General features: G+C 39.7%; 54 protein-coding genes and 1 tRNA gene (1 of these 55 only partly in view). 13 read left to right on the top strand and 42 right to left on the bottom strand.

What is annotated here, in order from left to right:
- Positions 1–62: 62 nt before the first annotated feature.
- From RV13_RS09600 to RV13_RS09590, 3 genes are read right to left on the bottom strand one after another with little or no spacing between them, the layout of a single operon-like run.
- Positions 63–359 (bottom strand): DUF1292 domain-containing protein, encoded by a 297-nt coding sequence (locus RV13_RS09600; protein ID WP_010744480.1) that lies wholly within the window; start codon positions 357–359, stop codon positions 63–65.
- Positions 360–374: 15 nt separating this feature from the next.
- On the bottom strand, positions 375–803 hold the full coding sequence (gene ruvX, locus RV13_RS09595; RefSeq protein ID WP_010744479.1) for a Holliday junction resolvase RuvX: 429 nt from the start codon (positions 801–803) through the stop codon (positions 375–377).
- Positions 800–1,069 (bottom strand): IreB family regulatory phosphoprotein, encoded by a 270-nt coding sequence (locus tag RV13_RS09590; protein WP_010739601.1) that lies wholly within the window; start codon positions 1,067–1,069, stop codon positions 800–802. Before RV13_RS09590 ends, ruvX begins: the two co-directional genes overlap by 4 nt.
- 250 nt (positions 1,070–1,319) lie before the next feature.
- Between RV13_RS09590 and RV13_RS09585 the strand changes: the two genes are divergently transcribed.
- The 3 genes from RV13_RS09585 (at position 1,320) to RV13_RS09575 (ending at position 2,803) form a co-directional block, all read left to right on the top strand.
- Entirely contained in the window at positions 1,320–1,787 is a 468-nt protein-coding gene (locus tag RV13_RS09585; protein WP_010744478.1) for a TspO/MBR family protein, read from the top strand.
- A gap of 156 nt (positions 1,788–1,943) precedes the next feature.
- Positions 1,944–2,393: a LytTR family DNA-binding domain-containing protein gene (locus RV13_RS09580; protein WP_010744477.1), complete on the top strand. Its 450-nt coding sequence runs from the start codon at positions 1,944–1,946 to the stop codon at positions 2,391–2,393.
- Positions 2,390–2,803 (top strand): DUF3021 family protein, encoded by a 414-nt coding sequence (locus RV13_RS09575; protein WP_010744476.1) that lies wholly within the window; start codon positions 2,390–2,392, stop codon positions 2,801–2,803. Before RV13_RS09580 ends, RV13_RS09575 begins: the two co-directional genes overlap by 4 nt.
- Positions 2,804–2,855: 52 nt before the next feature.
- Here RV13_RS09575 and RV13_RS09570 read toward each other — a convergent pair whose 3' ends face one another.
- Positions 2,856–3,596: a class I SAM-dependent methyltransferase gene (locus tag RV13_RS09570; RefSeq protein WP_010744475.1), complete on the bottom strand. Its 741-nt coding sequence runs from the start codon at positions 3,594–3,596 to the stop codon at positions 2,856–2,858.
- A 215-nt stretch (positions 3,597–3,811) separates the two neighbouring features.
- Between RV13_RS09570 and RV13_RS09565 the strand changes: the two genes are divergently transcribed.
- Complete coding sequence (locus RV13_RS09565; RefSeq protein ID WP_010744474.1) at positions 3,812–4,567, top strand: ABC transporter ATP-binding protein; 756 nt, start codon at positions 3,812–3,814, stop codon at positions 4,565–4,567.
- A complete protein-coding gene (locus RV13_RS09560) occupies positions 4,548–5,390 on the top strand; it encodes an ABC transporter permease (protein ID WP_010744473.1) in 843 nt (280 codons plus the stop codon). The genes RV13_RS09565 and RV13_RS09560 overlap by 20 nt, the downstream gene beginning before the upstream one ends.
- Before the next feature lie 55 nt (positions 5,391–5,445).
- On the opposite strand, the gene glnA is transcribed toward RV13_RS09560, so the two are convergent.
- Positions 5,446–6,786 (bottom strand): type I glutamate--ammonia ligase, encoded by a 1,341-nt coding sequence (glnA, locus tag RV13_RS09555; RefSeq protein WP_010744472.1) that lies wholly within the window; start codon positions 6,784–6,786, stop codon positions 5,446–5,448.
- Between the two features lie 48 nt (positions 6,787–6,834).
- A complete protein-coding gene (locus RV13_RS09550) occupies positions 6,835–7,215 on the bottom strand; it encodes a MerR family transcriptional regulator (protein ID WP_010744471.1) in 381 nt (126 codons plus the stop codon).
- Positions 7,216–7,407: 192 nt separating this feature from the next.
- Between RV13_RS09550 and RV13_RS20785 the strand changes: the two genes are divergently transcribed.
- Positions 7,408–7,581 carry a DUF951 domain-containing protein gene (locus RV13_RS20785; RefSeq protein WP_010744470.1) on the top strand — a complete coding sequence of 58 codons (174 nt, stop codon included), beginning with the start codon at positions 7,408–7,410 and terminating at the stop codon, positions 7,579–7,581.
- A 37-nt stretch (positions 7,582–7,618) separates the two neighbouring features.
- Here the strand turns inward: RV13_RS20785 and RV13_RS09545 are convergent, their stop codons facing one another.
- The 5 genes from RV13_RS09545 to RV13_RS09525 form a co-directional block, all read right to left on the bottom strand.
- Positions 7,619–8,872: a methionine gamma-lyase family protein gene (locus RV13_RS09545; protein ID WP_010744469.1), complete on the bottom strand. Its 1,254-nt coding sequence runs from the start codon at positions 8,870–8,872 to the stop codon at positions 7,619–7,621.
- Positions 8,856–10,100, bottom strand: a complete 1,245-nt coding sequence (gene hflX, locus RV13_RS09540; protein ID WP_010744468.1) for a GTPase HflX — start codon at positions 10,098–10,100, stop codon at positions 8,856–8,858. The genes RV13_RS09545 and hflX overlap by 17 nt, the downstream gene beginning before the upstream one ends.
- 90 nt (positions 10,101–10,190) lie before the next feature.
- The gene (gene miaA / locus RV13_RS09535) at positions 10,191–11,120 is read right to left on the bottom strand and encodes a tRNA (adenosine(37)-N6)-dimethylallyltransferase MiaA (RefSeq protein WP_010744467.1); all 930 of its coding nucleotides are present in this window, start codon (positions 11,118–11,120) and stop codon (positions 10,191–10,193) included.
- A complete protein-coding gene (locus RV13_RS09530; protein WP_010744466.1) occupies positions 11,117–11,851 on the bottom strand; it encodes a glycerophosphodiester phosphodiesterase in 735 nt (244 codons plus the stop codon). The genes miaA and RV13_RS09530 overlap by 4 nt, the downstream gene beginning before the upstream one ends.
- Before the next feature lie 61 nt (positions 11,852–11,912).
- Positions 11,913–12,428 carry a hypothetical protein gene (locus tag RV13_RS09525; protein ID WP_010744465.1) on the bottom strand — a complete coding sequence of 172 codons (516 nt, stop codon included), beginning with the start codon at positions 12,426–12,428 and terminating at the stop codon, positions 11,913–11,915.
- A 287-nt stretch (positions 12,429–12,715) separates the two neighbouring features.
- Between RV13_RS09525 and clpP the strand changes: the two genes are divergently transcribed.
- Positions 12,716–13,309, top strand: coding sequence for an ATP-dependent Clp endopeptidase proteolytic subunit ClpP (clpP, locus tag RV13_RS09520; protein WP_010744464.1), 594 nt, complete (start codon positions 12,716–12,718; stop codon positions 13,307–13,309).
- 178 nt (positions 13,310–13,487) lie between these two features.
- Positions 13,488–13,970, top strand: a complete 483-nt coding sequence (tnpA, locus tag RV13_RS09515) for an IS200/IS605 family transposase (protein ID WP_174520530.1) — start codon at positions 13,488–13,490, stop codon at positions 13,968–13,970.
- Between the two features lie 174 nt (positions 13,971–14,144).
- Here tnpA and RV13_RS09510 read toward each other — a convergent pair whose 3' ends face one another.
- From RV13_RS09510 to RV13_RS09495, 4 genes are all read right to left on the bottom strand, one after another.
- Positions 14,145–14,786, bottom strand: coding sequence for a lactate utilization protein (locus tag RV13_RS09510; protein ID WP_010744462.1), 642 nt, complete (start codon positions 14,784–14,786; stop codon positions 14,145–14,147).
- A 429-nt stretch (positions 14,787–15,215) separates the two neighbouring features.
- The gene (locus RV13_RS09505) at positions 15,216–15,923 is read right to left on the bottom strand and encodes a DNA/RNA non-specific endonuclease (protein ID WP_035016478.1); all 708 of its coding nucleotides are present in this window, start codon (positions 15,921–15,923) and stop codon (positions 15,216–15,218) included.
- Positions 15,924–16,066: 143 nt separating this feature from the next.
- Positions 16,067–17,011: an SPFH domain-containing protein gene (locus RV13_RS09500; protein ID WP_010744460.1), complete on the bottom strand. Its 945-nt coding sequence runs from the start codon at positions 17,009–17,011 to the stop codon at positions 16,067–16,069.
- On the bottom strand, positions 16,998–17,213 hold the full coding sequence (locus RV13_RS09495; RefSeq protein WP_028021263.1) for a hypothetical protein: 216 nt from the start codon (positions 17,211–17,213) through the stop codon (positions 16,998–17,000). The genes RV13_RS09500 and RV13_RS09495 overlap by 14 nt, the downstream gene beginning before the upstream one ends.
- A 136-nt stretch (positions 17,214–17,349) precedes the next feature.
- Between RV13_RS09495 and RV13_RS09490 the strand changes: the two genes are divergently transcribed.
- Positions 17,350–18,039 (top strand): CPBP family intramembrane glutamic endopeptidase, encoded by a 690-nt coding sequence (locus tag RV13_RS09490; protein WP_010744458.1) that lies wholly within the window; start codon positions 17,350–17,352, stop codon positions 18,037–18,039.
- A gap of 19 nt (positions 18,040–18,058) precedes the next feature.
- On the opposite strand, the gene RV13_RS09485 is transcribed toward RV13_RS09490, so the two are convergent.
- Both RV13_RS09485 and RV13_RS09480 read right to left on the bottom strand, forming a co-directional pair.
- Positions 18,059–18,406: a DUF1648 domain-containing protein gene (locus RV13_RS09485; protein ID WP_028021264.1), complete on the bottom strand. Its 348-nt coding sequence runs from the start codon at positions 18,404–18,406 to the stop codon at positions 18,059–18,061.
- 378 nt (positions 18,407–18,784) lie between these two features.
- A tRNA-Gly gene (locus tag RV13_RS09480) sits at positions 18,785–18,855 on the bottom strand.
- Between the two features lie 133 nt (positions 18,856–18,988).
- On the opposite strand from RV13_RS09480, the gene RV13_RS09475 reads away from it, so the two are divergent.
- Positions 18,989–19,327, top strand: coding sequence for a thioredoxin family protein (locus tag RV13_RS09475; RefSeq protein ID WP_010744456.1), 339 nt, complete (start codon positions 18,989–18,991; stop codon positions 19,325–19,327).
- Positions 19,328–19,401: 74 nt separating this feature from the next.
- On the opposite strand, the gene RV13_RS09470 is transcribed toward RV13_RS09475, so the two are convergent.
- Positions 19,402–20,046, bottom strand: coding sequence for a redox-sensing transcriptional repressor Rex (locus RV13_RS09470; RefSeq protein ID WP_010744455.1), 645 nt, complete (start codon positions 20,044–20,046; stop codon positions 19,402–19,404).
- Positions 20,047–20,248: 202 nt separating this feature from the next.
- On the opposite strand from RV13_RS09470, the gene RV13_RS09465 reads away from it, so the two are divergent.
- Together RV13_RS09465 and RV13_RS09460 are read left to right on the top strand one after the other, a co-directional pair.
- A complete protein-coding gene (locus RV13_RS09465) occupies positions 20,249–22,168 on the top strand; it encodes an ABC-F family ATP-binding cassette domain-containing protein (protein ID WP_010744454.1) in 1,920 nt (639 codons plus the stop codon).
- A gap of 67 nt (positions 22,169–22,235) precedes the next feature.
- Entirely contained in the window at positions 22,236–22,895 is a 660-nt protein-coding gene (locus RV13_RS09460) for a C39 family peptidase (protein WP_028021265.1), read from the top strand.
- A gap of 282 nt (positions 22,896–23,177) precedes the next feature.
- Here the strand turns inward: RV13_RS09460 and RV13_RS09455 are convergent, their stop codons facing one another.
- The 10 genes from RV13_RS09455 to RV13_RS09415 form a co-directional block, all read right to left on the bottom strand.
- On the bottom strand, positions 23,178–23,816 hold the full coding sequence (locus RV13_RS09455; RefSeq protein ID WP_010744452.1) for a bifunctional 4-hydroxy-2-oxoglutarate aldolase/2-dehydro-3-deoxy-phosphogluconate aldolase: 639 nt from the start codon (positions 23,814–23,816) through the stop codon (positions 23,178–23,180).
- 26 nt (positions 23,817–23,842) lie between these two features.
- Positions 23,843–24,910, bottom strand: coding sequence for a mannonate dehydratase (gene uxuA, locus RV13_RS09450; protein WP_010744451.1), 1,068 nt, complete (start codon positions 24,908–24,910; stop codon positions 23,843–23,845).
- A 21-nt stretch (positions 24,911–24,931) separates the two neighbouring features.
- The gene (locus RV13_RS09445; protein ID WP_010744450.1) at positions 24,932–25,375 is read right to left on the bottom strand and encodes a PTS sugar transporter subunit IIA; all 444 of its coding nucleotides are present in this window, start codon (positions 25,373–25,375) and stop codon (positions 24,932–24,934) included.
- Positions 25,376–25,391: 16 nt separating this feature from the next.
- Positions 25,392–26,129 carry a hypothetical protein gene (locus tag RV13_RS09440; RefSeq protein WP_249024468.1) on the bottom strand — a complete coding sequence of 246 codons (738 nt, stop codon included), beginning with the start codon at positions 26,127–26,129 and terminating at the stop codon, positions 25,392–25,394.
- Positions 26,071–26,265 carry a hypothetical protein gene (locus RV13_RS21330; RefSeq protein ID WP_249024467.1) on the bottom strand — a complete coding sequence of 65 codons (195 nt, stop codon included), beginning with the start codon at positions 26,263–26,265 and terminating at the stop codon, positions 26,071–26,073. Before RV13_RS21330 ends, RV13_RS09440 begins: the two co-directional genes overlap by 59 nt.
- Before the next feature lie 34 nt (positions 26,266–26,299).
- On the bottom strand, positions 26,300–26,806 hold the full coding sequence (locus RV13_RS09435; RefSeq protein WP_010744448.1) for a PTS sugar transporter subunit IIB: 507 nt from the start codon (positions 26,804–26,806) through the stop codon (positions 26,300–26,302).
- 21 nt (positions 26,807–26,827) lie between these two features.
- A complete protein-coding gene (locus tag RV13_RS09430; RefSeq protein WP_010744447.1) occupies positions 26,828–27,697 on the bottom strand; it encodes a PTS system mannose/fructose/sorbose family transporter subunit IID in 870 nt (289 codons plus the stop codon).
- 23 nt (positions 27,698–27,720) lie between these two features.
- Positions 27,721–28,563 (bottom strand): PTS mannose/fructose/sorbose/N-acetylgalactosamine transporter subunit IIC, encoded by an 843-nt coding sequence (locus RV13_RS09425; RefSeq protein ID WP_010744446.1) that lies wholly within the window; start codon positions 28,561–28,563, stop codon positions 27,721–27,723.
- A 74-nt stretch (positions 28,564–28,637) separates the two neighbouring features.
- A complete protein-coding gene (locus tag RV13_RS09420; RefSeq protein ID WP_010744445.1) occupies positions 28,638–29,741 on the bottom strand; it encodes an iron-containing alcohol dehydrogenase family protein in 1,104 nt (367 codons plus the stop codon).
- Between the two features lie 14 nt (positions 29,742–29,755).
- A complete protein-coding gene (locus tag RV13_RS09415; protein WP_028021267.1) occupies positions 29,756–30,754 on the bottom strand; it encodes a D-isomer specific 2-hydroxyacid dehydrogenase family protein in 999 nt (332 codons plus the stop codon).
- Positions 30,755–31,027: 273 nt separating this feature from the next.
- On the opposite strand from RV13_RS09415, the gene RV13_RS09410 reads away from it, so the two are divergent.
- Positions 31,028–31,888 (top strand): MurR/RpiR family transcriptional regulator, encoded by an 861-nt coding sequence (locus tag RV13_RS09410; protein WP_010744442.1) that lies wholly within the window; start codon positions 31,028–31,030, stop codon positions 31,886–31,888.
- 161 nt (positions 31,889–32,049) lie between these two features.
- On the opposite strand, the gene RV13_RS09405 is transcribed toward RV13_RS09410, so the two are convergent.
- The 14 genes from RV13_RS09405 to RV13_RS09340 form a co-directional block, all read right to left on the bottom strand.
- Positions 32,050–32,670: a YczE/YyaS/YitT family protein gene (locus tag RV13_RS09405; RefSeq protein WP_010744441.1), complete on the bottom strand. Its 621-nt coding sequence runs from the start codon at positions 32,668–32,670 to the stop codon at positions 32,050–32,052.
- Positions 32,663–34,558 carry a BglG family transcription antiterminator gene (locus RV13_RS09400; protein WP_010744440.1) on the bottom strand — a complete coding sequence of 632 codons (1,896 nt, stop codon included), beginning with the start codon at positions 34,556–34,558 and terminating at the stop codon, positions 32,663–32,665. The genes RV13_RS09405 and RV13_RS09400 overlap by 8 nt, the downstream gene beginning before the upstream one ends.
- Positions 34,559–34,612: 54 nt before the next feature.
- Positions 34,613–36,040 (bottom strand): glycoside hydrolase family 1 protein, encoded by a 1,428-nt coding sequence (locus RV13_RS09395; RefSeq protein WP_141741224.1) that lies wholly within the window; start codon positions 36,038–36,040, stop codon positions 34,613–34,615.
- 83 nt (positions 36,041–36,123) lie between these two features.
- Entirely contained in the window at positions 36,124–36,465 is a 342-nt protein-coding gene (locus tag RV13_RS09390) for a PTS lactose/cellobiose transporter subunit IIA (protein ID WP_010744438.1), read from the bottom strand.
- 38 nt (positions 36,466–36,503) lie between these two features.
- Complete coding sequence (locus RV13_RS09385) at positions 36,504–37,769, bottom strand: PTS sugar transporter subunit IIC (protein WP_010744437.1); 1,266 nt, start codon at positions 37,767–37,769, stop codon at positions 36,504–36,506.
- 3 nt (positions 37,770–37,772) lie between these two features.
- Complete coding sequence (locus RV13_RS09380) at positions 37,773–38,078, bottom strand: PTS sugar transporter subunit IIB (RefSeq protein WP_028021270.1); 306 nt, start codon at positions 38,076–38,078, stop codon at positions 37,773–37,775.
- A gap of 152 nt (positions 38,079–38,230) precedes the next feature.
- Positions 38,231–40,891, bottom strand: a complete 2,661-nt coding sequence (locus RV13_RS09375; protein ID WP_010744435.1) for an HAD-IC family P-type ATPase — start codon at positions 40,889–40,891, stop codon at positions 38,231–38,233.
- A gap of 575 nt (positions 40,892–41,466) precedes the next feature.
- Positions 41,467–42,588 carry an aminotransferase gene (locus RV13_RS09370; protein WP_010744434.1) on the bottom strand — a complete coding sequence of 374 codons (1,122 nt, stop codon included), beginning with the start codon at positions 42,586–42,588 and terminating at the stop codon, positions 41,467–41,469.
- 131 nt (positions 42,589–42,719) lie between these two features.
- Positions 42,720–43,373: an HAD family hydrolase gene (locus RV13_RS09365; protein ID WP_010744433.1), complete on the bottom strand. Its 654-nt coding sequence runs from the start codon at positions 43,371–43,373 to the stop codon at positions 42,720–42,722.
- A gap of 49 nt (positions 43,374–43,422) precedes the next feature.
- Entirely contained in the window at positions 43,423–43,983 is a 561-nt protein-coding gene (gene hxlB / locus RV13_RS09360) for a 6-phospho-3-hexuloisomerase (RefSeq protein ID WP_010744432.1), read from the bottom strand.
- Between the two features lie 14 nt (positions 43,984–43,997).
- Positions 43,998–44,633, bottom strand: a complete 636-nt coding sequence (gene hxlA, locus RV13_RS09355) for a 3-hexulose-6-phosphate synthase (RefSeq protein ID WP_010744431.1) — start codon at positions 44,631–44,633, stop codon at positions 43,998–44,000.
- 17 nt (positions 44,634–44,650) lie between these two features.
- Positions 44,651–45,643 carry a dihydroxyacetone kinase subunit DhaK gene (locus tag RV13_RS09350; RefSeq protein WP_010744430.1) on the bottom strand — a complete coding sequence of 331 codons (993 nt, stop codon included), beginning with the start codon at positions 45,641–45,643 and terminating at the stop codon, positions 44,651–44,653.
- Between the two features lie 5 nt (positions 45,644–45,648).
- Positions 45,649–46,299, bottom strand: coding sequence for a dihydroxyacetone kinase subunit DhaL (gene dhaL, locus RV13_RS09345; RefSeq protein WP_010744429.1), 651 nt, complete (start codon positions 46,297–46,299; stop codon positions 45,649–45,651).
- Positions 46,296–46,868: the final stretch of a mannitol dehydrogenase family protein gene (locus tag RV13_RS09340; protein WP_010744428.1), read on the bottom strand. 594 nt of this gene lie beyond the right edge of the window; only the last 573 of its 1,167 coding nucleotides appear in the window; the start codon falls outside the window, past its right edge — the gene reads right to left on this strand; the stop codon is at positions 46,296–46,298. The genes dhaL and RV13_RS09340 overlap by 4 nt, the downstream gene beginning before the upstream one ends.

The raw sequence follows: 46,868 nt of genomic DNA, 5'->3' as shown, positions 1-46,868 counted from the left end.
GTTTGAGACGTCTTTTGTCTACAGTCTGAAAGAACCCTAAAAAGGATTCTTCTTAATTCATTTTATTCTTCTTCGGTCATGAAGGTATTGAAAACTTCTTCAATCATATCCCATTCAGCATCTGTTTCGATTTGCTGCAATTCGCCTTCACTACCGTCTTCATTTTCAACATAAGCGTAAGCTTGCAATTCAACATCTTCGTCTTCAGGTGCTCCTGCGGGATAAAGTAATACATAATTGCGATTAAATTCTTCTTGTCCATCAATTGTCAAAAGAATTTCGTATAACGTTTCATTTCCTTCATCGTCAACTAAAGTAATTACTTCGTGATCGTGGTCATGTGTATGTTCGTGTGCCATGTCTATTCCTCTTTTCTAAAGTTTATTGCCCGTACGGTCAAGATAATTTTGTAAGATCATCACCGCTGCAAGTTTATCGATAACTTTTTTTCTTTTCGAACGCGACACGTCCGCTTGTTCGACTAACATCCGTTCAGCTTGCACTGTCGTCAGTCGTTCATCTTGAAACTCAACTGGTAAATCAAAAAGTTCTTTGATTTTTTCAGCATAGGCCATAGAAGCTTCTGCACGTGGACCAATTGAATTGTTCATATTTTTAGGGAGTCCTACTACAAATTTAGTAACCTGATATTCCTTGGCAAGCTCGCGTAAACGATCAAAGCCAAACTCCCCTTGCTCCTCATCAATACGGATGATTTCGACTCCTTGAGCCGTCCAGCCAAATGGATCGCTTACCGCAATTCCAACAGTTTTAGAGCCGACATCTAGTCCCATTATTCTCATCGAATATCAATACCGTGATCTTTTAGATAGTATTTTACCAAAACTTCCATGACTTCATCGCGCTCATGACGACGAATCAAGTTTCGTGCATCTTGATAACGAGGAATATACGCAGGATCTCCTGATAATAAATAGCCGACGATTTGGTTAATCGGGTTGTAGCCTTTTTCAGCTAAAGCATTGTAGACAATCGTTAACGTTTCACTAATTTCTTTCTTACGATTATCATCAAAATCAAAACGGACTGTTTCATCTGTGTATCCCATTTTCTCACACCTCTCCTTGGAATTATCAACAATTATATTCTACTAAAAGAAGACAAAACTTACAAACTTTGCAAGTTGCCAATCTATTGGCTTTAGAAAATCTTCCAAATTATTATAACATGCTTTCCTCCAGTGTATGTCTTTTTTTATAAGCATCTTTTTTTCTTTTAAGGATAATGCTCGTTATACTGAAATTATAACTTGTTTTACTAAATACATTTCTTGCTTAAAAAACAAAGGAGGCTCTACTATGCCCAATAGATTTTTTAAATTACTTGCCTGTATCATTGGTGTAGAATTAATTGGATCAATCTCTGGTTTCTTTGCTGGCGATATCCCTGCAATCTACGCTCAGCTAAATAAACCATTTTTAGCACCCCCAGGAAGCATCGTAGGAACGATTTGGATTATCCTTTATGCTCTAATTGGTTTGGCATTATTCTTGGTGATCGATAGTAAGGAAGCAAAAAGCAAAACTCTTTCTTATATTCTCTTTGGCATCCAATTAGTACTTAACTTTATTTGGAGTATCATTTTCTTTGGAGGTTCACATTTCTGGATCGCCTCCTTCATCAGTTTGTTTCTATTAATTAGTATCATTTTTAGCATTCGTGAATTTCGAGGAATTTCTACAGGAGCGGCGATTTGTTTTGTTCCTTACCTTATTTGGATTATTTATGCTACCTACCTTTCATTTGGATTAGCGTTTTTAAACTAGTCAAAAGACATCAGCTCTCTGATGTCTTTTTATTAGCTTTGATTATTTCATTTTCTTTCCGTCAGTCAATAGGACACTTCTTTTCTCTCCGATTTGACCTTTCCATAAAGCGCTTGCTATACTTTTAGACAGGAATCTATTGGAAAGGAGCCGCTTTTGAAGACAATTGTTGAGATTATTGAAAAATCAAAAGAAGAAATAGCCAATTTTAAAGTTCATGAAGTAACAAAATCCCTTCAAAATGTGCTTTCTATTCTCAAGAACGAAAAACTTTTTTTAGTTGGTGAGGAAAATGGTGCTCACTACAAAGTGCCATACTCAAATGTTTTTTATATAGAAGTTGTCGATAAGAAAAGCTTTATTTATACGCAAGACAAGGTCTACCAAAGTGCTGAAAAGCTTTATCAGCTGGAAGAAAAGCTTTTGCCCCACAAATTTATCCGAATCGGAAAATCAATGTTACTAAATATCGAAGTCATTCAATCTGTATCACCTACTTTGAGTGGCCGCTTTGAAGCAACTCTTGTTAACGATGAACGCGTTGCTGTATCGAGAAAATATGTTCCTGAACTAAAAAAAGCCTTAGGAATGAGGAAACGGATATGAGAGTAATCGACTATTTCAAAAGTGTTTTTCGATTGTCTTCTATGATTTTTACGTTACTAGTCCTTGTAAACTTGGCAATCAATAAGCAAACGCTCTTTGAGATCATAGAATACATGCTGATCGTCTCATTAATATCTGGATTACTGCGTTTCATTATTGAAGACAAGGAAACCTACTCTAATCGTCGTATTATTTTAAATCAACTGCTCTATATCGGATTGATTTTCCTACAAATTATCATTGGCGATATTTGGTATGGTTGGAATTTAGGAATGATTGGACTAATGCAAAATTTTGGGATCACTCTATTAATTTACGCTTTCATTAAATTTTTCATCTACAGTAATGACAAGAAGGAAGCAGCCGAGATCAATCAGCTAATTCAGCGAAAAAGGAAGCAAAATAGCTAAGTGAATGCTAAAATACAATTCTCTGCCGATTGGAATAGCCAATCGGCATTTTTCATGCACACCTCGCAACGACAATCAATCGCTTGCTCTCTAAATTATAAGGGGCTTGATCATAATCTCCAAATATTCGTACATCTTTATATCCAGCTAAACTAAGCAGTCGACGGTACTCATCATCAAGAATTATCTTGTATACAATGTCATATTGGTTGCTTTCCAGACGCTCTGTCGAATGATACAGATCTAAAACATGGATGGTTTGGAATGCTCCATCCTGTTCCTTAACAAATACACGAGAGAAATTTGGCTTATTCACTACTACTTCAATTGCTGGCAAACTTAAATTATGATGTGTCGTCCCTTGTGTCAAAATAAGTATCCCATCGTCTTTCATCCTTGCTTTCATTGATTTTAGAGCAGTAACTAGATCTTTTTCCGTGTGCAAGTGAGGCAAAGAGGTCGTTAAGCAGACGATTGCATCAAATTTCTTTTGATACTCTTTCTCTAAATACCTAAAATCACATTGTTTAAGTGGTACCTCTATCCCTTTTTCACTTAAATTTTTAGCAGCAACTTCTAACATAGATGCTGAGTAATCCGATCCAGCGACATCTAAGCCCATCTCTGAAAACATATAAAGATGCTGTCCTGTTCCACAAGCGCAATCCAACACACTTTCCACCTTCCCTTTCGAAAAGACGGATTGAAAAAACTCCTTCTCTGTGCCAAGATATTCCTCAATACTGCCAAACTCATCATAATCATAAGCGAATTGTTGATATCTATCTTTCATCTTTCACACCTCACAAGTTTTTGCTTCCATTATATCAAAATGATTTTACTAGGCATTTTTTATTGAAGATCGGTAAAAAAATAAGGGAATTGTCACCTTAGTTCGAGTTAACGACCACTTAGAGAAATTCCATTGTTTCAGCTAGAAAAGTTGCTTATAGTGGGTTTATCAAGAAGAACAACGAGAGAAATATTAACTAGAAAGAGGGAACTAAAATGAATGAACTCGTAACAATATCAAACCTAGCTAAATCTTATAATCATCAAGAAGTTTTAAATAATATTTCATTTTCAATCAATGAAGGAGAGTTATTTTCTATCTTAGGTCCGAATGGGGCAGGAAAATCTACTTTGATTTCTTTGATTCTAGGATTAGCCAAGGCAGATGCTGGTGAAATTCTATTTGAAGGAAAAGCTTTAGAAACACAATCCACTGAGCATAAATCAATGATCTCCGTTGTTTTTCAAAACAGTATCTTAGATCCAGATTTATCAGTGAAAGAAAACTTATTTATTCGGGCATACTTTTACACTAATAATTGGAAAGAAGCCAAGCAATTAGCCAAAGAAAAACTAGCGGATGTCCAAGGCGCACATCTCTTAAATAAACGATATGGTGTTCTATCAGGCGGAGAAAAGAGAAAGGTTGATATCGCAAGAGCTTTGCTTAACACACCGAAATTATTGTTCTTAGATGAACCAACTACCGGACTAGACATTGGTTCACGAGCAGACATGTGGCGATTGATTCATCAATTAAAATCAAAATATCACATGACCGTTGTATTAACTACTCACTACATGGAAGAGGCTCGAGATTCAGATAATATTTTGATGCTAGATAATGGGAAAATTATGGCGTATGACGCCCCAGAGAATTTGAAGAAAAACTATCAGTGCTTGACACTGGAGGATGTCTTTTTGACGATTATGGAAAAAGGGAGAGAGAATTATGAATGCATTAGTATATAGAGGATTGTTGCTATTTTTCAAAAACAAACAGGCGGTGATTGGTTCGTTTATCGGAGCATTGATTATGATTATCCTTTACGTTTTCTTGCTAGGCGACAGTTTAGTTGATTCCTTATCTGCTCTTTCGCATCCGAAACTTGTAATTGACACTTGGATGCTTGCTGGTGTGATCGGTATTGCATCAGCAAGTTCTACTCTTGGTTCAGTCAGCCTAATGATTAGAGACAAGGAGCGAAATGTTTATACTGACTTTATGATCTCTCCGATTTCTAAAAGTAAAATTATGTTGGGTTATTTTTTTAGTACCTTCTTGATTTCACTGTTGATTACTTTTATCGTGATTCTTGTTGCAGAAATCTACATTGTGGTTCTTTCGAATGGTGACTTTCTCACTTTGCCACAGTTGGGCCTATTATTCATTGTTAGTTTGTTGACAGTTTTTTGTTCTTCAGCCTTTATGTTTTTCATTGCAAGCTTTTTTAGACGAATTGATACCTTCTCCACTATGACTTCTGTGATCGGTCCTCTCATTGGTTTTTTGACCGGTTGCTATGTTCCGATAGGAAGTCTGCCTGACAATGTGCAGACAATAGTAGAATATTTTCCTTTAACTAGCGGCATCGTATTAATCCGCCGTATCTTAACGGCAAACGTATTTACTGCTGCAGATGAACCAATTGCGACAGTAATTAAAGAAGAATTAGGAATTTTATTAAATGGTCAAGAGAGTATCATTCTTCCTATCGCTATTCTAGTGATCTCAAGCTGTATCTTTTTAGCTATTGCCCTATGGAATGTCAAACGGATAGAAGTAAAGAGATAAACTATTAATTTAAAAGACCTCTTGAGGAAATCCTCAAGAGGTCTACGAGTTAGGATTAGTAAAGTTCTAAGTATTGATCACGTTCCCACTCTGAAACAGTTTGACGGAAGGCTGCCCATTCCATGCGTTTTGCTTCATTGAAGTTCGTGTAGATATGATTACCTAGAGCATCGATCATCGTTTGATCTTCACGCAATGCTTTGATTGCATTATGAATTGTAGAAGGTAAATCATATATTTCAGCTTCTTTACGCTCTTCTTCAGTCATCACATAAATGTTGCGGTCCACTGCTGCTGGTGGTGTCAATTCATTACGGATACCATCTAAACCAGCTTCTAATAAAACAGCCATAGTCAAATATGGATTTGCTGCTGGATCCACAGAGCGTAATTCTAAACGTGTAGACAAACCGCGAGATTCTGGAATACGAATCAATGGAGAACGATTGCGTCCGCTCCAAGCTACATACACAGGAGCTTCAAAACCAGGAACTAATCGTTTGTAAGAATTCACGATCGGGTTACATACTGCCGTATATGCACGCGCGTGCTTCAAAAGACCAGCTAAAAATTGATAAGCTGTTTTACTCAGTTTCATTGGACCATCTTCGTCGTAGAACACATTGCCTTCATCATTAAACAGTGACATATTGCAATGCATTCCTGAACCGTTGATTCCGTAAAGAGGTTTAGGCATGAACGTTGCGTGCAAGCCGTGTTTACGTGCAATTGTTTTTACAACTAATTTGAAGGTTTGAATGTTATCGCATGCTTCAATCGCATTTGCGTATTTGAAGTCAATTTCATGCTGACCAGGAGCAACTTCATGGTGAGAAGCTTCTACTTCAAAGCCTAAGCTTTCAAGTTCTAGTACGATATCGCGACGACAATTTTCACCTAAATCAGTTGGTGCAAAATCAAAGTATCCGCCTTTGTCATTCAAGTCTAATGTTGGATCGCCATTTTCATCCATTTTGAATAAGAAGAATTCTGGTTCTGGTCCTAAGTTGAATGAAGTATAGCCGAACTCTTCCATTCCCTTCAATACACGTTTCAAGTTTCCACGAGGATCTCCTGGGAACGGTGTACCATCAGGACTATAAATATCACAGATTAAGCGTCCTACTTTGCCATGATCGCTTTCCCATGGGAAAATCATCCAAGTAGACAAATCTGGATATAGATACATATCACTTTCTTCAATACGAACAAACCCTTCAATAGATGAACCGTCGAACATCATTTTGTTATCTAGGACTTTTTCCATTTGGCTAACTGGTACTTCAACATTTTTGATAGTCCCCATAATGTCTGTAAACATCAGACGTAAAAAACGGACGTTTTCTTCTTCGACAATTCTTGTAATATCCTCTTTACTTAGATCTCTTTTCGGCATAATATCTAATCCCTTCCTCGCACTTCATTTTTTTATATTCCACAATCACTACAGCTTTGGACCTTGTGATTGATATGGATTTTGTTGCTGGAATCCACCTTGTGTCAACATTTCGTCATAAAAAATACGGCGAACATCCTTATCAGTCAATGGCGGTTTTTCTTTAGCCGCTTTCACTTCTTCTTGACGCATTTGATAGACTCGTTTGATTCCTGCCATATTTAGGCCATCGGATAGATAGTCCTTGATTTCTAGCAATACATCAATGTCATTTAGAGAATACATCCTACGGTTACCTTCACTTCGTTCCGGATGGATCAGTTCTTGCTCCTCATAGTACCGAATCTGTCGCGCAGTCAAATCCGTCAACTTCATAACTGTACCAATTGGAAAAACAGCAAGTGAACGACGCAATTCTTTTTCCCGCATAACATCTCCTCCTTGTTTTTTGATGTTGAAAAAAGGATACCATCCGTTAGACCAATCGTCAAGCCTTTATGTCACATTTTCTTACATATAAATTCCGAACGTTCGTTTTTATCAAAGAAAGCTTATTGTATCAAGGGTTGATTGGTTCAAAGAAATTGATATACTGGAGAAAAAAGACAGGAAGATGGAAGATTGTTTAAATTTGAAATTGGTCAAACCGTGGAACTAAAAAAGCCTCACCCAATGGCTGGGTTGATTGGGGTCGTTAGAGCTTCTTATGAAGAGAATCGTACCTATCTTGTGTATTTCAACCATGATTATCAGTTAATCCTTCAGGAAGATCAGCTTGAAATAAAAAAAGGGTAAAAAAAATCCGAAGTTCAACAACTTCGGATTTTAACTATTATGAATAATAAACTTCATTTACAGCGTTTGCTACCGCAACTTTAACATGTTCAAAGGTCAAGCCTCCCTGAAGATAGAGAGAATACGGTTCCCTCAATGGACCGTCCGCGCTGAGTTCAATACTTGCCCCTTGAATAAAGGTTCCTGCTGCCATAATGATATCATCTTCATAGCCAGCCATGTAAGATGGAATTGGGGCCACATACGCATCAATCGGAGAATATTTTTGAATCGCTTGACAAAACTGAATCATTTTCTCTCGATCTCGAAAGTCGATCAACTGAATCAAATCTGTTCGCGGCTGATCCCACTTGGGTGTAGATTCTAAATTGTACTCAGCCAACAAAGCAGAAGAGAAAATCGCACCTTGAATTGCTTGGCTTACCACATGAGGTGCCAAGAAGAAGCCCTGCAGCATGTCAAAGACACTTCCTAACATCGCGCCACCTTCCGCTCCAACTCCAGGCGTGGTTAAGCGATAAGCACATCGCTCAATCAACTCTTGTTTCCCAACAATATAGCCGCCAGTTTTGGCAATCCCTCCACCGGGATTTTTGATTAAAGAGCCTGCCATCAAATCCGCCCCGACTTGAGTCGGCTCCATTAATTCTGCAAATTCACCGTAACAATTATCTACAAAAATAACAACGTTTGGAGCAATCGTTTTAACAAAATCACACATTTCTTTGATTTTTTCAATTGTAAAAGAAGGACGGGACGCATAGCCGCGAGATCTTTGAATTGCCACTACTTTTGTCTTATCTGTTATCTTTCCCTTGATTTTATCAAAGTCGACGTTTCCATCCGGCAAAAGATTCACTTCATCGTAACCAATGTTGTATTCTTTGAAAGATCCAATACCATTTCCTTGTATTCCGATCACTTCTAGCAAAGTATCATAGGGTGTCCCAGTAATATAAAGCAGATCTTCATCTGGACGTAGCACACCAAACAATGATGTCGCAATGGCGTGTGTTCCGGAAACAATTTGAGGTCGTACTAATGCAGCCTCTGCTCCGAAAGTCTGAGCATAAACTGCTTCTAATACATCCCTGCCCTGATCGTCATTCCCATAGCCTGTTGAGGGTAAAAAATGACTTTCCGAAACATGGTTTTCTCGAAACGCAGTCAATACCTTCGCCTGATTTGATAACGCAACCTCTCTTATTTCCTGCAACCGCTTTGCAATCTTTTGATCAACCTGATCAATTATTTCAACCAACTCAGGTGCTAGGTTAGTCGTCCAATTCATCGTCCATTCTCCTAATCCAAAGAGATTTTTTCTTAGCAAAACCCCGTACAATATATTGTTCTTTTTCTTCATCAAAGCGCTCGCTCAACACAAGCGTTTCCCTTTTCATCTCATTCAAAGCCTGTCCTTCATCGGCATTTAAAGTCACTAAATAGGGCTCCAACAAGTTCATGATTTCTCGCTTGATGGCCTCTGCCAAAAGGTCTTTTCCCTTATTTGTTTTCGCAGAAATCAAAACACTTGGAAACAAGGTCGGTGCAAAGCTGAATTCATCGATTCGATCAGCTTTGTTATAGATAGTTAGCATCGGAATGTCGTCCATTTCCAGTTCCTTTAACAACTCAATCACTGTCTTTTCCTGCTGCTGTCGATCCTCCGCACTTGCATCTACAATATGAAGCAAAAGATCCATCCCTTTGCTTTCCTCTAATGTTGATTGAAAGGCGTCAACTAATTGTGTAGGTAAATCCTGAATAAATCCAACTGTGTCTGTGATGGTCGTTTCCATCCCTTGTGGTAAATGCCATCGCTTAGTCAACGGATCTAACGTCGCGAATAACTGATCTTCAGAATACGTGTCCGCATTCGTTAATAAATTCAGAATCGTTGACTTTCCAGCATTCGTATACCCAATCAAGCCCATTTGAAAAATACTGGATTGTTGCCGTTTTTGACGATTGCGCTCACGGTGTGCCTCGACTTCTTTCAATTCTTTTTTGATTGCTGAAATGCGACGTCGGATATGACGTCGGTCTGTTTCCAATTTTGTTTCACCTGGACCGCGGGTACCAATCCCACCACCAAGTCGAGATAAGCTTTGACCTTGTCCAACCAACCTGGGTAATAGGTAATCCAACTGTGCAAGCTCTACTTGCAGCTTTCCTTCTTTTGAGCGGGCACGCTGCGCAAAGATATCCAATATCAATTGGATTCGATCAATCACTGGAACACCCACCTGAGCTTCAATAGTTTGGCTTTGGCGTGGTGAGAGGGCATGGTTAAATATCACCAAATCAGCTTCATGTGCATCGACAAGCTGAGCTAATTCCTCTACTTTCCCTTTTCCGATAATCGTTTGACGATCTACTCGAGGGCGCTTTTGTGTTAATGAAAAAACTATCTCGCCATGAGCCGTCTTGGTTAGTCCGGCCAACTCATGCATCGATTCTAAATAATTATATTTACTTTCGTCTGTCTCGACGCCGACTAATATGACTCTTTCTGACAATCCGTTTCCTCCTAATTTCATTAATGACGTTTTCGCTTCATAATGAATACTATTGTTTTACGCTGTGCACCTATCTTATTTGTTCACCCATCAATTTTGATCATTCTTCTCTGCCAACCATCTCGTGATTTCCGCTTCAATGTCATTAATCACTTTCGGCTGCTGAACCAAATCAAACCAATGAACCGACATGCGATTACGGAACCATGTTAGTTGACGCTTCGCATAGCGGCGCGAGTGTAATTTCACCTCTTCGAGCGCTGCCTCTAAGGGCATTTCGCCAGCAAAATATGGAAACAATTCCTTATAGCCTATCCCCTGAGCAGCCTGAACATTCGGTGTTTCAGCAAGTTTCTTAGCCTCTTCCAGCAATCCTTGTTCAACCATTAGATCCACTCGGTGGTTAATTTGCTGATACAAAATTGCACGATCTGTATTTAAACCAATCAAAAAGCTATCATAAAGTTTTTCAGGCTGTTCCTTAGGTTCAAGGATCGAATGACCGGTCAATTCAAACACTTCTAACGCTCGGATCATTTTTTTTCGATTATTAAAATGAATCTTCTCAGCCGCCAATGAATCAACTGCCTGTAATCTCTCCCATAATGCTTGGTTGCCATTTTTTTCAGCGAAATGCTCATAGCTTTTTCGTAATGTGTCATCTTCCGGCTCACCTTCACTACCAAGCTTGTAATCCCATAATAAAGATTGAATATATAACCCAGTTCCGCCAACGACAATTGGGAGTCTTCCACGTTCAGTAATCTCTTGAATGGTTTGCCTAGCAGCTACTTGAAAGTCAGCAACAGAATAGTTTTCATCTAACTCTCGAACATTGATTAAATGGTGGGGAACCCCATCCATTTCCTCAGGTGTTACTTTAGCGGTACCGATATCTAATCCACGATATACTTGCATAGAGTCTCCACTAATGATTTCTCCATTAAAGCGTTTCGCTAAATCAATACTTAAGCTCGTTTTACCTACAGCGGTAGGTCCTACAATTGCAACTACTTTCATTGCTTAAACCTGCTTCTCGTTCGAATCGCTTTTTCTGGAAAATCAGTAATGATACCAGCTAAGTTGTTCTCATAGCAGGTCATCATTGTTTCGTAAAGATTTGGTGTCCATGGGCGAATCGCTTTTGCAAAGTTTTTTACAATCTCTGGATGCTGTCTCACCCAGTCATAACTAGGATGCAGTCCTTCAATAAAATCTGTATCCAAGACGAGTTGATATTTTTCTAAGTCGTTCTTCTGGATCAAGTCATATTGAACATCCGGTTCATACTCGTGCATGATTCGCAATGAATCGATATTAAAGCTTGTATACCAATAGGTGAAGGGCCATTCTTTACTCGTCATTACGTTTGATATTTTCTCTTCGATCCCTGGATAATGATATTTATTCGTCTTTATCTCAATACATAAGACACCACGAAACCGCATCTGCAGCAGGAGGTTTAAAACTTCCTGCAGCGTGGATATCTTGGTAGCTTGATATTTTTCGTCAAACCAACTACCAGCATCTAAAGCCTTAATTTCTTCCAGTGTTAACTCACGAATGAATCCCTTGCCATCTGTGGTACGGTCAACACTTTCATCATGAATAACGACCAATTGCTGGTCCGCTGTTAAATGGACGTCAAGTTCAATTCCATCTGCGCCCGTTCGTACTGCCTCCATAAACGCCGGCAAGGTATTCTCCGGATGAGTCCCTGCACTCCCGCGATGAGCAATAATTACTGTCATTTACTTCACCTCGTTCATCATCAATAAAAAAACTCGTAAGTTTGTGAGTGTTGCTAAGCAGCTATTGTACATTAAAATAGCGCAAAGGTTGTTTGGTAGAACGAGACAACTGTTGTTTCTTTTCATCTAATATTTCTAAAAGCTGTTCAGAAAAAGTTTCCATGACAATCCGTCCGCCTTTGTACGTATATCCCCCGATTTTTACCGTTTCTTCCGGAGATAAAATAACCTTTCGATGAGAAATATTTTTGAAAAATTCCTCAATTAAATAATTTGGTAGATAGAAATTATTTTGCGCCGTAAAGGAATTCAAATAGATGAAATCATCAATTGTGATATAGCAATCATCGAATGAATTAAATGTCACATACTCCTGCATTAACACATTTCGTTTGGATAAAATTTCATTTACTTTTTTATTTAAGAGATTAATGGTTTCAATTTCCTTTACCTGATGCTCCAATTCTCTTTCACGTCGATGACGCAAGTCAATATACTTAAACACAAAGTAAACAGCGATGCCTGTTAGGCCCGCTCCAATTAACACGCCGATTAGTCCAATAAATGCGATTTCCACGTCTTTCCCTCCTAATTCATCCTTATGAAATTATTTCTAAAAAATTGATTTTCACACGCCCTTCATCCCACAGAAATCATTTAAGTTGCGGCAATCTGACATCCTGTTATCATCGTTATTAATAGTACCATATTTTGATGTTTTGAGGATAGTTTGACCTGTTTAAAAAAACGAAGCCTAATATTTGACCAAAACTGACCAACGTTGTATACTTTTTTTAAGTTTTAGCAATCTAACCTCGTTTGTGCTAAAATAATTTATGAACACTATTTTAAGGAGGATTCACTATGAATTTAGTTCCTACAGTTATTGAACAATCATCTCGTGGCGAACGTGCTTACGACATTTATTCTCGTTTATTGAAAGACCGCATCATTATGTTGAGCGGAGAAGTGAACGACGATATGGCGAACACTATCATCGCCCAATTACTTTTCTTGGATGCCCAAGATTCTGAAAAAGATATCTATCTTTACATCAACTCTCCAGGCGGTAGCGTTTCTGCCGGCTTAGCGATTTTTGATACGATGAACTTTGTTAAAGCCGATGTCCAAACAATCGTCCTTGGGATGGCAGCTTCCATGGGAAGCTTCTTGCTGACAGCTGGTGCTAAGGGGAAACGTTTCGCCTTACCAAACGCTGAAATTATGATTCACCAACCCCTAGGCGGCGCGCAAGGACAAGCAACAGAAATTGAAATTGCTGCACGTCACATTTTGAAAACGCGCGAACGCTTAAACAACATTTTATCTGAACGCACTGGTCAACCGATCGAAGTGATTGAACGTGATACTGATCGCGACAACTTCATGACAGCCGAAGAAGCAAAGGCATACGGCTTAATTGATGAAGTGATGGAAAACAGCAGCGCTTTGAACTAAACAATTAAAAACCGAGGATATCCTCGGTTTTTTTATTCTTATGGGCCTAGATGCCCAGTTTCGGACGAACTTTGTCCGAAACAAATAAACTACCCGCTATGCGGGTAGAGACAAGTGGTTTTACCACCAAAAATACCATTGCTTTACAATAAGAGTGTTCAGGCTCAAAAAGAAAGGAATGGTATTTTTGGCAAACAAAGCAAATAGCTTAGCGCATACAAAATGGATGTGTAAGTATCACATTGTTTTCACTCCAAAGTTTAGACGAAAAGTTATCTACAATCAAGTGAGAAAAGACTTGATAGAAATCTTTCAGCGGTTGTGTAAATACAAAAAAATAGAAATCATAGAAGGACATATGATGCCCGATCATGTGCATCTGTTGGTAAGCATCCCACCCAAAATCAGCGTATCAAGTTTCATGGGTTATTTGAAAGGAAAAAGTGCCTTGATGATCTTCGAGAAACATGCAAATTTGAGATATAAATATGGAAATCGAAAATTTTGGGCAGAAGGTTATTATGTAAGTACGGTGGGATTGAATGAAAAAACAATCGCAAAGTATATTCGAGAGCAGGAGCAACACGACCAAGCAGTTGATAAATTAAGCGTAAGAGAATATGAAGATCCGTTTTCAGATAGGAAGTATCGAAAAAAATAAACCAGTTTAACTGGTCGTGAAAGTGACAAAGACACTGAGCCTGAACAAGGTGAAGGGTAACGTCTTGAGGCGTAGTCATAGCAACAAGGGGTTTCACCCGCAGAGCAAACCACCCGTTTTCACGGGTGGCCCTGATTTTGGCTATTGATTATTAGCTGATACGAAAATAATTTCCTATAACCCAACCTCTTCAATAATCAAAAAAATCACAATACGATTTTTTTGCATTGATCGTCTCGTTATAGCGATGGTATTGCAAATACATTCTACCTGTAAACAATCTCCACAAGTTCCTTTTTTGATACACGGCGTTTTTTCAAGACCTAGACGATGGGCATTTAATGGTGCCGTATTTCGCCTAACCATTTCGACTGTCGTCTTCAGATCGCCATACACTTTTTTCATACTGACAAATGCAAATACATTGTCTGGACCATAGGTTAACGCAGCGACACGATTTCCTACGCTATCTACGTTAACTAATTCTCCATCCTCAGTAATTCCGTTAATACTCGTCAAAAAATAATCAGCCAGCAGTGCCTGCTTCATTACTTGATGCCGTTCTTCTGCTGATTTTGTTTTTTCTCGATCAATCATTCGTTGACCGCGTTCATATAATTTCTCAATAATTTCCGATTGCTCTACAGTAACGGAACCTCCAAAACCTACCGACTGATCGGGAGCGATTTTCTCTAATGCTTTTTCTCTGGCTTCTTTTAAACTTTGACAAATAATCGGTTGAAAATTTCTCCGCTCTAATTTCCTGCTTAAGCTTTCTGCGGCAGCTACGTATCGATCTTTTTGATATTTCTCCATGTCTACTCTCCTTAAGTCCTCATTTATAAGCTTTACTAGCTAAATTTTTTTCAGCCAGACCTAAAACAACAAAATCCATTTTTACTTGAATTCTTCTTGTTCATTTTCAATGATTTGTGACTGATTGGCAACCAAAAAAAAACCTAAAATATTTTTTAGGCGCGTGAAGCTGTTCTCTAAAAGCAATTAGTCCTTTAATATCCTGTAGAATTCGCTCATTAGTTACTTCAAATGAACCTGTATGCCTTTATTCATGAATTAAAAAATGAAAAGTGACCTGTCAATAAAGGGTGAAAAATGATAGCTAAAAAACCAGATGATTAGCTAAATAACCGATCATCTGGCTTCTTCAGATTTTTTACTAGAAATTTCAACGACAAGCTTGTTCACTTTATAGGTGGTCCACAATGAACTTGTAAAACTTTTATTTTATTCTTTTTGCGAATAGCCGGTTTGATAGTCGATGGTAATTCCTTCTTGAACGTTGTAAATAAAGAGATTAAATGAAATCTGACCGTCTTCAATACTTTGCGCTTCCATCTGGACCCCACGAGCGACTAATTCATTCCCTTTGAAATATGGAGTTACCCGATAACGAACGTGGTGATTCGTTTTGCGAATATAATTTCCGATTTTAATTTCATAATCATTCATGCCTGGATCATTCATTGATGCAGTGCCAGTCATTAAATTTTTTATATTATTATTTTCGCCTGAAAATTGATACGCAATCAAGTGCGCTCGATTATACAAGGGCTCATCATTATAAAATTTTTGATGCCAGCCAGTCGGCTTTACATATAAACGTTCCCGCTCTTGACGAGGCATCAACTCTTTTCCTAACATCCCATTCGCCACACCAACGCGATTCAATTGATCTAAATCAGAAAACTGCGTCCATGTTCCCTTCGTCAAAGAAAGATCGCTGTTAGAAAAATTGGGTTGATTATTATTTAATTGAATAGTTTGATGCTCCCCATCATACTCTGGAACCTCAGAAATATGACTGACGGACACCTCTTTCACTGCATCTCTTGCTTCATTGCTAGGACTTACTTGTGAATAAACACCGTAAATCCCAGTTAAAGCAACGATCACAGCAGTAATAATTTTCGGTATTTGTTTTTTTACTGTGATGGTACTTCAACTCCTACTATCTAAATACAGGTTTATCATTCAACCACTGACTATCGAATAACATCAATACTAACTTGTAACAGTTAATCTGTTGAGTGGTCTGGACGATTTTTCTGCCTATTTTTCCCATCACGCTGATCCATTTATTTTGTTTGCTGCCAAATTTCCTTAATCGCTGGGACATTTCCTAACTCGGTTAAATTACTTGGCATAATCACAGTATTGCCATTATTTTCTACAACGTGCTTGAAGGCCTCGATTCCTAGATAAGCAATCATTTCATCCGTCAAATTGCTTTCAGCAATGGCTTTATTGATTTCCTTAATTCGTGCAGTTTCAGCTTCCGTGATTCGAGCGATTCGATCTGCTTCTGCAGCAGCATCGATTCTAGTACGTTCTGCTCTAGCATCTGCATCGATTTTTGTTTGTCTGGCCCGGGCTTCTGCATCAATCTGCATCTCAGAAGATTTTGCTTCAGATTCTAAGATCACTGATTGTTTTTTCCCTTCAGAAATCGTGATCAACGATTCTTTATCCCTGCTAGCTGTAATTAATTTATTCATCGAATTGACGATTTCATTCGAAACAGAAATCTCACCAATATTAATCCGATCAATAGATAACCCGTAACCAGCTGTAATGTCCTTCACGCTTTCATAAAGATTTACGTTAATCTCTTCCGTCCCATTCAACACTTCGTTCAGTTCCATCTTACCGATAATGCCTCTTAAATTTGACTGACAGTCTTGGATCATTGACGTGACAGAATCTTCATTATCATACACAAAAGCTCTAGCATCTGTCACGTGATACTTAATCGCCTCATCGATTTCGACAATAACATTATCTCTGGTGATCACACTTTGTGGTTCAATTTGAATCGGCGTTTGTTTCAACGAAACACGACGACGAACCACGTATAAAATCGGAATCAAAAAATGTAATCCTGGTTCTAAGGTCTTCACATACTTACCAAAACTCTCAACAACTTTAACTTCTCCTTGCTGTACAATCACGACTAATTGACTGATAACAAACAAAAGGACTACTATTGCAAGGACTAACAAAACAATATTAACTATTAACAATGTAATTCACATCACTTTCTTCTAAATTATTATTAATGATGACCAGCAACTCTCGACTAGTAAAGTCGACAACTTCCAACATATCTTGCGGCTCAGGTGGACCGTTCACTACTTTATAATCATACCAACTACCCAAGATTCGAACGAGCCCACTAATACTTGACCCCTTACTGCGAAAACATTTTCCCATCGTTTTCTGCATCTGATAATCCACTACACTCTCCCCCTCCTTTTTTCTAGTATACCAAATCAATCACAAAGAACCTGCTTCTTATTTCATATTGCTTTACACTATTCCTCAATTTTTTTAAACTAGGAAAAGAAATGGGGCATAAAAGATGGAGACGAATAAAAAACAATGGTTGGGACTTCTAATCGTCCCAGCAGAATTATTGATTGGTGATTTTCTTTTTCCACTCATTCACTTAGACAGAGATCCAAAACTTGCTTTGCTTGCTTCGACCGTTCTTTTTTTAATAGGATTTGTCATGATGCTTTACTTATTTCATGATTTTTTAAAAGCACAATGGCACCTGTTTCGACAAAAACTTTTTACAAAATTACTCATTAGTATTGTTTTAGTTGCCGGAGCATTTTGGTTACTTCGGGTCGTGCGTGGAATGATCCCTAGTGAGCTTCTTCAGCTTCGGTCTTCCACAAGCTACACTTCCCAGAAACTTGATCCTTCTTGGACGGTGTTAGCAGCCATTACACCCTTTATTGCGCCTTTTGCTGAAGAGCTAACTTTTCGCTATTTATTATTAGGGAAATTCCAGAACACAATTCTGCGAATGCTGATGCTGTTTGTTCAAGGAATTTTATTTGGATTGGTCCACTGGAACAATTTTAGCGGCAATTTATATGCCATGATTCCCTACATGGTATTAGGTGTTTACTTAGGTGCAATCTACTTATTGTCAAAAAATATTTGGTCATCCATTATGGTCCATTGGATGATAAATACCATGAACGGTATGCTGCCGGCTCTTTTACTTTTCATCCTAAGTCTTTTTGGAATCACTACTTAATCCGCTTTGTGGGGATTATTTATTCTAGCAGTCGCGCATAGAGAAAAAAGAAGTAAATGCCTACACCACAAATTAACAATAAAGATCCACACAATGCTATTTTACTGACTCGATTTTCGATACTTCGTTCAGGATATTTCATGTCACTATAGTTACTACTGCTGATGATTACTATCAGCAGTAAAAGGGTCGGAAAAAGAAAAACAGTTCCCCTGCTTCCCCAGTTAGTCACCCTCCCATCAAGACCAAACTGAATCGGAATTTTAGCAGGCAAACGAGAATAGAAAAAAAGACTTAAGCCATAAAGTCCTACAGAAAATAGAACACTAATTCGTCGTACCCAACGATAACCTCTTTCAAACATCATCGTTTCTCCTCCTTTAATAGTTAGCTCATAGTATATGCCCCACAAAATAAGAACACTAGAAAATCTCAAATAGAAAAAAATCGATTTTATATACAAACAAATTCCTTCATTAAAGTAAGCACTTCAGATTCTATTGTATTTCAAAAAAATATACTTTTTCGCATAATCCGCTTACAAAGCAATACAAAAAAACCAACGCTCAGCCACAAACGTTGGTTTAATCAGGATAAATTACCCTAAGTGAAGGTTTCCCCTCACATCACCCTTAGCATACATCAATCACTGATTGAATAGCAAGGGGACATTAAAAAGAAAAGTATTAAATACTAAAAAACACAGCGGCCAATTAATCTAAGACCCCTGTGCTTTCGTAAATGAAGCGGGTGACGAGAATCGAACTCGCGACGGAAGCTTGGGAAGCTTCTGTTTTACCACTAAACTACACCCGCGGTACATAAGAGAGTATAACGCTTTTTATTCAATCCAACAACTATTTCTATCGAACATAAGAATTGACAAGTTGACCAATTCTGATTATCTTACAGATAGTAAGTAAACATCACAGAAAGGAAGCTTTAATCAATGGAAAATCTTACAACTGTAAAGAAATCCCTTGCCAGCGAAACAAATAGCATTGTTTTCATCTCCTCTGAAACTTGCAGTATTTGTCATGTTGATGCTCCTAAGGCAAAAGCACTGGCTGAAAGCTACAAGATTCCTTTTCATCATTTAGATATTGTTCAAGACCCTGAGTTATCTGGCTTTTTTGAGGTTTTGACTGTGCCAGCCGTTTTGGTTTATCACAATGGAAAAGAAGTCGCTCGTCAAGCTCGCTTTATTGACTTTAAGTCGTTGGAAAAACTTCTACAACAATTACCGGAAGAAACTGAAGCGATAGATTATCAAGAGCTGTTCAAATGAAAAAGACTAAGCACTGAACCGACCTCCAAAAGTAAGATTTTTGGTCTAGCTTTTTGGAGTCGGTTCACACACGCTTAGTCTTTTTTATTGTCTGTATTGTGATGTAAAAAGTAAATCAATGTTTGCAATTCATTCGTTAAATCAACGCTTTGAATAATGACATCTTCAGGCGCAGTCAAACGTGCGGCAGTGAAGTTCAGAATTCCTTTAATTCCCGCAGCGGCTAATTGATCCACTACCTGCTGCGCTTGTTGTGCAGGCAACGTCAAGATTGCGATTTCGATTTGCTGCAGCTTGATTTGTTCTACCATATTATCTAATGGATAGACTGGAATACCGTCAACGATACGTCCCACGATATCTTCTTTGACATCGAAGGCACAGCTTACACGAATACTGTTGCTTTGATGAAACTTGAATTTCAACAAGGCGCTCCCTAAATTACCGACACCGACTAATGCGACATTGGTCAACTGATCATCGTTTAAGATTTTTCCGAAGAAATGCATCAAATCTTCAACGTCATATCCATATCCACGTTTGCCCAATTCACCAAAGTAAGAAAAGTCTCGGCGGATCGTTGCACTATCGACCTGAATCGCCTCACTTAGTTCTGTAGATGAAACTTTGGTTTTCCCAGCATTATTTAAAATACGTAAATACCGATAGTATAACGGCAATCGTTTAACAGTCGCTTTTGGAATTGAATGTTCTTTCACAATAACTCTCCTTTATCAAAAAAATTCGTAAATGTTGACTACTGCACTATAATAGCAAGAATGTTAGTGAAATTGCAACGCACTTGCTCGAAAATTTGTGAAAAAATCACGATTAGGTGAAATGACCGCTTCCAATCGCAAGGACCTTAAAAATATGGTAGACTGAATCCATTCGGAAAAATAAATTTAAGGAAGATATCCAATGATTTTATTACAAGCAAATCAAATTGCCCGCTATTTTGGTGCGGATACATTATTTGAAAACATTCACCTTGAAGTCGCCAGCAAGGCTCGTATCGGTCTAGTTGGACGAAATGGTGCAGGAAAATCTACATTACTAAAAATTATCGCGAACATCGAAGCGCCAGATGCCGGACAGGTAATTAAAAATAAACAAGCAAGTTTAGGCTACCTTGCTCAAGACACCGGCCTGGATTCCAACGAAACCATTTGGAATGAAATGCTGAAGGCCTTTGAATCGGTACGTCAAATGGAAAATCGAATGCGGGAAGTAGAAGTCGCAATTGGTGAAACACCGGAAAGTGATAGTCGCTACGCTTCTCTATTGAAGGAATACGATCAGTTGCAGCACGACTTTAATGATCAAAACGGCTACGGTTACGAAAATGAAATTCGTAGTGTTTTACATGGATTTAAATTTGACGAAAGCTTTTATGATAAAGAGATCAGTACTCTCTCTGGTGGTCAGAAAACACGTTTGGCTTTGGCTCGAATGTTGCTAGTTAAACCAGATATTTTAATCCTCGATGAACCGACCAACCATTTAGATATTGAAACTTTGGCTTGGCTGGAAGATTACCTGCAAGGCTATTCCGGTGCACTGCTAATTGTCTCTCATGACCGCTACTTTTTAGATCGTGTCGTTAACGAAATCTATGAAATTTCCAGACATAAGATTCGGCACTATACAGGAAATTACTCTCGCTATTTAGATTTAAAGGCCGCACAGCTTGCCAGCGATTGGAAGGCTTACGAAAAGCAACAAGTAGAAATTGAAAAGTTGGAAGATTTTGTCGCTCGCAACCTAGTTCGTGCTTCAACGACAAAACGAGCTCAGAGTCGGCGGAAAACTTTGGAAAAAATGGATCGACTGGATCGACCAGATGGAAAAGAAAAATCCGCGAAGTTTATGTTTGATATCGATAAGGTTTCCGGTAATGTCGTTTTGCAGGTGGAAGAAGCTGCCATCGGTTATGAGGAGACATTGTCTGAGCCAATTGACTTAGACATCCGACGAGAAGATGCCATCGCATTAGTCGGACCAAATGGTATCGGCAAATCTACTCTGCTAAAGTCTCTCATCGGTCAGCTGCCCTTTATTAAAGGCCAACCACATTTTGGGACAAACGTCACTGTAGGCTATTATGATCAAGGTCAAGCAGACTTACATGGAAACAAGACAATTCTGGCAGAGCTATGGGATGAACACCCTACAACGCCTGAAAAAGACATTCGAAATGTTCTTGGCGGATTCCTTTTCAGTGGTGAAGATGTTGAAAAAACGATTCCCTTACTTAGTGGCGGGGAAAAAGCGCGGGTTGCATTGGCAAAGCTTTCAATGAATAAAGAGAACTTCTTGATTCTAGATGAACCAACGAACCATTTAGACATTGATAATAAAGAGGTGTTAGAGAACGCCCTTATCGATTATCAAGGGACTTTGCTCTTTGTTTCTCATGACCGTTACTTTATTAATCGTATCGCCAACAAGGTCATCGAACTGTCTCCTGAAGGCAGCAAGTTATATTTAGGGGATTACGATTATTACTTAGAAAAGAAAAAAGAGGAAGAAGAAATCGCCGAACTGCAGGCGAGAGAAGAGGCTCCGATAGAAGCTCCTAAAAAGAAATTTTATCAAGACAAAGAACAGCAAAAGCTGATCCGCAGCTTGCGTCGAAAAATCGAAGCCATTGAGGAAACGCTCGCCACTTTGGATGAAAAAATCGATGAATTAGAGGCTCAAATGAGTCAGCCAGAAATACTGAACGACCATGTCCAACTTTTAGCACTGACGAATGAGTTAGAGGCTCAAAAAGCCGAGCAAGAAGAACAACTCGCTAGTTGGGAAGAACTTAGCTTAGAATTAGAAGATTTTGAATAACTTACAACTTTTGACCGATGACACCTTCACTCTTTTTCGCTTTAATAAGAGAGTGGAGGTGTTTTTTATGAGGCGAAAAAATCGACCCTTATCAATAATACTTGGATTTTTTTTAGTGATGGCAAGTTTAGGGATCCTCTCTTCTCGATTCTTTCACTTTGATAATAAAGTTAACAGTCAACAGGATTTTTCGGCCAGTGCCAATCAATATTTACAAGAGCATGGTCAGGATTTTTCGTTACTTTTGCAAACAGACCCGCGTTGGGCTGATAAAGCTTATGGCAGTGGCTCCAGTCAAAATGACTTAGCCACAAATGGGTGTGCGATCACCTCCTTAGCCATGATTCTTTCTTACCAAGAAAAGCGAACCGTTTATCCAACAGAAATTCTACAATGGAGCGGCAACAATTATTATGAAGCAGGACAAGGCACCGCTTGGTCGATTTTCCCTGCCTTTGCTCAAAATTATGGCCTTGCCCTTGAAGAACTTGGGAAGGATCAAGCCAAAATACAACAACACTTAAATCAAAATCAACCACTGGTAATTTCCGTTACACCTGGCGAGTTCACCGAAGTTGGACATATCATGGTAATCAAAAAGGATCTTCAAAGTGATCAAATAATTGTCTATGATCCAAATGATCGCCCAGAAAAGGAACACTACAAACAAAAGTACTCCTTGGACCATCTTATGCCTGAGCTAGCCAATGCATGGGTATTCAGTTAGGATGGATGTAAAAAAATAGATAGACATAAAAAAGAGCTGACGTCCTTGCGCCAGCTCTTTTTTATTGGGGGTTCCTGCTTTCACAGGGGAAAAAGAATTATTTTTAGGGTTAAGTTCATCTTACGCTAAATGTTTGAAAAAGCTATGAGCTTTTTGAAGGAAAGTTAGAAAAAAATGTGGCGTTATTATGAAGAGAGCGACTTATTACAATTAAGAAAAAAACATTTGCATCGACCTTTTTTCAAAAGTCTGGATGCAAATGTTCTTTATTTCACGTTAGAATTAATTGATTTGTTGAACGTATGAGTGAAGAAGCTGATTCATTTTCTTTCCATTGTCTTCTTTAATAACTTTTTCTGAGAGGATGAAGGAACCGCCCACACCTACTACATTTGGGTTATCAAGATATTCTAAGAAGTTTTCTCCGTTAATTCCGCCAGTTGGTAAGAATTTTATATCATAGAATGGACCGCTTAATGCATCAATGGCTTTTAGTCCTCCATAAATATCTGCTGGGAAAAATTTTACGACCTTAAGTCCATAATCTGCTGCCTGCTGAATATCTCTTGGTGTTGCCGTTCCAGGAAAGACTGGAACCTCATGATCCAAGCAATATTCGATCACATCAGGGACGACTGCTGGAGAAACAACGAATTGCGCACCATTTTCAACCGCAATTTTCGCTTCTGCTAGTGTTCGAACTGTTCCAGCACCAACCATTAGCTTGCCGGACTCCGCTAATCGCTTGATTGCTTCAGCCGCTAGCTCACTACGAAAGGTCACTTCAATCAGAGGAACATTATTTTCGATTAGAATCTCTTCTACTACAGATAAATAGCTCAAATCAGTTGCCGTGTATAACGGCAAAAGTTTGGTTTGCGATAATTGTTCATAAACCTTATGTTTCATATTTACTGACATTTTTCCGCTCACTTTCTGCGCAATATTTAACCTTTTCGTTTGGTAATGGCTTCGTGCAGGCCCTGCATATACGTAATACCCATCGCGCGATCGTATAAGCCATAGCCAGGTCTGGCAACCTCACCCCAAAGCGTGCGGCCATGGTCTGGACGAATCACACCGTCAAAGCCGACGTCTACTAAGGCCTCCATAATTGCGTACATATCTAATGAGCCTTCCGTAGATAAATGTGCCGTTTCCTTAAACTTCCGATAGCCTAAGAATTCTACATTACGGAAGTGGACAAAGTTGATCCGATCACCAATGGCATGAATGATTTCGACCATGTCGTTATCCGGATCTGCACCCAAAGCTCCAGTACATAGAGTGATGCCATTATATGGAGAATCAACCATGCTGGTAATTCGCTGCAAATCCGCGAGATTTTTTGTGATACGAGGAAAACCAAAAATTTCCCAAGGTGGATCATCTGGGTGAATCCCCATTTTCACATCCGCTTCTTCACAAATCGGAATGATCTTCTCAAGGAAGTATTTCAAATTATCAAACAGAACCTCTTCAGTCACCCCTTCATACATTTCCACTAACGAATTGAATTTGTTAAGCCGTTCTTCCTCCCAACCAGACAACTGGAAGCCTTTTGATTGACTGCTGATTAGTTTATACATGTCCCCTGGTTCCATATTGTCTACAACTGCTTGATCGTATAACAGTGCCAGACTACCATCTTCATTTTCATAATTCAGCGTTGTTTTTGCCCAGCCGAAGATTGGTTTGAAGCTGTAACAAATCAGATGAACCCCACATTTTGAAAGATTTTTGATTGTCTGGATATAGTTCTCGATATACTGATCTCGTTCAGCGGTACCTGCCTTGATCGCATCATGAATCGCGACGCTTTCTATTCCTAATAATTCTAAATTTTCTTTTTCAATCGATTCTTTTAACTCTCTTATCTCAGAAACTTCCCAAACGTCGCCGGGTAATTTGTTCAGTAATGTTCCCACTACGCCGTTAATGCCTGGTATCTGTCTCACATGATTTAAAGGAATGGAGTCGCCTTTCTCTCCATACCATCTAAAGCCCCATTTCATTAATTTAGTCTCCTATTCCTATTAAAAGTCGTCTTCGTCTTCCTCGTCTTCAATCTCTGAAATATGCCAAATAGCTAAGCTATCTGAGCCTTGTTTCATAACCGCTGGTGCTGCTTCTTCAACGGGAGTACTCAAAATTTGATGATTGATAGTTTCTAGCAGCATGGGTAAATTTACTCCGCCAATGATATAAATCTTTTCTTGAAGTGTTGGATCTAAACCATTGGTAATCAAAACAGATTGATTATAAGGACTGGCACTAACCAAGTCCGTTAAAACAATAACCCCGTTCTCCTGATGGACCTCTTTGACTGCGTCTTCAATCTGTTTTCCCAATTCTTGAAGATCATCTCCGGGATTTAAATTGACTGTCGCAATATTATTCGTTGTCCCAACAATCACTTCTGCTGCATCCTTCAGCCCATCACTTAAATTTCCATGTGTTGCAATTACGATCCCTAACATAGGTCCTCCCTTTCTCTCACTGAAACAAGCTCGTCACAGTGGCTATATTTTCCATATTCAATTGCTTTTCCTTTAAATCAGCTGGATTTAAATAAAAAGCGCGATTCTCTTGATCTGTTCTTGCACTGAAAATATAATTTACCTTCTGATCAGAAGCTTGATAATCCATATTTTCATGAATGATTTGGTTATTTGGTGATTCACCGACAAGATGTAATGGCGCTGGCGCACCTATACTGTCTAAATAATAAATTTTACAACGTCCATTCGCTTGTTTTTGCAGCTCGTCCAAACCTTTAGTGCCATAGCTGCCTTCATCTAAAAAAGCATAGGCAATATTTTTCTGTTTATTTTCCGCGATCATCTTCAGCATCGTCAATATCGACGACGTATTTCGTACCAATGTTTTTCGATTAGACAACCCCTTTGTTATTTTTCCTAACAAAGCAAAGTAGCCTGCGTAAATCGCCATAATCACGAAAGTGCTGAGTGCGTTCCATTGAAAAGAATTTGGTGCAAAACGCATATAGATCAGCGTACCAATGAACCCAAAAAGAATTGCGGCTATTGAGCTTAGTAAAATAAACTTGGTCGTCTTCTGCGCTTGGTCTTTCCGATCAAACAACTGATACGAACCAAAACTTTCAGGAGGAGTATCATAGAAGGTGCAAATGATGCGATCCGCTTGTTTGATATTACCAACATAGACATTTCGCGCCGCGTAGTTTTTTTTTTTGATCGTATTCAATAACACGAACATCTTTCCGCATTTTAGCGATATCCGTTACCAATGCCGCAAGAAATCTTTTTTTACTCTTTTCAGTCCGCCGCAATCGATAAACGTATTGGTATCGAAATAACCAATCCTTGAACCCCTCTGTTTGCTCCATCTATGCTCTCTCCTGTTCTTTCAGTCAAAAAATTCTACAAACCGAATTGTTTTAGTACATCTTTTAAACTGGATTTTGGTGCAGCTGGTGTTGCTTGGAAATAAATATCTTCGACACCATAATTTTCATTCATATCTTTTAATCGTTCTGCATCTTCTTTGTTTAGATAAACAGATTTCGTCACGAGTAAATCTTTCTCAGGATCTTTTTGTGCAATCCCGCCAATATTTAATTCTTTCATTGGCACACCGTGTTTTACTAAATCGTAAATTACACTGACTGTTTTTGTGATCAAAATACAGTTGTATTCTTTGAAATTAAATTCATCCCAGTAAAATTTCGCTTTTTCCGGAGTAATCACGATGGTCTTCTGTCCTGTGCGGCTGCCAGCATTTTTATATAGATCACGCATAAATTTATCCTTCGCCACTACTTCGTCTACTACGAAAATTGAGTTGACCCCACTTTTTTGTGATAAAGTCATCATTACTTGTCCGTGGATCAACCGTTCATCCACTCGAGCTAAATTAATTACGCCCATTTCACACACATCCTTTTCAAATTATAAGATTCCGATTCCAGCTAGAACGATTAAAATCAAGGTCAGCCAGAGTAATGCTTGTGTTACTTTTAAACCCTTTTTCGTGTAGAACCAATACACACCCATAACAACGGCTAATGGCAAAATCCCTGGTACGATTTGATCGAGAATTTCTTGAATAACAAACTTCCGTCCAGAAATAGCGAACTTCAAGGTGGATTCAACTTTTACATAATTCCCGGCCAAAATTCCCATCATAAACAGTCCTAATACGGACAACGCTTCGATCGCTGTTTGAACACCCGTACTTTGCATTAGGCCTGTCGCATTTCGACCCATAGTAAAGGATTGTTTCGCAAAGAAGACCCCTAACGCCGCTTGATACAAAGCAAAGAAAACAAATGGGAACAAGGCGCCTAAGGCACTTCCTTGTTGTGCCCAAGGAACGGCAATCGCGATGAAAATATATTGAACGGTCCCTGAGTCGATCGCATCACCGATTCCGGCTAACGCTCCCATCAAACCAGCTTTCGTGTTGTACATTAAGTCATCTTGCATCAGAATTTCTTTTTTCTCGTATTCTTCCTGTGCGCGCTGCTGCTCCATGGATGACATTAACCCTGTAATCACACCGCCACCCCAGCTTAGCTGTGTGTTGAAAAATAGTAGCTGGCGTTTATAGGCGGCCTTTAAAGCATCGTCGTCTTTATATAGCTTTTTCAAGATTGGCATCATGGCATACAATAAGGATGGCGCCAAATAGCGTTCGAATGAATGAGGAATCTCATTTGCGAAATGCCATCTTAGATAGGCTTTCGTAACATCTTTACTGGTAATCTCTTCAGGTGCTAAGCTTTTATTTTCTGCTTGATTGGTTGATACTTCAGTCATGTTTTTTCCCTCCTAGTAATAAATTAGAACCCGTCATCGTAATCGTCGTCATCATCAAAGGATGCTGCAGAACTTTGCCCTGCCGATTCGGCTGCGGGTGCCGCACCTTTGCCTTTTTGTGATTGTACGAAGATTAGCGCGATCAAGACCCCAAAAATTGCGTAAGTTACCATCGTGATTTCAAGGGACTTCAACACAACACTCATGAAATAAGCAAGGAAGAAAAAGACCATGTAATCTTTTCGGCCAATAACATAAACCGTTGTCGCGATTCCGATCGCCGCCAAGCCGCCACCAACTACTTCAAGAATATGGATGACTACTGTTCCTTCCAACGCATTGATGACATCCGCAATAATTGGTGCACCTAAATAAAGAGCAATAAATACTAATGGAACGAACAAAATAAAGGACGCCAACGTTGGGTATAAAATAATCGAGCGTTTGATTGCTTTCGCATTTAAGTCTTCTACCGCCTTATCTGTATACTTCCCTAAGAACGTATTAATGAAGAAACGGAACTGATACAAATAACTCCCCAACAGTCCAACGGGTACGGCAACGGCAATCGCCGCTTCTGGTTTTAAATTCCCTAATAACGCTACTGGAACCGCGATAGCAGCAGCGATGGATGGTTCTGCCGGCATTGATCCGCCAGGTGAGAAAACCCCCATATAAATCATTTGCAAAGCGGCCGTCACGATCATGGCTTGTGCCACATCTCCCATGATAATCCCGACGATCAAACCGGTCATTAAAGGTGAGAAACGCAAGGTTAGCGTTGCTCCGCCTCCTAGCCACCTAGACATTACCGCAGCGACCCACAAAGCGATTAGTAAACTCTGCATTACACTTAAAGTATCCATAATTTCCTCCTCATTCGTAATTAAATCCTGTATTCAACTTGTTAATCACTCTCTTCAATAGCAAAAAGGAGCAATTACTTTTTTTCTAAATAGTTCTCTAACTCATTCATTGATTCCTTCAAGAGCTCTTTTGTAATTGGGATTGGAAGCAGGTGGACCTTTTCCTTTGAATCAATAAATGCAACAATCTGATCGATAACTGCTTCATCTTCTGGAAAGAGCTGCATCTGCTTTAATGACATCGGCAATCCCAATTCTTGATAGAAAGGCAGCAGCGCATCAATTTGTTCCCATTTCTTTTCCACAGCTAGCTGATAGAAAATGCCATAGGCAACTTTTTCTCCATGTAAGAAATCGTGACTGTTTGGCAAATATTTGCTCATGCCATCATGCATCGCATGGGCGATCGCGTTCCTTGCATATTTATCTCCTAAGCCGCCAACTAGTCCGGCAACAGCAAAGACAATTTCAGATAGATGAACAAATTCTTCTGATACTATGCCAGCTTGCATATCTTTGATCGCTTTCGCTGAATTGTTTAGAATTGCTTCTTTACAAAGCGCCGCTGTATACCCAGCCAACTGAAGAAAGGGTTCATTTTTTAAATGACCCTGCTGCAGGATCGCTTCTGATTCGTACCATTTCGCGATCGTATCCGCTAAGCCTGCAACAAAATAATTCACTGGCGCATCAATAACTAACGCTGGATCAGTGATAAAAAAGGAGGCCTGACGTAAAAAATGTTCACTCTTTCCTTCAGATTCCCCACTTTCTTTGTACATCACCGATAAAGGCGTCCATGGTGCACAATTACTGGCAAGTGTTGGGATTACGCCAAAATTTACATTCACTCTATGTGCCGCGTAGCCGACAAGATCTGCCAGCTTTCCGCCGCCAACGCCAATAATAAAATCAATTTGATTGGTTTTTACTGCTTTTTCAATTTGTTCGGAACCATAATAACTGCACTCTCCGGTGTATTGTAAAAAGGAAAAATTATAGGCTTCCTCATCTAAGAAACTCAGAAACGGCTTCGCTTTCTCAAAAGAAACTTGACCATGAACAATTAGCACATTTTTAGCTGAGAACTCCTGTAAAAGCATTGGCACAAAATCAATAGCACCAACGTTGTACCGATAAAACTGCGGTCCTACTTTTACCTTTAAATCAGTTAACACATTTGCTCACCTTCCTAACTGACTATCTTGCTTTCTGCTTGGACCGATCGCTCTGGAATTTTACCAGCAACGACATCTTCAACATCTCTCAGACATTTCGCCCCCATTTCCTGTAGACACTCCATCGTATAGGCGGAGGTATGAGGCGTCATGACCACATTGCTAAAGGCCAGATAGGGATGATCGCTGCGGCCTGGTTCTTCTTCTAAAACGTCGGTGGCTAATCCCGCGATTTTCCCTGATTTTAAAGCGCTGACAATTGCTTCTTCATCAAGTAAAGCGCCGCGAGCACTATTCGAGAGATAAACATTGTCCTTCATCTGGGCAATTTCTTCAGTGGAAATCATATGATAGTTCTCTTCATTAAGGCTGGCACAAAGACAAATAATGTCTGCTTCCTTCAGCAATTCGGGAAGGTCTACTTTTTTTGCTCCATAGCTTTCAATATGCAGCGCTGACTTGTAGGGATCATAGGCTAATACGTGACAGCGAAAGCCATTCCTTAACGTCTCCACAACACAGCTGCCTGTATTTCCGACACCAATAACGCCGACAGTTTTATTAAAGAGGGTGCGGCCGACAAAATTAGCACGATCTTCCCAACTATCATTTTTCACACTCAAATCCGCTTCAACAGTCTTTCTTAAAAGTGCCAACAGGTTCGTAATATTATTTTCTGCAACGGCATCCCGTTCAACTAAAGCTGGAATAATCGAAACTAATGTGCCGTGTTCTCGTGCGGCTTCAATATCAATATTGTTGTACCCAATGCCGTGTCTCGTAATTAAAATAAGTTCATCTTTATAGTCAAAAAATTCCTGCGTAAAAAATGGAGTGACACTTGCAATAATGATATTGTAGCCCGCCAACAGCTCTGCCAATTCTCGTCCACCAATTTCGCCATCTACTGTAAATGAACGAACCTCACCGATCTTTTCCAATCGTTCCAATTGATCGTGAAAAATTTTGCCGAAACTACTTGAATTTACAATCGCTATTTTGTATTTTCCCATCCTTAAAGCTCCTTTTTGTCTTGTTTGACTCTTCCTGACAAATCATTTCTACCTCATTCATTGATGCTTTTCTATCCAACTCCCTTTCATAGACTATTCAAAGTCAAGCGTCCTACGGAAACCGATTTCTGATAACGCATTCAACCTTATGCCTTTATTATACAAAAAAATATTTTTTTGTAAACAGAAAAAATAAAAAATATTTTTGTTGATTTTTTTTTCGTTTCCTAGTATCTTATGGATAACTACTTATGAGATAAAGGAGGATTGCCTATGTCTAGCCCTATTCACTTACAAATTAAATCCATGTACAACGATTTTAGTCCGAAAGAACAAGCGATTGCCGACTACATACTTGAAAATCCAAGTAAGGTTAGCCACAGCTCTATTAGCGATCTTGCAGCTGAACTGGGGATTGCTGACTCCACTTTTTTTCAATTCACAAAAAAATTAGGCTTTAACGGCTTTAAGGATTTCAAGATGGCGCTATTGAAACAAGAAAATGATCTTACCGCGATTACGATTCACGAAAATGTACAAAAAGATGATTCGGAATTAGTAATGGCACAGAAAGTTTTCGATTCAAATATGTCAACTTTGGTCGACACAAAGAAACTATTGAAGGAACAAGACCTAAAACGAGCGGTAAAAATGATCTCAGATTCAAGGCGGCTTTATTTCTTTGGCGTGGGAGGCTCTGAAATCGTGGCGACTGATGCCTATCATAAATTTTTGCGTTCTCCTATTCCAGTCGGTCATAGTACCGACTATCATCTTCAATTAATGGAGGCTTCCTTACTTACAGAGGAAGATTGCGCATTGTTTATCTCCCATTCTGGAAAATCGAAAGAAACCATTCATATCGCTGAAGCAGCTAAGAAAAATGGCGCGAAGGTTATCGTAATGACAAGTCAGGCCCACTCACCTTTGGCAAAATTAGGCGATGTCGTGTTTATTTCGATCTCTGAAGAAATTGAATTTCGCTCTGAAGCATTGGCTTCTCGAATCGCTCAATTAAGCATCATTGATTCTCTCTATGTGATTTTGATGTTCCACAATCGTGAGAATGCACAAAATACCATCACTAAAGTTCGAACAGTCATCCAAAGTCTAAAAGAGAATAAAGGCGAATAAAGAAACAAAAAAAGCGCCACAACTTAGTTAGCGTGTTCTAACTAAGTTGTGGCGCTTTTTCAATTTATCCCCATTGCTTAATCCCTTATGATTCAAACTGAAAATCTAACTAATCACTCCATTGAATGAGAACTTCAGATATTATACATCACTTCTTATTATTAAAGTATTTCTCCATCGCGGTATCTGTAGCGTACCCGCTTTTGCAATATAAGCATGAATCCCTGTATCATTGGACCTAATAAAATAATAGCAAATAGCGTTCCGATTCCAACTGAACTTTTTAATAAAAGTCCTCCTGCGACAATCACAAAATCCAATACTATTCGTCCTTTTTGTAACGATAATCCCAGTAACTCACAGGTACAAAACATCATACCTTCTAAAGGTCCCGATCCTAGATTCCCAGATAAATAAATTGCGGTCCCTAAAGCCATTACAACAAAACCTAAAAAAGAAGCGACAAGACTATCCTTCAAAAGAACGATCCCTTCAAGATAAGGTGCAGCCCAGCTAATCGTTTCCCCTACTAGCAGCGTGTTAATGATGCTGCCAATCCCCAACATACTCCGTTTGTAAAAAAAGGTAATAAGTAAAAATCCTAAACTAATTAATTGGCTCCAGCGTCCAAAGGGAAGGGTTGAATAGTTCATAAGGCCTAAAATCAGGGTACTGACTGAATCGAATCCTTGATTGGCGATAACAATCATTTCGATGCCGAGACCCATTAAGATCGTACCCACAATAACTAAAAAGATGCGGTTTAACAAGTGACTATTCATCTGCATCCACCATAGCTTTCAAACGCAGAATAAATTCTTCATAGTCCTCACTCATACTCAACTGCTTGGTATTGATTGGTTCTGAAACAATCTCAATAAATTTTTCAAAAAAGTCATTAAACGCATTGGCTTCATCCTTGTTGATGGCTATATAAGCAATAAGCTTAATAGAATGATCCGCCCAAACTAGCGGCTCCTGTAATGTCATAATCGCAACACCACTTCTTTCAGCCTCCAACTCTACCGAATGAGGCACTGCAATCCCTGAAGGAAAACTAGTTGGTGACATTCGCTCACGTTTTTCCACTCTTTCAAAGAACGCAGCATCTACAAAGCCATTCTCTAACATTCGTTGATTCATCTGCTTCCGAATTTCGATTGGCTTTAATCCAGCGGGATCAATTTGATTAAAATACAGCTCCGGCAAAATAAACTTTTCAATCGCCTGATACATTCGTCGTTTTTCTCGCTGTGATTTTAGCGAATCCATTCGTTTTTCAATTTTTTTAATATCTTTAGTCGTCAAAAAAGGATGAATGAAAACAGAGCCAGCAAATTTAGAAGCTATTTCCCGATCTGTCGTCAGTAGCAAATCATACTCTTTAGAAAAATGTTTACCTCTTTCTGTCACTAAAACATGGACTGTTTCACCAAAATGCTCTTTGAGCTGTTTGCTAAGATTGCTCGCGAGATCATGGTAGTTATTCACGATTAATTGAATGGTCACTTGATTTTGAAAGTGCTTTTGTGTCTCAAGGAACGAGCCAATATGTAACGCAATGAAGGAAATTTCGTCATCATTGAACCATATATCTAAACGATCTTGAATCAAAGAAGAAATATAGACTGCTAAATCATAAATTAATGGATAAGCCGTTTTTAAATCTAAAAGACTGCTATTACGGGTAAAGGTTTCGTAATGTGAACGATAATAGAGACTTTGTAAATGAATGGCTAATTTGTTGAAAAACTCTTCATCATGCAGTTCGACAAGATAGGTGCGCTCTACTTCTGCTAACACATCCTGTAGCGCAACAATAATCTTCTGATCAACAAAACTAGAAAGCTGTTGATTGTCTTGTTTTGTCAGCGTTTCATTTTGCATCCCAATAAATAATAAAGACAATTGCTCTAATTCAGCTTGAGAGAAATGAATGTCGTACTGCTGTGCCAACTGATCGCTGATCTCCTCTGCGATCAGAAATTCCGGATGATGCTGTATCTGTGGATTAGCCAGACACTTCTTCAAGCTATGTCCCTGTCGGATACGTTCGATACTAATTGCGAAATGCAGGACAATATTGTTCAAAGAGTATTGATTGATTTGAATCGAGTGTGTAGATAAAACAGCTTGAATTGTTTGTTGAAGATTGTCTAATGAGATGTAACCGATCATTTGCTGAATACTGGCCTTCAGCTTTTCCTGCAGATCGCTTTCATTGTACAAAAGCGAAATAAGATAGCGCCTCTTTGCCCGTTCCGGGCCAGTTAGCTTGATAAAATCTTGTTCAAAAACGATTTGGATCGCATCATTAGTTATTTCTTTTTTTAGTTGCTGAATATCATTTTTCAATGTTGACTCAGAAACGAACAGCTTTTCCGCTAACTCATAAAAATCGACACCTTCTGAAGAATGCTTTAGCAGCTCCAAAAAAATACGAGATTTTCGATCTTCGAGTCCCCTGGTTTGTATTTTTGCTTCTGGGTTTAACTGGTAACCAAAATGACTCGTCAAAATGAGTGCCTGATTGTTCTGGTTGATCCGAGCAACTCGGTTGCGAATCGTACGAGTCGTACAATTACTAAATGATGCCAGTTCGTCAGAGGTTACCCAACGTTTTTTCTTCGTCAAGTAGTCAACCAGCTCCTTTTCTTTTTTCGTCAGCACAGGAACACCTCCATTCAAAGAAAAGTTGATCCAAAAGATCAACTTTTCAATTGGTTATAATGTTTCGCCATTTGATGCAATCACTTGTTTGTACCACTCGAAACTGTCTTTTTTAATTCGCTTGCCAGACCCTTTTCCTTCATTGTCCAAATCAACGTAAATGAACCCGTAACGTTTCTCCATTTGCGCAGAAGAACAACTGATAATATCGATGGGTCCCCAAGCACAATAGGCGATGACATCAACGCCATCATACATCGCGCGCTTCATCTGAGCGATGTGTTCAGACAAATAAGAAATTCGATAATCATCGTGTACTTGGCCATCTACTAGTTCATCATACATACCAAAACCATTTTCAGCGATAATGATTGATTTGTGGTAGCGATCCCAATATTGCGACAATGAATTATACAAGCCTTGGGGATCGACCGCCCATCCCCATGGATTGGCTTTTAGATTAGGGTTGGGTGTTACTGATGAAGGACTCATGGTATTTTTAGAGGCGTCCACCATTTGTGAATAGTAATAAGAAAGCCCTAAATAATCCATTGGATGATCTTTTAATAATTGCTTATCCTCATCTGTAATCTCTAAATGAATATTGTTTTCAGCAAAATAATTTAGAGCATACTGCGGGTAAGCACCTTGAAACTGAACATCTGTATAAAAGTATTGCATACGATTGCGGCGTAAAGCTAAATTCACATCATCTGGGTCACAGGAATAAGGATACGCCGTACAATCAGCCATCATCGTTCCGATCTGCATATCAGGATTAATCGTTTTAGCGTAAGCTGCTAATTTCGCACAGGCTACGAACTGGTGATGAACGGCTTGGAAACTTGCCTCTTCATAATTATCGACGGTATCGTAGGGAATTGCTGTTGAATTAAAGGGCTCGAACTGGATTAGATTGACTTGGTTGATGACGATCCAATAGTTCACTTTGGCTTGATAGCGTTCTAAAACGACTTTTCCATATTTAACAAACAAGTCGATCACTTTGCGATTGTTCCATCCGCCATACTTCAAAGTAATCTCAACAGGTGTTTCATAATGCAAAATAGTAATGATCGGCTCCATTCCCAGTTCAATAATTTTGTCAATCAGGCGATCGTAATAGGCTAACCCTTCTTCGTTTGGCTCCTCTTCTTCACCCGTCGGAAAAATTCGTGTCCAGTCAATAGATGTGCGGAACGTTTTGAAGCCCATCTCACTAAGTAATTCCAAGTCTGACTCATACGTATGATAGAAGTCAATCCCATGACGTTTTGGATAGTAGCCCTCTGTGTCCGCCAGATTCGCTTGGACATCCGCCAATGACATCCCCTTATGCTGTTCTTCCGCAATCTCGGCATTGCTTTTATCTGGATAATACTTGTGCAAATCGGCTAAACTGATGCCTTTTCCAGCTACTTTGTAGGCACCTTCTGCTTGATTCGCCGCGATCGCTCCACCCCATAAAAAATTCTTAGGCATTCGATAATTTTTCAATGAAATTCCTCCTCGTATATCTGTAACATTAACCAGTCAAAGGCTCTCTGACTGGCTAAACGTACCTGCTATTTTTGGTCAAAAGCTTCGAATAAGCGAATCAAATGTTCGCCGATTAAAATCTCGCTTTGTGCAGTCATTAATGTATCTTGCGCATGGCAAAATAAGGTAGAATAGCGAATTTGTTCGCCGGATGCCTCTAGTTGCAACGTATCCGTTTGCAATCCATGTGCGATCACTATTTCTTTACGTGCCGCTGCTACCTCTTCTTTTGCTTGAGTAAAATCCTTCGCCTCTAAGCTTTCTAACGAATGAACCAAGTGATCTCGTGCACTGCCGGCGTGAACTAAGATGTTCATAGACAGCTGGTTCAACTGGTCATTCTCCTCTAAAAATTTCGTCTCTTCCATAGGTGTCCTCCTGCTGATGACTAATCGTGCATCTTTTTTTAATGTACAGCTTCGGCTTCCGCTTCTTCCAAAGCCTCCTGTGCTTCTTGTTTAACTAATGAATTATCGTAGGCCTTAAAGAATGGCAAAAAGACCAGCCAAGTAATAACGAAAATCACTGCACAAACAATGATCGCCCGCCAATCCTGTGTTGCTAAGTAGGAAGTGAAAGGATACGGCATATACCATAACAAGAAGGTACTAGATGGTACGTTGACCAAGCCCACTGACATTGTTACGTAGGCGATTGTTGGAACAATAATACTGTTGATCCACATCGGGACCATCAGGTATGGATTAAAGGCGATCGGTGCACCAAAAACTAACGGTTCATTGATATTAAAGATCGAAGGGATAATTACCGCTTTTCCAATCGCCTTCAATTGCGCCGATTTACTTAACAACAGCATCATCACAGATAATGCTAATGTCGTTCCAATTCCACCCATTGAAGAAAAAGCATAACAGGTTTCCTGTGTTGCGATGTTTAAGGCCTGTCCACCATTCGCCACCGCTTCAGCATTTGCTGCTAGTCCAGACATATAGACTGGATAGACGACTGGCATCATAACCCAGCCAGAAATTCCAAAGGTATACAGAAATACTGGGATAAAGACCGATAACACAAAACCTGGGTACGATTGTACAATGCTCGCTAAAGGACTAAAGACCAATAAAACCACATCGAAGAAATCGATTTTGAATTGGAAAGTGATTAACCAACCGACAAGCAAAATGAATGTAATCGGTAGTAAACTATTAAACCAGCCCACCACAAAGTCTGGGATCGGTGTGTCTTCATCGAAGAAAGAATATTTTACTGCAAAATTCATAACAAACCCGACAAATAAGCCAGTAATCATGGAAAGAAACATTCCAGTAGCACCGAATCGGGAAAGAATGAACACTGCTTCTCCATCGGCTGTCATCGTGGGGAACAAAAGCATCATGAATAATACCAATGAAGCTGCGCCAGAAATCAATTTCTGTCCGCCATAACCTTTTTTCTCCATCAGGTAGTACGGAATCAAAAAGGCCACTACTAACGCATACATCCCAAAAGAGAAGTTACTAATCATTGAAAAATCCGGCATGCCGCTAAAAATATTTTTTAATAATGACACAACTGTTACCAATGACCCGACGAATACTAGTGGTAAGGCTACCATAATCGAATCCTGAATGGCTGAGATCCAAGGATTCTTCACTACCTTATTTACTTTCGGTGCAAAAGAATTCGTCATAAAATTCATGATTTTATCCATCAGCTAACCCTCCATTTTCAAAATTAAGTCCAGAGCTTTTTCTCCGTTTAATGTTCCATAGACAGCCTGCGGAATCACCGCCGCTTGGACATTTTTGTCCTTTGTTTGTTCTTGGAGATCCTTCAGCATATAAGACAGATGCGGACCAATCAGCAAGTAATCGATTTCATTAATACGATCATCTAATTGAGACTCACTAGCGGCCTTGACCGTAACCTCCACTTTTCTTTTCTTGGCTGCTTTTCTGATCGCCGCTGCCATAAATCCGCTTGAAGCACCTGACCCGCAAATTAACAGGATGTTTTTCATTTTCTTCACCACTTTCATTTATTTACATGCTTATTATAGGAAATTCTAAACCTGTCCTACAAACTTACTTTTTTCCTAGAGATGGGAAAAAGAAAAATGTTGCTGGGGAACGCGCAAAAAAAGGCTGGACTCTGTTTCGTCCAGCCTTTGCATTACTCATACAACTCTTGTAAATGTGTTTCTTGACGTTTCATTCGAATCCACTTGTCTATCTCAGTAATTACTAAAATCAGGAGACCCGCTAAAATCGTGATCCCCCACTCAACAACACTCATTGGTGCTGTATGGAAGGCTTGCTGCATAAATGGCACATAGGTCAAAAGCAGCTGCAGCACTACCATAATTCCAATGATCAGGAATGCTGGCTTGTTGCTGAAAAATTCTTTTGACAAAGCAAATTTCGATGTACGAATGTTAAATAGATAAAAAATCTTGCTGACAACGATAATGTTGACCATCATGGTGCTGGCGGTGACTTGGTCTAAGCCTTGAGCCAACAGCCAATCATGAGCCAAGATACTGATCAGCGCCATTAAGATTGAAACATATCCCATCTGGAAGATGTCATGCTTGTTCATTAAGCGGCTGCCTGTTTTTTGCGGCGGTCGTTCCATGATTTGATCCTCTGCCGGCTCAAAGATAAAGGCAAATTGGATCGTGATCGCTGAAACCATGTTGATCCATAAAAGCTGCGTCGCTTGAAGCGGCATGTCCTGCTGCATTAAAATCGTGAAGGCAATGATCAATCCCTCAGCAAAGGAGGTCGGTAATAAGAACAAGATACTCTTCTTGATATTATCGTAAATCCGTCGTCCTTCACGAATCGCGATAGACATTGTCGCGAAATGGTCGTTCGTCAGAATCATATCTGCCGAATCTTTTGCGACATCGGTTCCTTCGATTCCCATCGCTACACCGATATCGGCACGCTTTAATGCAGGAGCATCATTGACCCCGTCACCAGTCATGGCTGTGACTTTGTCTCTTGCTTGAAGTGCTTCAATGATTTCAAGCTTGTTTTTTGGTGTTGCCCGAGCAAATACTTGGTGGGAGAGTGCTGCAGCTTCTTTATCCTCTTGAGATAGCTTGTCCCATTCTTGGCCGGTAATTACTTGAATTTTTGGTGCCAGCCCCAGTTTTTCACCGATTGTTTTCGCGGTCAAGGGATGGTCCCCTGTAATCATCTTCACTTCTACCCCAGCTTTACGCATATCCTTTAAGGATTCGATTACTTCTTCCCTTGGCGGGTCAATAATCCCTGCGAGTCCCAGCAAGGTGATTCCTTCAAAAAGAATGTCATGACTAACTTCTATTAGTTCAGACGGTACTTCCTTGTACCCTACCGCAACCACGCGTTTTCCTTGTTTAGAAAGCTCCTGCACCGTTTTAAGCCAATAGTCATCCTCTACTCTTGCCATTGGAAAAAGCTTATCTGGCGAACCTTTGATAAAAATCAATTGTTTCCCATTTTCGTCTTTGACTAATTTTCCCATGTAGCGGTAATCCGAATCAAAAGGCAGCATATCAACTTCTTTGTATTTTGATTCATATTTTTCACCAAAATATTTGTGATACAACGTTAAAAAGGAGCCGTCTGTTGGTTCCCCATTGATTGTCCAGCGTTTCTCTTCTTTATACAACAACGTGTCATTAGCCTGATAACCAGCTTCTAAAAATCGTTCAAGCTCGTCAGATGCAGTCACTTCACGCCCTTCTTCCATTATCTTTCCTTTTGGCTCATAACCATTTCCACTGACCTCATAATGATGAGCGGATAGAAAAATATCCTTCACGGTCATTTCATTTTTGGTCAAAGTACCGGTCTTATCCGTGGCGATCACATCGACTGATCCTAGTGTTTCGACAGCGGGTAATGATTTGACGATGGTGTGCTTATTCTTCGCCATATCACTGACTCCCATCGCTAAAATAACGGAAGTCGTCGCTGGCAGACCTTCAGGAATCGAACCAACAATCATTGTTACGATCGCTAAAGATAGAACAGTTAATGAGTAAGTTTCAAGTAAAAGACCTAAGCCGAAAAGTAGTATGGCTGCCCCAATCACAACATAAGACACGCCTTTACCTAATCCATCAATTTGCTGCATCAAGGGCGATTTTCGCGTTTTTACTTGACCAACTTCTGTGGAAATCTGTCCAATTTGGGTATGCTCTGCGGTAGCCATAACCACGCCTAAGCCGCTTCCATTCGTCACCGAAGTGGAAGCGAAAGCACGATTAAACTGCTCGGCTAGAGGAACATCCATCTCTATTAGATCCTCTGCCGTTTTTTCAATGGAATCGGCCTCACCAGTCAACGAAGCCTCTTGAATACGCAGATTGTCGCTGTCGACAATACGTAAATCAGCCGGTACGCTATCGCCAGCCTCTAAGAAAACAACGTCACCTACTGCTAATTCCTCTGTTGGAACATCCATTCGCTGACCATCACGGTAAACCGTCGCTTCCACCGCTAACATCTCTCTGATTTTTTCTAAAGCGTCGGAGGCATTGGCTTCTTGATAGTAGCCGATCAATGCGTTGATTACGACAACCAGGCCAATAATAATCGCATCCGAATAATGTCCCATAACAATCGTTAACAGCGACGCAATGATCAAAATATAAATGATCATATTATGAAATTGTCGGATAAATAGCCGCCACTTAGAAACCTTCTTTGTTTCCAGCTTATTGGGACCATTTCTTAATAACCGCTCTTGCGCTTCTTTCGTAGACAAGCCTTGTTCAAACTCTTCATTTGGATAGTCCTTCACTAAATTCTTGATACTCTGGTAATAATCTTCCTTCATTCGTTCTCTTCTCCTTATTTTTTGAATACGACAAAAAAGCACCTTGTTTTTCACAACGCACTGAAAAAAGCCTATTCTTTTTGAAAATAAGGAATCTTCTGCTTAATTAACGACGTCTCACCGGCGTCAGGGTCCATGCGCCACTCACCTCCAATTTTTTTATTAATACAACTGTATCAAAGCGCTAAAATTTCGTCAATTTTAGCGAATCGGTTTAAGAAAAAAGCAAAAAGAGTTTTTTGCTTTTTTCTACTACAACCTACCCTTTAATGAATGGCAGCGTGCTAACGCAAACTTCTTAAGTTTTTCAACAACGTTTTAAAGCGTTTTTCTGACAATAATGCTGAAATTCTCCCGAATGTTCCATTAAATTCGCCATTCGTTCAGCGATAAACTCAGTCGAGACAGATAGATCCTTCAGCCGGATTTTATCAAAAATCAGGTCATCGGACTGTTTCTTTAAAGCATAAGCAGATGTTAACGCGGAATAAATTGCTCCAGTTCAAAAAAAGCGGTTTGTGTATCACCTTAAAAAAGCGCAACGATCTGCTTGAGATTCGTTGCGCTTTCTGAAATTAAACGGTTGCCAGATATTCAGAAAATTTATTCAGTCCAGCGATTAACTCCTCGGTACTGCAACCATAACCGATTCGAACACAGGATTCAAACTCAAAACAATCCCCTGGAGTAAACAGCAAGCCATGATTATTGATCAAATCCAGGCATAGCTCTCTGCTTGAACGATCGAAATCATAATAAAGTAAGGTTACTGTTCCCGCCTGAGGTTTGACGTATGTGATATGAGGTTCCTTCGCTACCCATTCATCTAAAATTTTCAGATTTTCTCGAATGATCTGCTGGTTTCTCGCTAAGAGCTTATCCTTAGTCTCCAAAGCAATCGCCGCTAACTCTTCATCAATCATTCCGCAGCTGATCGTATTATGGTCACGATGAAGCAAACATTGCTCCATCGCTTCTTTATTTTTCGTTGCGATCCAGCCCAAGCGCAGACCGGCTAAAGACCACACCTTAGACATGCTGCTAACACTGATTCCTTTGTCATACAAGTCAGCGATCGATGGACTTTCCACCTCAGCCTGAGTTAATCCACGATATGTCTCATCTGAAAGAATGTACGCTCCCACATCTTCAGCGATAGCGATGATTTCTTCTAACATCTTTCGATTCATCAAAGAACCGGAAGGATTGTTCGGATTATTTATAATGATCAGCTTTGTTTTTTGACTGACTAAACTTCTAACTTCCTCTATATCCGGTAAAAAATTATTTTCTGGCGTCAACACATGCTGCTTCACAGTTGCATGAAAAGACTCTGGAATCGAATATAACTGTTGATACGTCGGTAAAACAGCGACCACTTCATCCTCTGGCTCGACCAGTGAATAAAGGACTAAATGATTGGCTCCGATCGCACCATGCGTCGTTGTGATGTCCTCTTCTTGAATCGTTTGATACAGTGAAGCGATCCCTTGCTTGAAATGTGGATTGCCGAAAATATGCCCATAAGTCAAACGCTTTTGTGTCAGTTCATTCAATGCTTCTTGTTTATCCAATCCGGCGATTTCAAACAATTCATCCATACTGATCGAGTCAACGCAGGTTTCTCCTGTATTATAGATCGCTTTATCCTCGTGCTCATTCATCCAGAGTTCTACTTTAAATGGTGCTATTTTCATTTGGTTTCTCCTTATTTTCGTTAATTATTTTATTACCAAAAATCCATCGTTCTATTATTATAGAGGATAACCGCTAAACTAGCTAGAAAGATTTCATTTTTGGACGATTAAAAAAGCAGCCCTTTCGCTGCTTAATCTGAGATATTATTCATTAAATTCATCACTTCGATAAAATCCGAACAGCTGCCAATGATCAATTGTTCGATCTCCGGTGTCGGATCAATAAAATTCTTGATGTGGATACAGTTCAAGCCGGCATTGACCGCAGACAGTATGCCATTAGGCGAATCTTCGTAAACTAAAATTTGATCAGCCGGCTGTTTAGCGGCTTCGATTGCTTTGTAGTAGATTTCAGAGTCTGGCTTTCCTTTGCTTACTTGATCGCCGTAAATACCGAAGGAAAAGAATGAATCCAGTCGCAGCGCTTTAAGAATATATTCTGCTTCTTCTTGATAACTGGATGTGACGATGCCACAAGTGACACCTGTTTTTACTAAATACGCCAAGTACTTCTGGCAGCCGTCGGTTATTGGGAATATCGCCTTCCTTTGGGCTTGCTTGCGTCTGTCCATAAATTCCTCGAATAAGCGATCAAACATTGGAAGCTCTCCGAAGTGATTTTGAAACTTTTCTTTCAAAATAGAAGTTGGCGACCCAACCACATGCTGATAAAAATCTTTCTCTAAATGGTAGCCTTCTTGCGCCATTAATTCCTGCCAGATAGAAAAATAATATCGTTCAGAATCAATCAATGTTCCGTCCATATCAAACAATGCTGCTTTCATTTCGTCCTCCCTACTCAAAGAGCACCGAGCCGAAGCCCGATGCCATCCTTTACTCAAGATTTGCATGACGATAATCCATGTCCGTCTGCTCTTGTTTTAGTTCCTTTTTTAAATCAACGATCATCGAATCATAGACTAACCAAGACAACTGCTCGAAAGACGAGCCATTTGGCTGAATTGACGGTGCTTTTTCAGACGGATGATCCCCTGTCGAAATACCGGGAATCTGAACCAATGCATCAGCCATTGTTCCGATCGGATTCTTCGGATGAATCGTGATCGTTGCTAACAATGCTTTCTCACTCTTGGCTTTTTTTGCCATATTCACTAACCCTGATGTACGACCCGATCCTGATCCGATAATGATCAAATCATTTTCCCGGATTGAAGGTGTTGTGGGCTCTCCGACAAAATACACAGTAAATCCTAAATGCATCAAACGATTAGAAAATGCGCGTGCCGCAAAACCAGAACGACCAGCACCAGCAATGAAAATTCTTTTTGCCTTCAAAATCAACGCCTCTACTTTTTTCAGCTGTGCTTGATCGATCTGCTGGGCATCTTCAGTTAGCTCCACTAAAATACTCTGCAAATTTTTTGATGGTGTCATAATCTTGTCCTCCACTAGGCTTTTGCTAACATCGCTTCTTTGATCAAGCGAGCTTCTTCTACTGGGTCAGGAGCATGTGTAATGCTGCTTCCAACAATAATAATATCTGGATTTAGCGCCACATACTTATCGATTGTCTTACTGCTGATTCCCCCAGCTACTGCGATTTTCGTTTTCTTCGCACAAGAAGTCATTACCTTCAAATCATCTAGCGGTGTCCGCCCACAAGCCTGCTGATCTGCTCCTGTATGAACAGCTAAGACATCCACTCCTAGTTTTTCCATTTCGGCAATTTTTTCTTCAAGATTTGCAACGCAGATCATATCCACCACTACTTGTTTTTCAAAATCAGCTCCGGCTTTCACACATTGTTTGATTGTAGCAACATCGGTGACCCCCAAGACTGTGACATACTCAGCTCCCGCTTCAAAGCCCAGCTGTGATTCATAATAGCCGCCATCCATAATTTTTTCATCGGATAAAATTTCTTTATCCGGGAATTTTGCTTTAAAACGGCGGACAGCTTCCATTCCAGAATCAATCACAAATGGTGTGCCAATTTCAATAATATCGACATGTTCTTGTACTTTTTCTGCAAAAATCAATGCTTCCTCTAATTTTAACTCGTCCAACGCTAGTTGTAATTTCATTTTTCCACCCTTATCCTTTAATAGTTTTTCAACCCGACTGCTTGTCCTGCTGCATCTAGCAATTGTGTAATCTCTTCATCTAAATCAACGATCGTAAGTGAAATCCCTCCCATATCCAATGAGGTGACAAAATTACCGACATAGACTTTTTCGACTTGATGCCCTTGTTCCTTCAGCGTTTCCAAAACTTGTCCGCAGATTACGTATTGTTCCATCAGCATGGTTGAACCTAGTCCTGAAATCATCACTGCTAATTTCTTTTTTTCATCGAATTCAAAATCTGTCAAAATGGCCTTGGTCATCTCAATCGCGATTTCCTGCCCATTGCCCAATGCTTTCTTCTCGATCCCCGTTTCCCCATGATGACCGATCCCAAACTCCATCGTTCCTAGATCAATTAAGAAGTTTGGTTTCCCAACCGCTGGAATCGTGCAGGGGGTAAGTCCTACACAAATACTTCTGGTTCGATCCACCACTTTTTGTGCCACTTCGATAACGTCAGCTAATGTACCGCCGGCTGCCGCTTTGGCTCCGCCTACCTTCCACATGAAGTACCCGCCAGCGATTCCGTGACGTTTTTCACGAGTTGCCTTAGGTGAAGAGGCGATATCATCTGTCGCTACCACATAGTTCACTTCAATGTCCTCTTCTTCAGCCATTTGGATCGCCATTTTGACGTTCATATTATCTCCCGCATAATTGCCAAAAAGACAGGCAACACCCTGACCATTGTCAGCTTCGATCATCGCATCTAGAAATCCTTGAGCAGGTGGGGAAGCGAAAACCTCCCCAATCGCTACAGCATCAAGCATCCCTTCACCTATATATCCGAGAAACGCTGGTTCATGACCACTGCCACCGCCTGTGATGACGCCGACTTTTTCTTTTTTATCCTTAAGTGTCACCACTCGATCATTTAATGGCGAAAGTATCACTTCTGGATGTGCAGCTGTAAACCCCTTCAGCATATCCTCGACGATAAAATCTGGATCATTTACAAAAATTTGCATCGTCCTTATTCCCCCAATAATTCATTTATTGTGTTAACTATCGCTTCGATGATTAAATAACAGGAAGTCGCACCTGCATCCTGATACCCAATCGAACGATCACCGATGCGGCTTGCTCGTCCAATTTTGGCTGGGATCATTTTGGTTGCTTCTAATCCCGTTTTTGCCGCAGCAAGTGATTGTGTTAAGCACTCATTGAAAGCTTCTCCACCGTCAACTGCTTTTTCATAGGTTTCGATGGCAGGTACTAATACATCAATCAAGCTTTTATCGCCAACTTTGGCATCCGTTAAGTCTGAGAGATTTTGATAAGCCTTCTTTAACATTGCAAGCATCACTTCTCGAGTAATCGTCTCTTCTTTTCTTGATGCAACACTTAGACCTCTAAAGAAGCTCCCGTATAACGGTCCCATCGAGCCGCCGATTTTATTGACTAGCACCTGACTAATCACTTTCAGTCCATCACTCATTGTGTAACGAGGTAGATCATCCAATTCTTGCCTAGCAAAAGTAAAGCCTTTATTCATATTGATGCCATGATCCCCATCGCCGCCATGTCTGTCCACTTCGCTCAAATATTCCTTATTCGTCTGAATCGCAGCAATGATGGCATCGACAATTTTGCTACCCTCTTGATTAGAAAAATCTGTTCTCATGCTTTTTCCTTCTTTTCCAGAAATTTCTGATAATTATTTTTAATGACTGGGTGCAGCCGACTCTCTAGTGGTATTTTAGTAAAATGAACGATTGCTTCATCAATTCCATGCTCTGCCACAAAGACTAATATTTCTATGGATTGCTCATCTGCTGGATTATCAAATAAAAATGCCGCCGCGATTCCTTCTAACAAACGTTCGTTTTTCAGACCTAGCTCTTCACATTGCACACAAGGTCCGACTAAACGTTCTTCTGGTTGCAGCTTGCGAATAGGCGAACGAGACACTCTTGTGATCCAATCTTTGATTCCCGATGTCTGATATCGAGCCATAATAAAGTCAATATAATCCGTCATATCTTCTTCAGTAAATCCATGCTTTTCCATCAATAAATGAGCCGATTCCCACATGGTCTCGCGAATCATGCTAACTAATTCTTCATCATGAAAAACATCTTGGATTATTGAGTACCCATCAACAAAACCCATATAGCCTGCCCATGCATGACCGCAATTCACCACATAAAGTTTCCGCTCGATGTATTTTTTCAGATTAGTCGTATAGACAGC

Origin of the sequence: Enterococcus raffinosus, from assembly GCF_001886185.1 — a bacterium.
GTDB classification, from domain to species: Bacteria; Bacillota; Bacilli; order Lactobacillales; family Enterococcaceae; genus Enterococcus_A; species Enterococcus_A raffinosus.
This window is presented reverse-complemented; position numbering and strand designations above follow the sequence as displayed.

What these genes read in the sequence shown, in the direction of transcription:
- RV13_RS09600 (WP_010744480.1), bottom strand. Translation starts at nt 359, where the DNA reads ATGGCACACGAACATACACATGACCACGATCACGAAGTAATTACTTTA.
- ruvX (WP_010744479.1), bottom strand. Translation starts at nt 803, where the DNA reads ATGAGAATAATGGGACTAGATGTCGGCTCTAAAACTGTTGGAATTGCG.
- RV13_RS09590 (WP_010739601.1), bottom strand. Translation starts at nt 1,069, where the DNA reads ATGGGATACACAGATGAAACAGTCCGTTTTGATTTTGATGATAATCGT.
- RV13_RS09585 (WP_010744478.1), top strand. Translation starts at nt 1,320, where the DNA reads ATGCCCAATAGATTTTTTAAATTACTTGCCTGTATCATTGGTGTAGAA.
- RV13_RS09575 (WP_010744476.1), top strand. Translation starts at nt 2,390, where the DNA reads ATGAGAGTAATCGACTATTTCAAAAGTGTTTTTCGATTGTCTTCTATG.
- RV13_RS09570 (WP_010744475.1), bottom strand. Translation starts at nt 3,596, where the DNA reads ATGAAAGATAGATATCAACAATTCGCTTATGATTATGATGAGTTTGGC.
- RV13_RS09565 (WP_010744474.1), top strand. Translation starts at nt 3,812, where the DNA reads ATGAATGAACTCGTAACAATATCAAACCTAGCTAAATCTTATAATCAT.
- RV13_RS09560 (WP_010744473.1), top strand. Translation starts at nt 4,548, where the DNA reads ATGAATGCATTAGTATATAGAGGATTGTTGCTATTTTTCAAAAACAAA.
- glnA (WP_010744472.1), bottom strand. Translation starts at nt 6,786, where the DNA reads ATGCCGAAAAGAGATCTAAGTAAAGAGGATATTACAAGAATTGTCGAA.
- RV13_RS09550 (WP_010744471.1), bottom strand. Translation starts at nt 7,215, where the DNA reads ATGCGGGAAAAAGAATTGCGTCGTTCACTTGCTGTTTTTCCAATTGGT.
- RV13_RS09545 (WP_010744469.1), bottom strand. Translation starts at nt 8,872, where the DNA reads ATGAATTGGACGACTAACCTAGCACCTGAGTTGGTTGAAATAATTGAT.
- miaA (WP_010744467.1), bottom strand. Translation starts at nt 11,120, where the DNA reads ATGAAAGTAGTTGCAATTGTAGGACCTACCGCTGTAGGTAAAACGAGC.
- RV13_RS09530 (WP_010744466.1), bottom strand. Translation starts at nt 11,851, where the DNA reads ATGACAGTAATTATTGCTCATCGCGGGAGTGCAGGGACTCATCCGGAG.
- clpP (WP_010744464.1), top strand. Translation starts at nt 12,716, where the DNA reads ATGAATTTAGTTCCTACAGTTATTGAACAATCATCTCGTGGCGAACGT.
- tnpA (WP_174520530.1), top strand. Translation starts at nt 13,488, where the DNA reads ATGGTATTTTTGGCAAACAAAGCAAATAGCTTAGCGCATACAAAATGG.
- RV13_RS09510 (WP_010744462.1), bottom strand. Translation starts at nt 14,786, where the DNA reads ATGGAGAAATATCAAAAAGATCGATACGTAGCTGCCGCAGAAAGCTTA.
- RV13_RS09495 (WP_028021263.1), bottom strand. Translation starts at nt 17,213, where the DNA reads ATGCAGAAAACGATGGGAAAATGTTTTCGCAGTAAGGGGTCAAGTATT.
- RV13_RS09490 (WP_010744458.1), top strand. Translation starts at nt 17,350, where the DNA reads ATGGAGACGAATAAAAAACAATGGTTGGGACTTCTAATCGTCCCAGCA.
- RV13_RS09485 (WP_028021264.1), bottom strand. Translation starts at nt 18,406, where the DNA reads ATGATGTTTGAAAGAGGTTATCGTTGGGTACGACGAATTAGTGTTCTA.
- RV13_RS09475 (WP_010744456.1), top strand. Translation starts at nt 18,989, where the DNA reads ATGGAAAATCTTACAACTGTAAAGAAATCCCTTGCCAGCGAAACAAAT.
- RV13_RS09465 (WP_010744454.1), top strand. Translation starts at nt 20,249, where the DNA reads ATGATTTTATTACAAGCAAATCAAATTGCCCGCTATTTTGGTGCGGAT.
- RV13_RS09460 (WP_028021265.1), top strand. Translation starts at nt 22,236, where the DNA reads ATGAGGCGAAAAAATCGACCCTTATCAATAATACTTGGATTTTTTTTA.
- RV13_RS09455 (WP_010744452.1), bottom strand. Translation starts at nt 23,816, where the DNA reads ATGTCAGTAAATATGAAACATAAGGTTTATGAACAATTATCGCAAACC.
- uxuA (WP_010744451.1), bottom strand. Translation starts at nt 24,910, where the DNA reads ATGAAATGGGGCTTTAGATGGTATGGAGAGAAAGGCGACTCCATTCCT.
- RV13_RS09445 (WP_010744450.1), bottom strand. Translation starts at nt 25,375, where the DNA reads ATGTTAGGGATCGTAATTGCAACACATGGAAATTTAAGTGATGGGCTG.
- RV13_RS21330 (WP_249024467.1), bottom strand. Translation starts at nt 26,265, where the DNA reads ATGGAGCAAACAGAGGGGTTCAAGGATTGGTTATTTCGATACCAATAC.
- RV13_RS09435 (WP_010744448.1), bottom strand. Translation starts at nt 26,806, where the DNA reads ATGGGCGTAATTAATTTAGCTCGAGTGGATGAACGGTTGATCCACGGA.
- RV13_RS09430 (WP_010744447.1), bottom strand. Translation starts at nt 27,697, where the DNA reads ATGACTGAAGTATCAACCAATCAAGCAGAAAATAAAAGCTTAGCACCT.
- RV13_RS09425 (WP_010744446.1), bottom strand. Translation starts at nt 28,563, where the DNA reads ATGGATACTTTAAGTGTAATGCAGAGTTTACTAATCGCTTTGTGGGTC.
- RV13_RS09415 (WP_028021267.1), bottom strand. Translation starts at nt 30,754, where the DNA reads ATGGGAAAATACAAAATAGCGATTGTAAATTCAAGTAGTTTCGGCAAA.
- RV13_RS09410 (WP_010744442.1), top strand. Translation starts at nt 31,028, where the DNA reads ATGTCTAGCCCTATTCACTTACAAATTAAATCCATGTACAACGATTTT.
- RV13_RS09405 (WP_010744441.1), bottom strand. Translation starts at nt 32,670, where the DNA reads ATGAATAGTCACTTGTTAAACCGCATCTTTTTAGTTATTGTGGGTACG.
- RV13_RS09395 (WP_141741224.1), bottom strand. Translation starts at nt 36,040, where the DNA reads ATGCCTAAGAATTTTTTATGGGGTGGAGCGATCGCGGCGAATCAAGCA.
- RV13_RS09390 (WP_010744438.1), bottom strand. Translation starts at nt 36,465, where the DNA reads ATGGAAGAGACGAAATTTTTAGAGGAGAATGACCAGTTGAACCAGCTG.
- RV13_RS09385 (WP_010744437.1), bottom strand. Translation starts at nt 37,769, where the DNA reads ATGGATAAAATCATGAATTTTATGACGAATTCTTTTGCACCGAAAGTA.
- RV13_RS09380 (WP_028021270.1), bottom strand. Translation starts at nt 38,078, where the DNA reads ATGAAAAACATCCTGTTAATTTGCGGGTCAGGTGCTTCAAGCGGATTT.
- RV13_RS09375 (WP_010744435.1), bottom strand. Translation starts at nt 40,891, where the DNA reads ATGAAGGAAGATTATTACCAGAGTATCAAGAATTTAGTGAAGGACTAT.
- RV13_RS09370 (WP_010744434.1), bottom strand. Translation starts at nt 42,588, where the DNA reads ATGAAAATAGCACCATTTAAAGTAGAACTCTGGATGAATGAGCACGAG.
- RV13_RS09365 (WP_010744433.1), bottom strand. Translation starts at nt 43,373, where the DNA reads ATGAAAGCAGCATTGTTTGATATGGACGGAACATTGATTGATTCTGAA.
- hxlB (WP_010744432.1), bottom strand. Translation starts at nt 43,983, where the DNA reads ATGACACCATCAAAAAATTTGCAGAGTATTTTAGTGGAGCTAACTGAA.
- hxlA (WP_010744431.1), bottom strand. Translation starts at nt 44,633, where the DNA reads ATGAAATTACAACTAGCGTTGGACGAGTTAAAATTAGAGGAAGCATTG.
- RV13_RS09350 (WP_010744430.1), bottom strand. Translation starts at nt 45,643, where the DNA reads ATGCAAATTTTTGTAAATGATCCAGATTTTATCGTCGAGGATATGCTG.
- dhaL (WP_010744429.1), bottom strand. Translation starts at nt 46,299, where the DNA reads ATGAGAACAGATTTTTCTAATCAAGAGGGTAGCAAAATTGTCGATGCC.